Below are 56,622 nucleotides of genomic sequence, written 5' to 3'. Positions count from 1 at the left end.
CAGCAGCCGCAGTCACAGCCGCAGTCGCAGCCGTCGCAGCAACCGTCCTCACCGCAGCAGTTGCAGCACTCACAGCAGTTGCCGCAGTCCCCGCACCCGCTGCAGTCGCAGTTGGTGCAGGGCCCCTCCTTCTGCTCCCGGCTCCAGGGGTCCTCATAGGTACCGCAGCACAACTGGCAGGTGCAGGCGAGGCCCAGCCACACGGCGCAACCGGCCAGCAGTCCGCGCCGGTCGCGGCGCGGCGGCTCGGGGGGCAGCGGGCCACCGGGGGTGCCGGGAGGCGCGTAGGGGCCGGTTCCGTGGGCACAGGAGACCGTACCGAAGGCACGATGGACGGAGTTGGGCAGTTCATGGACGAGCAGCCGGTGCGCGAGACCGCCGTCGGAGAACTCCACCTCGCGCAGGGCGAGCCGGATGCCGTGCACCGCGTCGTCGGCGAGCCGGCGGGCCTCCTCCAGCGGGGTCCCGGTGGCGGTGAGCGGGTTCCAGGCGCCCGAGGCGGCGTCGGCCTCCCGGTCCTCCACCGCGTCCAGGAGGTGGGCGAGGCGCCCGAAGAGGCGACCGGCCTCCGCGAGCGGCACGGCGTTGCGCGGCCGGCCGGCCAGCACCGCGGTGTACGCGAAGGCCGCGGACGTCGCGGTCTCGGTCGGCTCGGTGACGGTGAGGACCGGGGTGCCGGGCCCGGCAAGGGTCTCGATGCCGGTCTGCCGGTCCACGGCGTCGACGAGGACGGCGGTGTCGAACCCGACGTCCGAACCGGTCCGCGCTCCCGCCCGGTCCCAGCTCGCCGCGACCCGGCGCGCGGCGAACGCGACCGGCCCGCGCGCCAGCATCCCGTCGCCGTCGGCGACGTGGTCGCGCATCTTGGCGGAGGCCAGGACGAGGGAGACGGCCGCCGCGAGCCGCGCGCCCTCACCGTGCGCGACGGACGCGGTGCGCATGCCGCGCAGCGGGCACGGCCCCGCGGTGCGCCGTCCCTCGTCCGGGCGTTCCGCCTGAGCCTCCGTCAGGACGGATATGAGGAGCCCGTCGTAGTTGGTGACGATCCGCGCGAGCTGCCCGTGGTCCCCGCGCAACGCGAGACACAGCCCGCACAGATGGGCCATCCACTGGGCGGTGAGCTTCTCCCCGAGCCGGTGCCGACACGGCCTGACCATTCCGAACACGACGTTCCCCCGTGTAGTCGTACGACGTTGAGCGGCGGCATCGTATCGGCCCGGCGTTCACCCGTACGCGCCCTCCCTCACCCGTACGCCGCGAAGAATAATATTTCACTCACAGTCAGCAGCCGTTTACATCAGGACCCTTGGGAAACCCGGACTCTCGACGGATCAGCTGTGCACCAGTACCGTCACAAACCCCCCGCGCGGCGTCTATCCACTTGGCGCGATGTCCGTGTCATGGACGACCATAGGGATGCGGAAAGCAGAAAAGACCGCTGTGAGAGGAGGCGTCCATGGGATCGGTACGCAAGGCGAGTGCCTGGCTTGGCCTCGTCGACGACAACGAAGACGAGCGTTACTACGACGACGACTACTCCGACGGGACCGAGCCCGGCGAGGCCTGGGTCACCGATCCGCGGGTCAAGGTGGCCGCGGACGTCGCCGAGGAGAGGGGCCGCCGGATCGGCACGGTCACCCCGGACAGCTTCCGGGACGCCCGCGCCATCGGCGAGCTGTTCCGCGAGGGCGTTCCCGTCATCGTGAACCTCACGGCCATGGACGCCGGCGACGCCAAGCGCGTGGTCGACTTCGCCGCGGGTCTGATCTTCGGCCTGCGCGGTTCCATCGAGCGCGTGTCCAGCCGGGTGTTCCTGCTCAGCCCGGCCGACACCGAGGTCGTCAGCGGTGATCCGGCCGCGCACCGGTCGGACGGTTTCTTCAACCAGAGCTGAGGCGGGGCCGTTCACCGGCCCCGCCTCCCCGGAGGCTCACCGGAAGGCGTCGAGTCCGGTGAGCGCCTTGCCCAGCACGAGCTGGTGCATCTCCACGGTGCCCTCGTAGGTGAGCACCGATTCCAGGTTGGTCGCGTGCCGCATCACCGGGTACTCGAGCGAGATCCCGTTGGCACCGAGGATCGTGCGGGCCGTACGGCAGATGTCGATGGCCTCGCGGACGTTGTTGAGCTTGCCGAAGCTGACCTGCTCGGGACGCAGGCGGCCGGCGTCCATGCGCCGCCCCAGATGGTGGGCGAGCAGAATCCCCTTGTGCAGCTCGACCGCCATGTCGGCGAGCTTGGCCTGGGTCAGCTGGAACCCGCCGATGGGCCGCCCGAACTGCTCCCGTGACTTCGCGTAGTCGACCGCCGCCTCGAAACAGCTCCGCGCGGCGCCCATCGCGCCCCAGACGATCCCGTACCGGGCGTGCGAGAGGCAGCTGAGCGGGCCCTTGAGGCCGGTCACCCCGGGCAGTACGGCTTCGGCGGGCAGCCGTACGTCGTCGAGGACCAGCTCGCTGGTGACGGAGGCGCGCAGCGACCACTTGTGCTTGATCTCGGGCGCCGAGAAGCCGGGGGTGTCGGTGGGGACGACGAAGCCGCGGATCCCGTCCTCGGTCCCCGCCCACACCACGGCGACCCCGGCCACGGAGCCGTTGGTGATCCACATCTTGCGCCCGTTCAGCACCCAGTCCGCGCCGTCGCGCTTGGCGTGGGTGCGCATCGAGGCCGGGTCGGAGCCGTGGTCGGGTTCGGTGAGCCCGAAGCAGCCGATGACCTCGCCGGACGCCATCGGGGGCAGCCACCGCCGCTTCTGCTCCTCGCTGCCGAACCGGTGGACGGCGTACATGGCCAGCGAGCCCTGCACGGAGACCAGGGAGCGGATCCCGGAGTCGGCCGCCTCCAGCTCCAGACAGGCGAGTCCGTACTGGACGGCGCTCGCGCCCGCGCAGCCGTAGCCGTCGAGGGACATGCCGAGCGCGCCGATGCCGCCGAGCTCCCGGGCCAGCTCCCGGATGCCGGGCAGCTCGCCCTTCTCGTACCAGTCGGCGACGTGCGGGAGCACGCGGTCGGCGGCCCAGGCGCGCACGGTGTCCCGGACGGCCAGGTCCTCCGGCTCCAGCAGGTCGTCGAGGCCGAGGGGGTCGGCGGGGTCGAAGGGGGGCAACTTCGCGGACGCGGACATGGGGCACCCTCCGGGGGCTGGTCCGGGATCAACTAGCACTGCTAGTCACGGCTCGGGGCGACGTTACGACGCGGTCTCCCGCGCGTCCACCCGGCCGGTGCGGGACACGGCTCACACCTTCAGCTCGGGGACACGGCGCTCCGTGGCCTCCCGCGGCGCGGGCACCTGCCCGGCCGGCGGCTCGCACTGCATCGCCCGCGGCAGGCGCAGCGCCATCGCCGCACCGAGCAGCAGCAGACCCGCGCTCACCAGCAGGGTCACGTGCAGTCCGTGCACGAAGGAGTGGCGCGCCGCGTCGCGCAGGGCGGTCCCGGCGGGCCCGCCGAGCCGGCCGGCCACCTCGTAGGCCTCCCCCAGCGAGTGCGAGGCCGCCGCGGACGCCGCCGCGGACACCCCGGGCACGCCGGTGAGGCCGGGTGCGTAGGCCGCGTTCATCACGCTGCCGAGGAGGGCGATCCCGATGCCGGCGCCCAGCTGGTAGGAGGTCTCGCCGATCGCGGCCGCCCCGCCGGCCCGGTCCGGCGGGGCCTCGCTGAGCATCGACTCGTAGGCCCCGAACAGCGTGGTCTCCAGGCCGAAGCCGAGCAGGACGAAACCGGTGAGCAGCAGCGGGGCGTCGTCCTGTCCGCCCATCGCGGTCAGCGCCACCACCGCGGCGGCCGTCAGGCAGAAGCCGGAGCAGACCATGCGGCGCGGGCCGAACCGGCGCAACATCCGCGCGCCTGCCAGGCCCGCCGCCATCGCCGCGATCGTCAGCGGCAGCAGGCGCAGTCCGGTCTCCAGCGGGGAGAGCCCGAGCACGAGCTGGAGGTACTGGGCCGCGATCAGTTCCAGGCCCACCAGGGCGAGCATCGCCAGCACGATGCAGCCCACCGACGTGCTGAACGCGGGCCGGGCGAACATCCGCAGGTCGACCAGCGGGTGCGCGCGGCGCCGCTGCCGGCGCACGAAGACGGTCAGCAGTCCGGTGCCCACGAGCAGCGGCAGCACGGTCCACACGCCGACGGCGCCGCCGCCGAGCCGCTTCACCCCGAGGACCACCGCGAACAGTCCGGCGGCGGCCGTCAGCGCGCCGGCCACGTCCCAGGGACCGTCGCCCTCGCCCTTCGACTCGGGCAGCAGGATCCACCCGACCGGGAGGCTGACCAGCATCAGCGGAATGTTGACCAGGAAGACCGAGCCCCACCAGAAGTGCTCCAGCAGGAAGCCGCCGAGCAGGGGGCCGACCGCCGCGCCCACGGCGGCGACCGCGCTCCAGACGCCGATGGCGAGCGCCCGCTCACGCCGGTCCGGGAAGACCTGGCGCAGGATCGACAGCGTCGCCGGCATGATCATCGCACCGCCGACGCCGAGCAGCGCCCGCGCCACGATCAGCACCTGGGCGTTGTCCGCGAGGGCCGCCGTGCCGGAGGCGACGCCGAACAGGGCGTAGCCGAGCAGCAGGACGCGTCTGCGGCCGATCCGGTCGCCGAGGGTGCCGAAGAGGATCAGCAGCGAGGCGCAGACCAAGGGGTAGGCGTCGACGATCCAGAGCAGCTCCATCGCGCCGGGCCGCAGGTCCTCGGTGACGGCGGGGACCGCGACGTGCAGCACGGTGGCGTCGACGGCGACCAGCAGCAGGCTGACGCAGAGGACGACGAGCACCACCCAGCGGTTGGCACCGGCCCCGGCCGCCCGACGGCGCAGCGCGGCGGCCGTGGTCGTCCCGGACATGTACACGTACCTCCCAGATGTTCCCTCGCGACCGGCGGGCTCACGGGGTCGGGGACTCCCCCGTGACTCGGCCGGAGAGGAGTGGTGGTCTCCGGCCCACGCGGCGAGCGGCGAGTGACACGTCAGAGTACGCGAGTGGGAGCCGGGGTCGAGTGGCGGGCCTCTCACTGTTCCGGCGGATCGGTGTGGCGTGCACCACTCCCCCGCCGGGGTCGCACGCCCCGCCGGGCGGACCGGTTCCCCGCCGGGTCGATAATCGGGCGCGTGAACGATCTCGACGCGCGTGGCGTCCCGGCCCGCCCCGGAGCACTGCGACGGGCCGCGCCGGCGCTCCTCGGGTACGCCGCCGTGCGTGCCCTGAGCCTGGTCGTGCTGGCCCTGTGGAGCGGGGCGCGCGGCAAGGACGCGTACACCCTGCTGACCGCCCGCTGGGACGCGCTCTGGTACACGAGGGTCGCCGAGCTGGGGTACGGCTACGAGGTGCGGCTGCCGAGCGGGGACGTGCACTCCAACCTGGCGTTCTTCCCGCTGCTCCCGTGGCTGGAGCGGCTGGTGGCGGCGGTGTCGCCACTGTCGTACGCCGACGGGGGCTTCGTGGTGAGCCTGCTCGCCTCGCTCGCGGCGGCCTGGGGGATCTTCGCGGTGGCCGACCACGTGTACGGGCGCCGGGCCGGGGTGTGCGCGGTGCTGCTGTGGGCGGTGCTGCCGGTCGGGATCGTGCAGTCGATGGCGTACAGCGAGTCCCTGTTCACCGCGCTCGCCGCGTGGTCGCTGTACGCCGTGCTGACGGGGCGCTGGGTGACGGCGGGCGTCCTGGCGGGCCTGGCGGGGCTGACCCGTCCGGTGGGGCTGGCGGTGGTCGCGGCGGTGTGGGCGGCGGGCATCGCCGCGTTCCTGCGGGAACGCGCCTGCGCGCGGGGACACACCTCCGCGCGGGGACACACCTCCGCGCGGGGACACACCTCCGCGCGAGGGCACGTCTCCGCGCGGGGCCGCACTTCTTTCGCGCGAGGTCGCAGCGCGGTGCCGGAGGACGGCGCGCGGGCCGGGGAACGCGCCGGTTCTCCCGCGAACGCCCGGCGCGTCGGAGCACCGGAGGGCGCCCCGCACACGGCGGACATCTCCGGCGTGCGCCTGCGCCGGGCGCTCGGCATGCTCCTCGCGCCCCTCGGAGCCGCCGGTTACGTTCTGTGGGTCGGGCACCGGACCGGCGACGGGCCGCTGGGGTACCTCGAGGTGCAGGCCGGGTGGCGGAACGGTTTCGACGGGGGCTACGCCTTCGCCCGTTTCGTCGCCGCCATGTTCACGTCGTTCCCGTCCGCCCTGGCGGGCCTCGGACTGGTGGCCGGCGTCGGCCTCGTGGTGTGGCTTTACGTCGTCTGCGTACGGCAGCGCCAGCCGCTCCCCCTGCTGGTGTACGCCGGTGTCGTCACCGCGCTCGCCCTGTGCGCGTCGAGCTACTTCGGCTCGAAACCACGGCTGCTGCTGCCCGCCTTCCCCCTGCTGCTCCCCCTCGCCCTGGCCCTGGCCCGGCTGCGTACCTCCAGGTCCGCGCCGGTGGTGGGAGCGGTCGCGGTGGCCTCGGCGGTGTACGGGGCCTTCTGGCTGAACGGCTCCGGCCCGCCCTGACCGCCCCGGAACGGACGATGAGCGACAAGGAAATTCCGCGCCAGCCCCCGGTGAACGAATTCAAAAGCGCGATAAAACCCTCCCCCGGAATGATCAAAAGAATTGAAGTCCGCGACATCCGGGCTTTGCGGATTCACCGGCGATAAAGGCCCTCCTGAGAGGAATGCCACATCACATCGTCATCACAAAGAGCCTGATTCGACGGGGTTCCGCACTCAATCGCTGTAACGTCGATTGGGTGCGTACCGAACGGAAGCCCACCCGTCTGGACCGGGTGTTCGCGAGGCTGGATCGTGAGCCGGAACGACCGGCTCACATCGGCGTGCCGCGAATGAGCCGGCACCGGGTGGTGCTGTTCGCCGCCGGTGTGGCCTTCTATCTGGCGATCGTGTGGGCCGTGCTGGTCACCTCCTGGCTGGTCCGGCTGGACTGGCAGGTGATGTTCTTCCGCCCCTACCAGCAGTGGTCCGAGATCCACGCCTTCGTCGACTACTACGTGGTCCTCGGTCAGCGCGGCCCGACGGCGGTGATGGTGGCGGCCTGGCTGGGCTGGCGCTCCTGGCGGCAGCACACCCTGCGTCCGCTGCTCGCCCTGGGCGTCTCCCTCCTGTTGCTCAACGCCACCGTCGGTGCCGCGAAATACGGCATGGGGCGCCTCGGACCGCACTACGCGACCGAGATCGGCTCGAACGAGATGTGGCTCGGCGGCGACATATTTCCCAGCGGCCACACCGCCAACGCCGTGGTGACCTGGGGGATCCTGGCCTATCTGGCCTCCACCCCGAGGGCGCGCCGCTGGCTGTCCGCGCTGTCGGCCGTGACCTCGCTCGGGGTCGGGCTGTCCACCGTCTACATCGGGACGCACTGGCTGAGCGATGTGATCCTGGGCTGGGTCGCGGGCCTGCTGATCCTGCTGGCGCTGCCGTGGTTCGAGCCGTTGATCGCCCGCGCGGAGACGCGCCTCCTCGGCCTGCGCACCCGCTGGCGGGCCTCCGGGGGAGGTGCGGCGGAGGCCGGTCCTCCCGGGCGGTCCGTCGTCCTCGAGCCGCTCGCCGAGCGCCCGGACACGGCTCCCGAGCCGGTTGCCACGGGCCGCCCGGCCTCCCGGTCGCACGCCTACCTGGCGCCCGGGCCGCACACGGCCCGCGCGGAGCGCTCCCCGGTCACCCCGGCGGGCAGCCGCCGCCCGCCGCACGCGGAGCGCCACCCGCGCGGCACGACCTCGGCCGGCCGCCCCTGACGGACGCGCACGGCGACGGCCCCGGTTCCGGCGAGGGAACCGGGGCCGTCGCCGTGCGTCAGCCCTTCCAGGCGCGCGCCACCCGGCCGTCCCTCACCTCGAAGTTCAGCCGGCCCACGCGGTACTCCATGGTGATGATCGCCCCGGGGGGCAACGCCCGCACCGTCGGCCAGCCGCGCTCCCGCGCGAGGTGCTCGGCCCGGTCCGCCGCGAGGCCGACGTAGGCGTCCGGGCTGTCGTGGGGTTCCGCGGAGGGTGTCGGAATGGGTGCCATGCGGCCACGCTATGCCCTGGCCCGGGAGCGGGGAAGCCGGAAGCGGGAACACCGGAGCGGATCAGCCGGCGGTCACACTTCTGTCACAAGACCACGACAGACGTTCATGACGGTGACCGTCACCCGGACGGCCGGTTCGGTACGCCTTCCGCAGGTATTCGAACGCAATTCCCGCGTGTCACGCCACGGGCGCGATTAACTCCGGCGGAAAGTGCCGGGGGACGTGCTCCCGGGCCCATTCCTTTTCCGCCGCCACGCATGACCGCACAGGCCGGTGTGCACAGAAAACACGCGTTTCCGCCACATGGTCCGCCACGTCCCCTGTCGGAGACCGGCAGGGGCGAGCATCATGGCGTGGGCCCGGGGTACATGTGGCGCGGGCTCCCGGCGGGGCCCGCGCGCGAGGAGCGAAGGGGCGAGCGATGGGGACGCAGACCGTCCAGGCGGCGGCGCGACCGGCGCACCGGCGGCGGCGCGGGCGGGTGGTGATCGACTGGCTGACCACCACCGACCACAAGAAGATCGGCCACCTCTACCTGATCACGGCGTTCGTGTTCTTCCTGATCGCCGGCGTGATGGCGCTGCTGATGCGCGCCGAACTGGCCCGGCCCGGGCTGCAGATCATCGACAACCAGCAGTTCAACCAGATGTTCACCCTGCACGGCACGATCATGCTGCTGCTGTTCGCGACGCCCAGCTTCGCGGGGTTCGCCAACGAGCTGATGCCGCTGCAGATCGGGGCGCCCGACGTGGCCTTCCCGCGGCTGAACATGTTCTCGTACTGGCTGTTCCTCTTCGGCGGGCTGATCGTGCTCGCCTCGCTGGTGGTCACCGGGGGTCCGGCGGCCTACGGCTGGTTCGCCTACGCCCCGCTGAACAGCATGGAGTACTCGCCCGGCCTCGGCCCGGACCTGTGGATCATGGGCCTCGCGCTGTCCGGCTTCGGCACCATCCTCGGCGCGGTCAACTTCATCGCCACCATCGTCGGAATGCGCGCGCCGGGGATGACGATGTTCCGGATGCCCCTGTTCACCTGGAACACGCTGTTCACGTCGATCCTGATCCTGTTGGCGTTCCCGGTGCTCGCGGCGGCGCTGCTGGTGCTGGAGGCGGACCGGCGGTTCGGCTCACAGGTCTTCGAGGCCTCCCACGGCGGAGCGATCCTGTGGCAGCACCTGTTCTGGTTCTTCGGCCATCCCGAGGTCTACATCATCGCGCTGCCGTTCTTCGGCATCGTCACGGAGATCATCCCGGTCTTCAGCCGCAAGCCGCTGTTCGGCTACCTGACGCTGGTGGGCGCCACCATGGCCATCACGGGCCTGTCGGTGGTGGTGTGGGCGCACCACATGTTCGCGACCGGCGCCGTGCTGCTGCCGTTCTTCTCCTTCATGAGCTTCCTGATCGCGGTGCCCACGGGGGTGAAGTTCTTCAACTGGACCGGCACCATGATCAAGGGGTCGCTGTCCTTCGAGACGCCGATGCTGTGGGCGACCGGGTTCCTGGTGTCGTTCCTGTTCGGCGGGCTGACCGGGGTGCTCCTCGCGTCGCCGCCGCTGGACTTCCACGTGACGGACTCGTACTTCGTCGTGGCGCACTTCCACTACGTGGTCTTCGGCACCGTCGTCTTCGCGACCTTCGCCGGGTTCTACTTCTGGTGGCCCAAGTTCACCGGGAGGATGCTCGACGAACGGCTCGGCAAGATCCAGTTCTGGACGCTGTTCATCGGCTTCCACACCACGTTCCTGGTGCAGCACTGGCTGGGCGCGGAGGGCATGCCGCGCCGCTACGCCGACTATCTGGCGGCGGACGGCTTCACCGCGCTGAACACCGTCTCCACCATCGGCTCCTTCCTGCTCGGCATGTCCACGCTGCCGTTCCTCTACAACGTCTGGAAGACGGCCAGGTACGGCCGGAAGGTCGAGGTCGACGATCCCTGGGGCTTCGGGCGCTCCCTGGAGTGGGCGACCTCGTGTCCGCCGCCCCGGCACAACTTCACGACGCTGCCCCGGATCCGTTCGGAGTCGCCGGCGTTCGACATGAACCATCCGGAGTACGCGGCGGTGACGTCGCAGCCCGAGCCGAAGGGCGAGCAAGCCGGCACCGAGCCGCTCTGACCCGCGCCGAGCGGTCCGTCCTTCCAGCGCCTCGGACGCGAAGCGCGTGCGCGGCGGGCGGACCGGAGTCTCCGGTCCGCGGGCGAGCCCGCCGACTGCCGCTGTCCCGGATCAGGGCTCGTAGGCCAGCTGCGGCACCTCGAAGCAGGTGCGGTTCATGTCGCCCTGCGACACCCAGCCCTCGCCGTCCCGCCAGCGGGCCACGGACAGACAGGTCCGGCTCGTGGCCGGCGGCTCGGGCGAGCGTGCGAACGAGACGGGCAGCAGCAGTCCGCCCGCGGTGTAGTCCCGGGCGCGGCCGACGTGGGTGTCGACGCACGCGCGCGTGATGCCCGTACGGGCGCAGGACCGTGCCGCGTCGGTGAACCAGCGGGCGGCGGCCCAGCCCTCCAGCTGCCACTGGGAGTGCGTCTCCAGGTCCTCGGTGGCGTCCCGGAACGCGCGTACGGCCGGGTGGCCGGTGTCCTCGAAGTTGCGGCTGGAGCCGGTCGCCCACAGGGCGTTGCGGCAGTGCGGCGCGTCCTTGTAGTCCTCGGCGACGGTGGACGTCCAGTTCTGCACGTTGGTGACCTTGGCGGTGACCCGGGCGCCGACGTCGTCCATGGCCCGGCACAGGCGGGCGTTGCCGTGACCGTCGATGGCGTCGAAGACCAGGTCGGCGCCCTGCTCCTTCAGGTCGGCGGCCACCGCGCGGAAGTTGGGCAGCGCGAAGTCGACCTGCTCGGTGACCACCTCGTAACCCTCGGCCCTCAGGCCGCGTTCGACGAGACGGGCGTAGGAGGCGGACGCGGACTGGTTGTAGGAGACGACGGCGGCCGTGCGGGCGCCGTGCTCGCGCTTGAAGTAGCGGTACACCTCGGTGCCGCCGTACAGCCTGCCGTCCCAGCCGGGGGTGCCGTTCCTGGGCGCGTCGCTGCCGTAGACGCCGTAGAGGTGCGGGTAGGTGTCGTAGGCGGCGCCGATGGGCTGGCCGCCGACGTCGGGGACGCCCGCGCGGGAGACGCGGGGGGCGCCCGCGTAGTCCAGGGCGGTGGTGGCGACCAGGGCGACGACCTTCTCCTCGTCGATCAGCCGGTGCACGCACTCGTTGTTGCCGGCGCCGCTGCCGCCGTCGTCGCAGGTGCGCACCTCGACGCGCCGGCCGTCGATGCCGCCGCGCGCGTTGAGCCGGTCGAACCAGGCCTTCGCGCCGTCGCGCGGGCCGGTGAAGGCGCCGCCGCCGACCGGGCTGGTGGCGCTGGTGACGATGCCGACGCGGATCGGCTCGCCGGCGTCCCGGGCGGTCGCGGACGGGCGGCCGTCGTGCTCGAAGTCGCTCTCCGGCAGGCGGCTGCCGCAGGCCGCGGTCAGGGCGAGGAGCGCCGCCGCGGCAAGGGCCTCAGCAGCCCGGGATGTCCGGGGGCGATTCATCGCCGCTCAGTCGCACCAGTGCGCACAGGGACTTGACGGACACCTTCCAGGTGCCGTCGTCGTCGACGGCGACGCCGGAGGCGTCCGGGAGGGCGGTGGCTCCCCTGAGGGTCAGGGTGAACGTCACGTCCGCCTCGGTCGGTGAGGTGAACGCGATCTCGGTGACCTCCGCCTTCACCTGTCCGACGCGGTTGTCGCCGCTGAACGCCTCGAGCACCGGGCCCAGCAGCTCACCGTTCTGCAGGAGTTTCTTCTTCTCGTCCACCGGGGTCTCGGGGTCGAAGAACTTCTCCCAGTTCTGCCGGATCTCCTGTTCGGCCTCCGCCTGGTTCGCGGGCGCGCTGCCCGGTGGTGCGCTCGTCGTCCGGTCCGCCGACGGCGTGGAGGTCCCGCTGCTGCCGCCGCCGTCGCCGCACGCCGCGAGGCCCGGCGCCAGGACCAGGACCAGGGCGGCGGTCAGCGCCGTGCCCCGTCCCGCCGTCCGCGGGCCGCGCCTTCCCGCCCTCGTGTTCCCCCGCCCGATGCCATTGCCGAGAACCATCTGGCTCACCAATCGGGTGTCGGTCCGGGGCGTGTGCGCCCGGTGCTTTCAGGGTCGGGTCCCAGGGGGCATAGTGCAAGCCATGCGGACTGCCCGACTCCGGATCGCGCACCCCGTCCTCTGGGCGGGCTGGGCCGCGCTCGCCGCCGGCGCGGTGCTGTGCGTCATCGGCTGGTACGGCGTCTCGGGCGAGCGTCACACCGCACGGCAACTGCCCTACCTGGCCTCCTCCAGCATCCCCGGAGCCGCGCTGATCGTCGCCGGGGCGGTACTGCTCGCCCACGGCCGGGACGCGCCCGCCGCCCCGCGCGCCGAGGAGCCGTACGGCCGGATCGTCGCCACCGGGCCGGCCGGCGCCGGCGATCCGGGGCGGCCGGCCGGCGGGCCGGTGGCCGTCAGCACCGAGACGCTGGCGGTGCCGGGCGGGACCCTGTGGCACCGCGCGGACTGCCCGCTGGTGGCGGGGAAGGCGGAGGCGATTCCGGTGGACGAGAAGCTGGTCGCGAGCGGTGAGCTGGGGCCCTGCCCGATCTGCGGGCCCGCCGAAGAGACCGGCTGAAGCCTCGCCGATGTCCTCGCTGACGTACGACCTCACCCTGGCCGGACTGTCGGTCGGTGCCGCGGCGGCGCTCACCGGGATCGGCCTGATCGTGACGTACCGGGCGACCGGGGTGCTGAACTTCGCGCACGGTGCGATCGCGATGGTGTGCGCCTATGTGCTGCGCGGCCTGGTGGTCGACCGGGGCTGGCCGCTGTGGTGGGCCGCCGCGCTGACGCTGCTGGTGGTGGCGCCGGGGATCGGGGTGGTGCTGGAGCGGTCCGTGTTCCGGCCGCTGTCCGTGCGGGGCGGCGATCCGGCGCGGACGCTGGTGGCGTCCCTCGGGGTGTTCGTGCTGCTGGTGGGCGGGGCGGCGCTGGTGTGGGGGCAGGGGGCGCGGGACGACGCGCCGGTGCTGGTGGCGGCGGAGCCGTGGGGACAGCTGGCGGTGGTGGCGGTGCTGGCCGCGGGGGTCGGGGCGGTGATCCGCCGGACGCGGTTCGGGCGGGAGCTGCGGGCCGTCGTGGACGACCGCCGGCTGGCCGTGCTCGCCGGGGTGGACGCGGACCGGGTGGCGGCGGCGGGCTGGGCGTTCGGCTCGTTCACGGCCGGTCTGACCGGCGTGCTGCTGGCGCCGTACGTGCGGCTCGACCCGTACGGGCTGCCGCTGCTCGTGATGGAGGTGGTGGCGGTCGCGGTCGCCGCGCGGATGCGCGGTCTGACGGTGGCGGTGGTCGTCGCGCTCGGCGTCGGGGTGGCGCAGAGTCAGCTGACGCGGCTGCACCCGTCCGGGTGGGGCGAGCCGTTGCTGCAGGCGGTGGGCGCCAACCTGTTCGTCGTGGCGCTGCTGGTCGCCACCCTCGTGCTGCCCGGCGTCGGCACGCGCGACGCGCTGCCGCGCCCCGCCGCCGCGCGGGTGTCCGCTCATCCGGGCGCCTGGGTCGTGGCCGGGGTGCTGTTCCTGCTGCCGCTGGGTTTCGCCGGGCGTGATCTGCACACGGCGGTGCAGGTGCCGGCGCTCGGGGTGGTGCTGCTGTCGCTGGTGGTCGTCACCGGCCGGGGCGGGCAGATCTCGCTCGGGCAGGCGGCGTACGCGGGTCTGGGCGCCCTCTTCACGGCACTGCTGGCGGCCGGCCGCTTCCCCGGCCTGCCCCGGCTGCCGGAACTGGCCGCGCTGGCGGTGGCGGTCGTCCTGGTCGCTCCGCTGGGCGTGCTGACCGGCTGGCCGGTGATCGGCCGCCGGGGGCTCGCGCCGGCGCTGGCGACGTTCGCGGTGGGCGTCGGGGTGAGCCGCTTCGTCTTCGACCAGCCGTACGCCACGTCCGGACTCTCCCTGGGCCGCCCGGCGGGCTTCGACGGCGACCGGGCGTACTACATCCTGGAGCTGGTCCTCCTGGTGTGCGCGCTGCTCGCCGCCGGGGCCCTGCGCCGGGGCCGTACGGGCCGCGCCCTGGCGGCGGTGCGCGACCACGAGGCGGGGGCGCGGGCGGCGGGCGTGCGCGTGCCGTCGCTGAAACTCCTCGCGTTCGTCTCCGGCGCCGCGCTGGCCGCGCTCGGCGGCGGCATGCTCGGCATGGGGCTGCGCGCCTTCGACCCGGCCGCGTACGACCCCGTGCGGGGCCTGCTGTGGTTCGCCGCGGTGGTGGTCCTGGGCGCCGACAGCGCCCTGGGCGCCCTCCTCGCGGCGGCCCTCCTGGTCGGCCTGGACGCGGGCACGCACGGGGGCGTGGCAGCGGCGGTGATCGGGGTCCTGGCGGTCCTGTCCGGCCGCTTCCCCGACGGCCCCCACGAGGCCCTGCGCGAGGCGGCGAACCGGCTCCGCGTCCGGCCCCGCCCGGCACCGGCCCCCTGGGCCGCACGCCTCGGCGCCCACCCGCACCCTCCGGGACCGCCACCGGAGCCGCCCCGGGTCCCGGCGGGCGCGACGGCGACGGGCGCCTGGCCGGGACCGGCCGCCCGGTCCGGCGCACACGGCACCGGCACCGGCACCCGGACCGGCGAGCCTGGCGCGAAGGCCCTCGGCCGCCCCGAAGCCACCGGCGGACCACGAACGCCGTCGGTCCGGCCCGCCGACGGCCCGGCCCGACGGCGGAGCGACACGGAAACCACCGGAGACGAACACCCCACCGGACGGCCACCGGAGCACCCACGCGAAGAGGAACCGGCCACCGAAGGGCCACAGGATCACGAGCCCGTACGACGGCGGAACGGCACGGGCCGGGAGATCACCGAGGACGACCGCCCCGCCGGACGGACCTGGGAGTCGCCCGCCCCGGCGCGCCGCCCCTCGGGGCCGTACGCGCCTCACCGGCCCCCGGCCGCGAGGGCTCCCGCGCCGGTGCGTGAGGGCGGGGGCGAGCTCCCGGTGGGGCGTCGGCGCGCGGGGCCCTCGGTACCGGCCCCCGGCCCTCCGGTGCTCTCCGCCCGCGGTCTGCGTGTCCGTTACGGCGGGTTCACCGCACTGGACGGGGTGGACCTGGACGTCCCCGCCGGGCGGGTGACCGCCGTCGTCGGGCCCAACGGCGCCGGGAAGAGCACGCTGTTCCACTGCCTGGCGGGAACCCTGCGCCCCGCGCGGGGGTCGGTCTCGCTCGGCGGGCGGGACATCACGCGGCGGCCCGCACACGCCCGCACCCGGCTCGGGATCGCACGGACGTTCCAGCAACTGGCGGTCTTCCCGACGCTGACCGTCACCGAGAACGTGCGCGTCGGCGCCGAGCGGGGCCGGCTGCCCGATCCCGGCGCGGTGGAGCGCACGCTGCGGCTCCTCGGGCTCGACGGGCCGATGAGGTCGCGGCCCGCCGCCGGGCTGCCCACCGGCACGCTGCGCCGGGTGGAACTCGCGCGGGCCCTCGCCGGCGCCCCGCGCGTGCTGCTGCTCGACGAACCCGCCGCCGGTCTCGACACCGCCGAGGTCACCGCGCTGGCCCGGGTCCTGGGGGCGCTGGCCGCCGACGGCATGGCGCTCCTGGTCGTCGAGCACGATCTCGACCTGGTCGCCGGCCTCGCCGACGTCGTGCACGTGATGGCGGCGGGCCGGATCGTCGCCTCCGGACCGCCCGGGAACGTCCTGGACGCCCTCGGGGAGGCGACCGGCCCGTGACCACCATCGCCCTGCGCCACGCGCGCGTGCGTCACGGCCCCCTGGAGGCCCTGCACGGCGTCACCCTCGTCGCGCCCGGCCCCGGCCTCACCGTGCTGCTGGGCCGCAACGGCTCCGGCCGTACGACCGCCCTGCGCGCGCTGGCCGGCGACGTGCCGCTGTCCGGCGGGGCCGTGGTGTGGGACGGGCGGGACGTGACCGGCGTACCGGCGTACGAGCGGGCCCGGCGCGGGCTGTGCCTGGTGCCGGAGCGGCGGGCGGTGTTCGGTTCCCTCACCGTGCGGGAGAACCTCGCCCTCGTCCTCCCCGACCCCGCTCGCGCCCTCGACGCCTACCCGGCGCTGCGGCCGCTGCTGGAGCGCCGGGCCGGCACGCTCTCCGGGGGCGAGCAGCGGATGCTGGCCCTGTGCCGGGTGTTGTCGCCGCGCGTGCGCGTGGTGCTCGTCGACGAACCCGTCCAGGGCATGTCGCCGGCGGTCGCGGCCCGTACGTACGCGCTGCTGGCCGCGCTCGACGCGTGCGTGGTCGTCGCCGAGCAGCGGCTGCCGCCCGCCCCGCACGGCCGGCCCGCCCTCGTGTACGTGCTGCGCCGGGGCGCGGTGGTGTTCGCCGGTGAGGCAGGCGAGCTCGGCCGGTCCGCCTCCGCGCGGCGGCCGTAGGCCCCGGTCGGCCGGACGGACGGGGCCCGTGTCCCGGGCGAGGGGGGCGGCTCAGACGTCGAGACGCTGCCCGGGCACGATCACGTCGGGGTCCTCCCCGATGACGGACCGGTTGGCCTCGTACAGGCGCTGCCAGGTCGTGCCGTACCGCGCGGCGATCCCGCTCAGCGTGTCGCCCGCGCGGACGGTGTGGTCACCGCGGGACGCGTTCCGGTCCGTGTGCCCGGAGGGTGTCGACGTCCTGGCCGGCTTCGACGGCTCCGGCTGTTCCGCCGGGGTCCGCTCCGCGGTCACCGGGTCCGCGGCGGGCGCGCTCCCGGACGCCCCCGCGCGGGCCGAGCAGGTCGGCCAGGCGCCCCAGCCCTGGGCGCGCTGCACCTTCGTGGCGACCGCGATCTGCTGGGACCTGGTGGCCCGGTCGGCCGTCGGCGCGTGGGCCGTGCCGCCGTAGGCGCGCCAGGTGGCGGCGGAGAACTGCAGTCCGCCGTAGTAGCCGTTGCCGGTGTTGATGTGCCAGTCGCCGCCGCTCTCGCACTGTGCGATGCGGTCCCACACGCCGCTGTCCGCCGCCGTGGCGGTCCCGGTCGCGGCGAGCAGTCCGAGGGGCGCGAGCAGGGCCGCGCCGGCCAGGACGGCCGTCGTACGGGTCGTGCGGAGGTGGTCACGGGTGTTGTCGGCACATGCGGACATGAAGGTCCTTCCCGAAGGACTCGGGGTCCCCGAGGCGGAGCGCCGCCCGCCGCGTCACGGGACGCGTGGGCCGCGCTCGCCCCGTCCGCCTCCGGGTCGTGCGGTGGTGCTGTTCGTGGTGCGGTCGGCGGACGTACCCGAGCGGTGCTCGTTGCACACGGCGGAGGAATCTAGGGAGCCCCCGGTACCGGGATCAACCAACGCCCCGTCGCACCAGGCCAGTTGCCCCTTACCTCGAGTAGCGGCGATTTTCGGCCACCCACTTCATTCCCTGATTTCAGGATTTGTCGACCAGTGCACGGGGCACCCTGTGAGCCACTTCACCCCCTCAACGGCACAGCGACAGCGGGGAGTTGACGGTGAGTGGCGGGTTCCGCGCCGAACGTGACCGTGCGCGCTGGATGGTTCGATTCCGTTCGCCCTGGGGCGTGACTACCGCCACAGATCGCCCGTTGTCTTCTGCATGAGCCGGGGACCCACCCGGACCACGGGCCGGGAGCCACCCGGTCCCGCCACGCACCGCACCCCGAGGGAGCCACCCGTGCCGCGCATGCTCGACGTCAGCGACGAGGTACGCGCCGAGATCGGCGACGAAGAAGCAGCCCGCCTGCTCGCCGGGGAGTCCGCCCCGGGCAGTTACGACTGCACCTCCTGCCGCACCCCGGGCGACCCGGAACAGGAGCGCACCAGCACCGTCCTGTTCGTCGGGGACGAGACCGCCGTCCTCGCCTTCGCCCACGCCGGCTGCCTCCCCTCGCAGGTCGTCCAGGTCACCGAGGAACAGCTCCAGGGGGCCGTGCGGGCCATCGGCGGCGACACCGGGGAACCGGCGTCCGCGCAGGCCGCCCCCGAACAGGCCGTGCTCGGGGTGACCAGCGGACTGGTCCTGGTCTCCGGGGAGTTGCACCCGGCGCTGGTCGTGGAGCCGACCGCGCCGGTCGCGCGGCCCGGTTCGCCCGGGGCCGGCGACGACTTCCTGCCGCTCCTCATCGAGCAGGGCTTCATGCCCCTGACCGAGCTGTCGGCCGTGCCTCCGGCGCTGCACGGCTGGTCGGTCCTGCTCGCCGCGGGGCAGTTGCACGCCGTGCTCCAGCCGAACCCCCACGGCGGCCGTCCGGTGGCCTGGTGGCAGGCGCACCAGCCGCTCCAGGTCACCGACGGCTGGCGGTCGGCCGCCAACAAGCACCAGCAGGTGCTGATGTTCGCGGCCCCGGTCGGCTCGATCGGCCGCCAGCCGCGCGAGGACCTGCTGCGCGACGCGCTGGACAAGGCGGCGGCGAACGGGAAGCTCGTCGCCGCGGCACTGCCCCTCGCCGGCCTCTGACCGGTCCCGCCGGTGCTCCGGCCGGCACCCGACCGGAGCACTGACGGCGAATGCCCCAAAAGGGCCGCATCCCTTACGGCACGGGGTCGTTTGGACATACGTGCACGCATACGACGTTCCCCGCCGCCAGTCCCTCGCCTCGGTCCCCGCACCCGCGCGCCCGGCGCAGGGCTCCCGGAGCGGCCTCTCGGCCACGCCGATCTACGACGCCCTCTACACCGAGTACGTCAAGTCCTTCCGTTCGCTGCCGGGTGACCGCAGCGGCGAGGAGGAGCTGGGCTTCACCGCCTTCGGGAACATCCCGCGCCGTACGGACTCGTACGGCGGCCACGGCTCGAGCACGTTCGGCGCCTCCCTCGTGAGCGTCGGCCGCCAGGGCACCGGGCCGCAGTGGCAGCGGGTCGGCACGGTCGGCCGGCCCGCCTCCGGGATGCACCACGTGCCGGCCGGACTGCCGCCGGCCCCGCGCAGGGGCGCCTGACCCGGGCGCGGCGAAGGGGCGGCCCCACCGGGGCCGCCCCTTCGCCATGTCCGCCGTCGGCTACTTCTTCTTGCCGCGCTTCTCCCGCACCCGCACGGAGATATGGATCGGCGTCCCCTCGAAGCCGAACTCCTCCCGCAGCCGACGCTCGATGAACCGCCGGTAGCCGGCCTCGATGAAGCCGGAGGCGAACAGCACGAACCGCGGCGGCTTGGTGCCGGCCTGGGTGCCGAACAGGATGCGCGGCTGCTTGCCGCCCCGCACGGGGTGCGGGTGGGCGGCGACCAGCTCGCCGAGGAAGGCGTTCAGCCTGCCCGTCGGGACCCGGGTCTCCCAGCCCTCCAGGGCCGTCTCGATGGCCGGGACCAGCTTCTCCATGTGCCGGCCGGTGCGGGCCGAGACGTTCACCCGGGGCGCCCACGCCACCTGGCCGAGCTCGGTCTCGATCTCCCGCTCCAGGTAGTAGCGGCGCTCCTCGTCGAGGGTGTCCCACTTGTTGTACGCGAGGACGAGGGCGCGGCCCGCCTCCACGGCCATGGTGACGATCCGCTGGTCCTGTACCGAGATGGAGTCGGCGGCGTCGATGAGGACGACGGCCACCTCCGCCTTCTCGACGGCGGCGGCGGTGCGCAGCGAGGCGTAGTAGTCGGCGCCCTGCTGGAGGTGGACGCGCTTGCGGATGCCCGCCGTGTCGACGAACTTCCAGGTCTTGCCGCCGAGTTCGATCATCTCGTCGACCGGGTCACGGGTGGTGCCGGCGAGTTCGTTGACGACGACCCGGTCCTCGCCCGCGACCTTGTTCAGCAGCGAGGACTTGCCGACGTTGGGCCTGCCGATCAGGGCGACCCGGCGGGGGCCGCCGACGGCGGTGCCGAAGGTCTGCGCCGGGGCCTGGGGCAGCACCTCCAGGACCTGGTCCAGCATGTCGCCGGTGCCGCGGCCGTGCAGGGCGGAGACCGGGTACGGCTCGCCCAGGCCCAGGGACCACAGGTAGGCCGCGTCGGCCTCGCCGCTCGGGCCGTCCACCTTGTTGGCGCACAGCACGACCGGCTTGCCGGCCTTGCGCAGCAGCCGGACGACGGCCTCGTCGGTGTCGGTGGCGCCGACCTTGGCGTCGACGACGAAGACGACCGCGTCGGCGGCCTCGATCGCGTACTCGGCCTGGGCGGCCACGGAGGCGTCGATGCCGAGGACGTCCTGCTCCCAGCCGCCGGTGTCGACGACCTTGAAGCGGCGGCCCGCCCACTCGGCCTCGTAGGTGACGCGGTCGCGGGTGACGCCCGGCTTGTCCTCGACGACCGCCTCACGGCGGCCGATGATGCGGTTCACCAGGGTCGACTTGCCGACGTTGGGACGGCCGACGACGGCGAGCACGGGCAGCGGACCGTGGCCCGCCGCCTCGAGGGCGCCCTCGACGTCCTCGAGGTCGAAGCCCTCCTCCGCGGCGAGCTCCATGAACTCCGCGAACTCGGCATCGCCCAGCGCCCCGTGGTCGTGCTCGTGCGCACCCTCGTACGCGTCCGAGCCGTCGGGCTGGATGTGGTCGTTCATGAAGTCCGTACCTCTGCGTTCATCGTGGTGATCGGTGGAACGCCCCGTGCGCGGGGCCGATCCACTACTCAGTGTCGCCTAGCGCCCGGTGAGGCGCCTGGCGTTTTCCAGGTGGGCGGTGAGCTGCTTCTGGATGCGTTCGGTCGCCTCGTCCAGCGCCTTGCGCGTCCGTCTGCCGCTGCCGTCGCCCGCGTCGAAGGGGTCCCCGAAGACGACGTCCACGCGGGAGCGCAGCGGGGGCAGTCCCTTTATCAACCGTCCGCGCCGCTCGGAACTTCCCAGGACGGCCACCGGTACGATCGGCGCGCCGCTGCGGACGGCGAAGTAGGCGAGCCCCGCGCGGAGCGCGGCGAAGTCGCCCTCACCCCGTGTGCCCTCGGGGAAGATGCCGAGGACTCCCCCCTGCTCCAGCACGCCCAGCGCCCGGGAGATCGCCGTGCGGTCGGTGCTGTGCCGGTCCACCTTCAGCTGGCCGATGCCGGTCAGGAACGGGTCGAGCGGGCCGACGAACGCCTCCTTCTTGATCAGGAAGTGCGTCGGCCGGGGTGCCACGCCCATGACCATGGGGCCGTCGATGTTGTGGGAGTGGTTCACGGCGAAGATCACCGGGCCGGCCGCGGGCACCCGCCAGGAGCCCAGCACACGCGGCTTGAACAGCCCGTACATCAGGCCGACGCCGATGCGCCGGCCGACCTCGGCGCCGCGCTCCGATGGGACGTCGGTCACTTCCCGGCCCGCTTCTCCTCGACGAGGGTGACGACACACTCGATGACCTGCGGGAGCGTGAGGTCGGTGGTGTCCACCTCGACCGCGTCGTCGGCCTTGGCCAGCGGGGAGGTCTTGCGGCCGGCGTCGGCCGCGTCCCGCTTGATCAGGGCCTCGCGGGTGGTCTTCAGGTCGGCGCCCTTGAGCTCACCGCTGCGGCGGGCGGCCCGGGCCTCCGCGCTGGCGGTGAGGAAGATCTTCAGGTCGGCGTCGGGCAGCACGGTGGTGCCGATGTCGCGGCCCTCGACGACGATGCCGGTGACGGCGGAGGCGGCGATGGACCGCTGCAGCTCGGTGATCCGGGTCCGCACCTCGGGGACCGCGGAGACCGCGGAGACCTTGGAGGTGACGTCCTGTCCGCGGATCGGGCCGGCCACGTCGACGCCGTCGACGGTGATCGTCGGGTCCTGGGGGTCCGTACCGGAGACGATCTCGGGCTTGCCGGCGACCGCGGCGATCGCGGAGGGGTCGTCCACGTCGATGCCGTTGGTCACCATCCACCAGGTGATGGCCCGGTACTGGGCGCCGGTGTCCAGGTAGCTCAGGCCGAGCTGCGCCGCCACGGCCTTCGACGTGCTCGACTTGCCCGTGCCGGAGGGGCCGTCGATGGCGACAATCACGGGCTGGGCGGCGCCGTTTTCCACGGGGGAACACCTTCCTGGTGCGGTGGAGTGGTGTGTGCGGGGCGCGGACACGCCCCGCACCAGGTTACCGGCCTCCCGGAACCCTTCCGACAAGCGGACGATCCGGCCCTCCGGGGGGAAGGACCGCCTCCGGACCTTCCCCGGCCCTCCCCCGCTCCGGCTCTCCGCCCCGGCCTTCCCCCGCCCGGGGCCGTCACTGCCGGAGCGCCCAGCCCCGCTCCCGCAGCCCCGCCATGAGGGCGGGGGCCGCCTTGGGCTCCACCATGAGCTGGACCAGACCGGCCTGCTGTCCGGTGGCGTGCTCGATGCGGACGTCCTCGATGTTGACGCCGGCGCGTTCGGCGTCCGCGAAGATGCGGGCCAGCTGGCCGGGCTGGTCGTCGATGAGCACCGTCACGACCTCGTAGACGCGCGGCGCGGAGCCGTGCTTGCCGGGGACGCGGACCTGGCCGGCGTTGCCGCGGCGCAGCACGTCCTCGATGCCGGTGCTGCCCTCGCGGCGCTTGTCCTCGTCGGAGGACTGCAGCGCGCGCAGGGCGCGCACGGTCTCCTCCAGGTCGGCGGCGACGTCCGTGAGCAGGTCGGCGACCGGCCCGGGGTTCGCGGAGAGGATGTCGATCCACATCCGGGGGTCGGAGGCGGCGATCCGGGTCACGTCCCGGATGCCCTGCCCGCACAGCCGTACGGCGGCCTCCTCGGCGTGCTCCAGGCGCGCGGCGACCATGCTGGACACCAGGTGCGGCATGTGGGAGACGAGGGCCACGGCCCGGTCGTGGGCGTCGGCGTCCATCACCACGGGCACGGCCCTGCAGTGCGAGACCAGCTCCAGGGCGAGGTTCAGCACCTCGGTGTCGGTGTCCCGGGTCGGGGTGAGCACCCAGGGGCGCCCCTCGAAGAGGTCCCCGGTGGCGGCCAGCGGACCGGACCGCTCGCGGCCGGACATCGGGTGGGTGCCGATGTACGGGGCCAGGTCGAGCCCGCGCTCCTGGAGTTCGCGGCGCGGTCCGCCCTTGACGCTGGCGACGTCGATGTAGCCGCGGGCCGCGCCGCGCCGCATCGCGTCGGCGAGCACGTCGGCCACGTGGGCGGGCGGGGCGGCGACGATCGCCAGGTCGACCGGCCCGTCGGGCGCCTCGTCCGTGCCGGCGCCGAGCGCGGCGGCCGTGCGGGCCTGCTCCGGGTCGTGGTCGGCGAGGTGGACGACGACGCCCCGCCGGTTCAGGGCGAGCGCGGCGGACGTGCCGATCAGCCCGGTGCCGATGACGAGTGCGGTCCTCATTGGGCGATGTCCTTGCGCAGGGCGGCCGCCGCGCCGAGGTAGACGTGTGCGATGTCGGCGCGGGGCCGGTCGGAGTCGATGTGCGCGAGGACCCGGACGACGCGGGGCATGGCGCCCTCGATGTCCAGTTCCTGGGCGCAGATCAGGGGGACGTCGACGATGCCGAGCTTGCGGGCGGCGGCGGCCGGGAAGTCGCTGTGCAGGTCGGGCGTGGCCGTGAACCAGAGGCTGATCAGGTCGTCGGTGTGCAGGCCGTTGCGCTCCAGTATCGCGGTGAGCAGCGCGCCGACCCGCTCCTCCATGTGACCGGCCTCGTCCCGCTCCAACTGGACGGCCCCCCGGACCGCGCGTACCGCCACGACGATGCTCCTTGCTGACGTGCGTGTCTGCTGTTCGGTCGTCCAGCGTAGTCAGCCCGCGCGGGGGGCGGCGCCGGGTGCCCGCACCCTGAGACGGGCGATACGCGCGTTCGGCGATGATGCGCCATGGCTTGCCCCTTTTTCGGAGCATTCGGCGTCAGCATGCGGGAACCGCGACCTCCGGGAGTGATGACATGGCCCCTCGTGCGACATGCCGGACACCGCCGGGCGGGAGCTGATCCCGACCGCCGGCGTCCCGGTGGGCGGGGGCACGGTCCTCGCGGACGAGGAGATCGTGGTCACCCGGTCCGAGGCGGGCGGCTTCAAGGCCTTCTCGGCGATCCGCACCCACCGGAGCCGTGTCGTGGCCGACGTCGCGGACGGCACGGCCGGCCGCGCCTGCCACGGCAGCCGGTTCAGGATCACCGGCGGCTCGGTGGAGCGGGGCCCGGCGCCCCGGCCACTGCCCGAGGAGCGGATCACGGTGGAGGGAAATTCGATCCGCCGGGCGTGATCCACCGCGTACGCTCCCGGGCATGCGCCCCGAGACCCTGGTCGGTGACCACACGATCTACGCCTGCGTCATGGGTTCGCGCGCCTTCGGTCTGGCCACCGAGGGCAGCGACACCGACCGCCGTGGCGTCTTCCTCGCGCCCACTCCCCTGTTCTGGCGCTTCGAGAAGCCGCCGACGCACGTCGAGGGCCCGGCCGAGGAGCAGTTCAGCTGGGAGCTGGAACGCTTCTGCGAGCTGGCCCTGCGCGCCAACCCCAACATCCTGGAGTGCCTGCACTCCCCGCTGGTGGAGCACGCCGACGCCACCGGCCGCGAACTGCTGTCCCTGCGCGGGGCGTTCCTCTCCCGCGGGGTCCACGAGACGTTCACGCGGTACGCCCACGGTCAGCGCCGCAAGCTGGAGGCGGACGTCCGCGCGCACGGCGCCCCGCGCTGGAAGCACGCGATGCACCTGCTCCGTCTGCTGATCAGCGTCCGCGACCTGCTCCGTACGGGCGTCCTCACGGTCGACGTGGGCGAGGAGCGCGAGCCGCTGCTCGCGGTGAAGCGGGGCGAGGTGTCCTGGCCCGAGTTCGAGGCGTGGATGACCCGCCTGACGCGGGAGGCCGAGCAGGCCGCCCACCGCAGCCCGCTCCCCGCGGAACCGGACCGCCGGCGCGTGGAGGACTTCCTCGTCCGCACCCGCCGCGCCTCAGCCCTCCAGGCGGGTCCGTACGACGAGGTCGTGCAGGGCGTCGTACGCGGTGGGGGCGTCGGGCAGGGCTGACGCGGCCTGCGCCTCGTCCAGCACGCCGTGCAGCCGCTCCACGTCGTCCCGCACGCGTGCGTGGTCGACGGCGGCGTCCCCGTGCTCGCGCTCCGCCTTGGCGGCGATCAGCTCCGGCAGGTGGTCCGGGGCGGCGTCGACCTCCCCGGCGAGGGTGGGCAGATGGGGCTGCACCTCGCCGGAGCGCATCAGGTGGATGCCGGTGAGCAGGACCCGGAAGGTGTAGAGCAGCGGTTTGAGTTCGCCGGTCCTCTCGAACAGCCGCCACTGGGTCCGCGCGAACCCCCGGTAGTGGTGGGCGTGGTGGCTGGTGAGGACGCCGGGGGCGAGCGCGGCCAGCTCGCGGTGGGCGTCGGTGGTGTGCACGACCAGCGGGGACAGCAGCTGCTCCAGCACGTAGCCGTTGCGCCGCAGCATCAGGCGGACGAACTTGCGCAGGTCGTGCGTGACCAGGTCCATCTCGACGCCGTCCCGGACCCACATCCGGGACCGGGTCTCGTCCGGCTCGCGCAGCCCGACGAGGTCGGCGGCGGGCAGCAGGTGCGTGCCCCGCAGGTCCACGTCGGAGTCGCGGGACGGGAAGCCGTACAGGTGTGCGCCGGAGACGGTGGCGAACAGCACCGGGTCGGGCTGTTCGGCGATCACCGGGCTCAGGTCGAGGTCCAGGACGTCGGTCATCGCTCAAGCGTCCCAGAGCGTGCCCAGCGCCAGCAGCTCGCCCCGGTACTCGATGCGGTCCGCCCACGCGGCGGGCCAGGCGTCCGCGCCCAGGTACGCGCCGGCGAAGGCGCCCGTGAGGCAGGCGATGGAGTCGGAGTCCCCGGCCGTGCAGGCGGCGCGGCGCAGGGCGGTGAGGGGTTCGTCGACGAAGAGGAGGAAGCAGAGCAGGCCGGTTGCCAGGGCCTCCTCGGCGATCCAGCCCTCGCCGGTGGCCAGGCAGGGGTCGGTCTCGGGCGAGACGGTGCGCACGGCGCCCTGGAGGCGTTCCAGGATCTCCAGGCACTCGTCCCAGCCGCGTGCGATGAAGTGCTCGGGGGTGGGGTCCTGGGCGCGGGTCCACAGGTCGCCGAGCCAGGACTCGTGGTAGCGGGTGCGGTTGTCGTAGGCGTAGGAGCGCAGGCGTCCGATCAGGCCGGTCGGCTCGGAGCCCTCCGCCAGCAGCCGTACGGCGTGCGCGGTGAGGTCGGAGGCGGCGAGCGCGGTGGGGTGGCCGTGGGTGAGGGCGGACTGCAACTGGGCGGCGCCCGCGCGCTGTTCGTCGGTCAGGCCGGGGACCAGCCCTATGGGGGCGACGCGCATGTTGGCGCCGCAGCCCTTGGAGCCGGTCTGGCTGGCGTCCTGCCAGCGCCGGTCCTCGCGGGCCAGCAGGTGGCAGGCCTTGAGGCAGGTGTTGCCGGGGGCGCGGTTGTTCTCGGGCGAGCGGTACCACTCCACGAACTCCTCGCGCACCGGCCGCTCCAGCCGCTCCGGGGTGAGCGGCCCGTGGTCCATCGCCGTGCGCAGTCCCCGCCCGAGCGCGAGGGTCATCTGGGTGTCGTCCGTGACGATCGCCGGCTTCGGCAGGTCCATCTCCCGCCAGGGTCCGGACTTCGCGAGGATCGACGGCACGTCGTTGAACTCGGTCGGGAACCCCAGCGCGTCCCCCAGGGCGAGCCCGGTGAGCGCACCCGTCGCGGCGCGCTTGGTGACGGTGGTCGTGGTCGTGGTCATGCGGGACGTCCTTCCGGAGTGGGCCGGAGCAGGGGCGGGTGGAGGGCGGTGGCGGTGCCCGCGCGGTAGAGGGCGGCGGGTTTGCCCCGGCCGCCGGTGAGGCGCGCGGCGCCGGGGACGGCTTCGACGAAGCCCGGGGTGGCGAGCACCTTGCGCCGGAAGTTGGGCCGGTCCAGGGCGGTGCCCCACACGGTCTCGTAGACCTGTTGCAGCTCGCCGAGGGTGAACTCGGGCGGGCAGAAGGCGGTGGCGAGGCAGGTGTACTCGAGCTTGGCGCCGACGCGTTCCCGCGCGTCGGCCAGGATCCGGCCGTGGTCGAAGGCGAGCTCCCGCGCGGAGTCGTACGGCGTCCAGCGGGCCTGTGCCGCGTCGCTGCCGCCGTGCGCCTCGGGGGCGTCGGGCAGGAGGGCTGCGAAGGCGACGGAGACGACCCGCATGCGGGGGTCGCGGTCGGGTTCACTGTAGGTCCGCAGCTGCTCCAGGTGGAGCCCGGACACGTCCGTCAGCCCGGTCTCCTCGCCCAGTTCACGCCGCGCGGCGCTCTCGGCGGACTCGTCCGGCCGGAGGAAGCCGCCGGGCAGCGCCCACCGTCCGGCGTACGGCTCCTGGCCGCGCTCGACGAGCAGCACGTGCAGCGCGCCCGCGCGGAGGGTGAACACGGCGAGGTCGACGGTGACGGCGAACGGTTCGAAGGCGTACTTGTCGTAGCCGTCCATGACCCGCACCCCCTTTAATAGTCGCAGTGACCATTAAAGGGGGTGTGGGCCGGGCGCACAAGCCCTCGGGGGCTCTTTAGAGGTCGACCTCCTGCATCAGCATCCCGACCTCGGTGTTGGACAGCCGCCGCAGCCAGCCCGACTTCTGGTCGCCCAGGGTGATCGGCCCGAAGGCGGTGCGCACCAGCTTGTCGACCGGGAAGCCGGCCTCGGCGAGCATGCGGCGCACGATGTGCTTGCGGCCCTCGTGCAGGGTCACCTCGACGAGGTAGTTCTTGCCGGTCTGCTCGACGACCCGGAAGTGGTCCGCGCGGGCGTACCCGTCCTCGAGCTGGATGCCGTCCTTGAGCCTCTTGCCCAGGTCGCGCGGGATCGGGCCCACGATGGCCGCCAGGTACGTCTTCTTCACGCCGTACTTGGGGTGGGTCAGCCGGTGCGCCAGCTCGCCGTGGTTGGTGAGCAGGATGACGCCCTCGGTCTCGGTGTCGAGCCGGCCGACGTGGAAGAGGCGGGTCTCGCGGTTGGTGACGTAGTCACCGAGGCACTGCCGGCCCTCCGGGTCCTCCATGGTGGAGACGACACCGGCGGGCTTGTTCAGCGAGAAGAACTGGTACGACTGGGTGGCGACGGTCAGGCCGTCGACCTTGACCTCGTCCTTCTCCGGGTCGACCCGCTTGCCCTGCTCGAGGACGATCTCGCCGTTGACCTCGACGCGCGCCTGCTCGATCAGCTCCTCGCAGGCGCGCCGGGAGCCGTAGCCCGCGCGGGCGAGCACCTTCTGCAGCCGCTCGCCCTCCTGCTCGGCGCCGGGGAAGGTCTTGGGCAGCTTGACGTCCTTCTTGCCCGCGTACCGCTCGCGGTTGCGCTCCTCGGCCCGGGTCTCGTACTCACGGGACGTGGCCGGGACCGAGCGCCCCCGCTGCAGGGGCCGCTTCGGCCCGCCCTTGGCGCCGCCGCGGGCCGTGGGACCGCGGCCCGACTTGGGGCCCTCCTGGGTGGCGCCGGGGCCGACGTCGTAGCGCCGCTCCTCCGGGCGCGGCTTCTTCGGACGGCCGCCCTGCTGGTTGTCGCGGTTGCCGCCGAAGCCGCGCTGGCCACCACGGCCACCACCGCTCCCGCCGCTCCCGCCGCGGCCGCCGCTGTTGCCACCACGGCTCCCGCCGTTGTTTCCGCTGCTGTTCCTGCCGCTGCTGCTTCGCATCAAAGTTCCGTCTTGTCGTCTGCGTCCTCGGAATCCGGGGCGTCCGGATCGAACGACGGGACCGCTTCCAGCGTCTCGGCCTCGATCGCCTCCGCCTCCGGGAGGAAGGGCGCGAGCTCCGGGAGCTCGTCCAGACCGCGCAGGCCCATCCGCTCCAGGAAGTAGTTCGTCGTCGTGTACAGGATCGCACCTGTTTCGGGTTCCGTGCCCGCCTCCTCGATCAGACCGCGCTGCAGGAGGGTGCGCATCACGCCGTCGCAGTTGACCCCGCGCACGGCGGAGACGCGGCCGCGGCTGACCGGCTGCCGGTAGGCGACGACCGCGAGGGTCTCCAGGGCGGCCTGGGTGAGCCGGGCCTGCCGGCCGTCCAGGACGAAGCCCTCGACGGCGGCGGCGTACTCGGGGCGGGTGTAGAAGCGCCAGCCGCCCGCGACGAGGCGCAGCTCGAAGCCGCGGCCCTGGGCGGTGTACTCGTCGGCCAGCTCGCGCAGCGCGTCCGCGACCTGGCGTTTCGGGCGCTCCAGTATCTTCGCCAGGTGCTCCTCGGTCGCGGGCTCGTCCACGACCATGAGGACCGCTTCGAGGGCGGGCCTGAGGTCGAGCTCCGCGACGGTGCGCGGCTCCGCGGTGGTCCCGGTCGTCTCCTCGTTCACGGTTTCCTCTCCTCCTCGGGCTGCTCCGGCGGCCGGTCGAACTCGTCGGTGACCGCCGGTGCGGCGTCCCCGTCCCCGCCGGTCCAGCGCACGGTCAGCTCGCCGAGCGCGGCCTCCTGGTCGAGGGCGACGGCCTTCTCGCGGTACAGCTCCAGCAGGGCGAGGAACCGGGCCACGACGGTCAGGGTGTCGTCCGTGTCCTCGACGAGGGCCCGGAAGCTCGCCTCGCCGAGTTCCCTCAGCCGCGTGACGACGATCCCGGCCTGCTCCCGCACGCTGACCAGCGGCGCGTGGATGTGGTCGACGTACACCTGCGGCTCGGGCCTGGGCTGCATCGCCTTGACCGCGAGCCGGGCGAAGCCCTCGGCGCCGATGCTGATGACGACCTCGGGCAGCAGCTCGGCGTACCGCGGCTCCAGCCCGACGGTACGGGGGTGGCGGCGGGCCTCGTCGTCGAGGCGCCGGCTGAGGATGCCGGCGATCTGTTTGTACGCGCGGTACTGCAGCAGTCGCGCGAACAGCAGGTCCCGGGCCTCCAGGAGGGCGAGGTCGGCCTCGTCCTCCACCTCGGCGGCGGGCAGCAGCCGGGCCGCCTTGAGGTCGAGCAGCGTGGCGGCGACCACCAGGAACTCGGTCGTCTCGTCCAGGTCCCAGTCGGGCCCCAGGGCCCGGATGTACGCCATGAACTCGTCGGTCACCTTGGACAGCGCGACCTCGGTGACGTCCAGCTTGTGCTTCGAGATCAGCTGCAGCAGCAGGTCGAACGGCCCCTCGAAGTTCGCCAGCCGGACCGTGAACCGCCCGTCGTCGTCCTCGCCGGTTCCGGCCCCGGAGGCCTCCGCGACCACGGGTTCCGGCGCTCCGGGCACGCCCGCCGTCCCGCCGGCGGCCGGGGCGTCCGGTCCCGCCGCCGGGTCCGGCGCACGCGCGGCGGTCCCCACGGCCGCCTCCCGCACCGGTGGCGCCTCCGGCTCCCGCGGTGCGGGCCCTCCGGGAAGCGTCCCGGCGCCCGCCCGTTCCGCGGTCGCCGGGCCGGCCCTCGGCCCCGCCGTCCCGGACACGACGGTCCCGCCCTCCGGCGCGACCACCGGCTCGGCCGGCGAGGGACGCTCCAGGGGCCCCGGGCCCGGCTCCTCGGATCCGGCGGCCGTGCCCTCCGGCCCGGCCGGGGGCGGGACCTCGGTGAAGGCCCCGGCGTCGGCCTCCGCCGCGAGCGCCCGCCGCACGGGGTCCGGCTCGGCGGCCGGGTCGTCCGGCGGCGCCGTCGGTCCGGCCGGCGCGGGCGTCGGCGGGGCCGCTCCCGGACCCCGGCCCAGGGCTCGCCGGCGGTTCGGCCGGTCGCGGGGGGCGGGTGCGTCGTACGAGGTCATGACCTCCGCAGGCTACCGCTACCGTCCCCGCAGACGTCGTACGAGGATGCTGGCGTCCCCACGGCTCTCCAGGTCGGCGAGGACCACGGCGACCGCCTCGCGGACGATCCGGCCCCGGTCCACCGCCAGCCCGTGCTCGCCGCGCAGCACCAGGCGCGCGTGCTCGAGGTCCATCAGCTCCTCGGCGGACACGTACACGGTGATCTTCTCGTCGTGCCGCTCACGGCCGCTGGGCCGCCGCGACGCCGCTCGCCCCCGCTTGCGCTGGGCCGCGCCGTCCTGCGCCGCCTGGCGCCGCCCGGGGCCCGCCGCGTCACGGTTGCGGGACTCCCCGGCCCCGTCCGGTTCGGCGTCCGCCGCGACGTGCTCCGCGCCCTCGCCGTCGCCGCCCCGCGCGGGCACCGACTGCGGCGCGTCCTCCCCTGCGGCCGCCGCGTCGCCCTCCCCCGCGGGTGCGGGGACCCGGGCCTCGCCGTTGGCCTGGCGTCTGGGGGTCGACGCCTGGAGCGCCATCCCCCCTGTCGTACGGAAGAGTTCGTCGGCCCCCGGCAGACTCACTCGGCGTGACACCGGGCGAGCACCTCCCTGGCGAGCTGGCGGTAGGCGGCGGCGCCGACGGAGTTGGACGCGTACGTGGTGATCGGCTCACCGGCGACCGTGGTCTCCGGGAAGCGGACCGTGCGCCCGATGACCGTGTGGTAGACGTGGTCGTCGAACGCCTCGACCACCCGCGCGAGCACCTCACGGCTGTGCACCGTGCGCGAGTCGTACATGGTGGCGAGGATTCCGTCGAGCTCCAGCTCGGGGTTGAGCCGCTCCTGGACCTTCTCGATGGTCTCGGTCAGCAGCGCCACACCGCGCAGCGCGAAGAACTCGCACTCCAGCGGCACGATCACCTTGTGCGCGGCGGTCAGCGCGTTGACCGTGAGCAGGCCGAGCGAGGGCTGGCAGTCGATGACGATGTAGTCGTAGTCGTCCATCAGCGGCTTCAGCGCCCGCTGCAGCGTGGACTCGCGCGCGACCTCGCTCACCAGCTGCACCTCGGCCGCCGACAGGTCGATGTTGCTGGGCAGCAGGTCCATGTTGGGGACCGCGGTCTTCAGCAGCACCTCGTCGGCCGCCATGCCCCGCTCCATGAGCAGGTTGTAGACGGTGAGGTCGAGCTCCATGGGGTTGACGCCGAGACCGACCGACAGCGCGCCCTGCGGGTCGAAGTCGACGAGCAGCACCCGGCGTCCGTACTCCGCGAGCGCGGCACCCAGGTTGATGGTCGACGTGGTCTTGCCGACGCCGCCCTTCTGGTTGCACATCGCGATGATCTTCGCGGGTCCGTGGTCGGTCAGCGGACCCGGGATCGGGAAGTACGGCAGCGGGCGCCCGGTCGGGCCGACGCGCTCACGGCGCTGGCGCGCCGCGTCGGGCGCGAGCGTGGCCGCGTACTCGGGGTCGGGCTCGTACTCGGCGTCGGGGTCGTAGAAGTGCCCCTCGGGCAGTTCGTCGTAGTCGGCGAAATGGTTGTGGGGCGCGCCACTTCCGTCGCCGGCCATGGCGTTCACGTGATGGCCATCCATGCTCTGGTGTGCTGGTTGAGTCACCACCGAAGTCCGGTGACTCCGGTGGGCTGCGAAGGTGCGCACAGCAACGGAGCCGACAGCAGCGGATCCCGCGGGCCCCTGGTCCGGCGCAGGCATTCCTGGTTGACCACCCCCGGGAGTAAATGTCGACTCATTCACAAGTCGTCTTACCTCCTTGGTGACCAGGAAACTTCTAGACAGGTCAGCGTGGCACCATGCCGACGATTGGCGACTCTATGGCGTGTCGACCGTTCGCAGCAACACAATCCGCCGGACCCGACCCGATGTGTCGGCAATGAAACATCCCTCTGTCAAGGGCGTACGGCCGTCGCACGGCAGGTTTCACGGGTGTGCGAATCGGTAGAAGGGTTACGTTCGAGGCGAGTTGCCCCGGAATCAGGAAGTGACCATACACACATCGGGCCGGACCTTGCGGGCAAGGTCCGGCCCGATGCGTGACGTTGACGACATATGTTGACGTATCGCCTTCGACCGTGGGCGACTTGGTCGACTTACCGTCCTGGCGGATCAGCCGAGCAGCGAGGCGAGCTCCACGTGCTCCAGGCCGTGCGCCTGGGCGACCTCCTTGTACACGACCTTGCCGTCGTGCGTGTTGAGGCCCTTGGCGAGCGCGGGGTCGCGGCGCAGCGCCTCCACCCAGCCGCGGTCGGCGAGTTCGACGATGTACGGCAGGGTGGCGTTGGTGAGCGCGTAGGTCGAGGTGTTGGGCACCGCGCCGGGCATGTTGGCGACGCAGTAGAACACCGACTCGTGGACCTTGAAGGCCGGTTCGGCGTGCGTGGTCGGGCGGGAGTCCTCGAAGCAGCCGCCCTGGTCGATCGCGATGTCGACAAGGACACTTCCGGCCTTCATCCGGGAGACCAGCTCGTTGGTGACCAGCTTCGGGGCCTTGGCGCCGGGGATGAGGACCGCGCCGATCACGAGGTCGGCCTCCAGGCAGGCCTTCTCCAGCTCGAAGGCGTTGGAGACGACGGTCTGGATCCTGGTGCCGAAGATCCTGTCCGCCTCGCGGAGCTTGTTGACGTCCTTGTCGAGCAGGGTCACGTGGAAGCCCATGCCGATGGCGATCTGCGCGGCGTTCCAGCCGGAGACGCCGCCGCCGATGACGACGGCCTTGCCGGCCAGCACGCCGGGGACGCCGCCGGGCAGCACACCGCGGCCGCCGTTGGCGCGCATCAGGTGGTAGGCGCCGACCTGCGGGGCCAGCCGGCCCGCGACCTCGGACATCGGGGCGAGCAGCGGCAGGGCTCGGCTGGGCAGCTCGACGGTCTCGTAGGCGATCGCGGTGGTGCCGGACTCCAGGAGGGCGTCCGTGCACTCCCTGGACGCGGCCAGGTGCAGGTAGGTGAAGAGGGTCTGGTCCTTGCGCAGGCGGTGGTACTCCTCCGCGACGGGCTCCTTGACCTTCAGCAGCAGGTCGGCGGCGGCCCAGACCTCGTCGGCGGTGTCCAGGATCTGCCCGCCGGCGGCGATGTACTCGCCGTCCGGGATCGAGGAGCCGACACCGGCGCCGCGCTCGATGACGACCTGGTGGCCGTGGCGCACCAGCTCGTGCACGCCGGCGGGGGTGATGGCCACCCGGAACTCGTTGTTCTTGACCTCGCGGGGGATGCCGACCTTCACGTCGATCACGGTCCTTGGCTCAGAAGGTATGGGGGTATCACTGCACATACCCGGGCGCACGCGGGCACACCGGGAGAGACCGCAGGAGATGGTGCGGCAGAGCCAGTTTAATGAAGGTGTTCCCGCTGTCTAGCCTTTCATTGCCTCAATCTTCGACGGATGTGCTGCGGATTTCGCAGGTGTTAGCTCCATGTTCCGGCTCGGCGTCGTCCTCCAGGGCCTCTTCTGCCAGCATGCGCTCGGCCGTGCCCCGGTGCAGAGCGGCCGACGCGGGGTCGCCGAGGCGCTCGAAGGAGTCGGCGAGCCGCAGGTGCAGCGCGGCCTGCAGACGGGTGTCCTCGGCCCGGTCCGCCCAGTCCACGGCCTCCTGGCAGGTGCGCAGGGACTCGTCGAGCCGCCCCGCGTACTCCTGCACCCGGGCCAGTTCGCTCAGCGCCCGCGCCTGCGCGGCCACGTCCCCGTGCCTGCGGTGTCCGGCGGCGGCCGCGCGCCAGTTGCGCAGTGCCTCGCCGTAGCGGCCGGCGTAGGTGTGGGCGGCGCCGATGCGGCCGTAGAGCCGGGCGGCGTCCTCGTCCTCGCCGCGGGCCAGCCGTTCGGCCAGGGCGCGGCCGAACCAGTCGGCGGCCCGGTCGTAGTCCCCGAGTTCCAGGTGGGCGCCGCCCACGGATTCCATCGCGCGGCCGGTCGCGTACGGGTCGTTCGCCCGGCGTCCGGCGTCCAGCGCGGCCCGGTAGCGCCGCAGGGCGTCGGCGGTGCGGCCGGTGCGGGCGTCGAGGTCGCCGAGGTTCAGCAGGGCCGCCGCCCGCTCGCGGGGCAGGTCCCGGCGTTCGGCGACGTCGAGGACCAGGCCGTGGATGTCGTACAGGTCGCTCGCGGCGGCCCGGGTGCCGAAGTGAGCCACCATGGCCCGCGCCAGCTGGGACATCAGGCGCCGGGCGAGGGTGTCCAGTTCCCCGTCGGCGACCGCGAGCCGCGCGGCGGCCAGCAGGGCGGGACGGCGCACGCGCAGCCAGTCGGCGGCGGCCCGCGGGCTGGGGAAGCGCAGGGCGCGCGGCATGCCGAGGAGCTTCTCGCGCGCCCGGAGGCTGTCGGTCTCGGTGATGGCCCGGCACGACTGGAGCAGCCGTACGGTCCGCTCCAGCATCCGGGCGCGGGCCAGTCGCAGCTCGGCGGGCCGCTCGTGGTCCTCCGCGAGGGCGCTCAGCAGGGGGTGCAGACAGCCGGGCACCTCGTACTGCGGCAGCGCCGAGCCCACCGGGTGGAGCAGCCCGTGGGCGACGAAGTCGTCCAGGGTGGTGCGGGCGGACTCCACCGAGCAGCCCGCGAGGGCGGCGGCGGTGTGCGGGTCGAGCAGACCGGCCGGGGCGAGGCTGAGCAGCCGCAGGGTGCGGGCGGCCGGTGCGGGCAGCGAGGCGTGCACGAGCCTCAGGACCCGGCTGACGACGGTGTCCTGGCCGGAATCCGCGTGCAGTTGTCCGGCCAGGTCGGCGACGGCGGCCTGGGGCCGGGCGGCGAGCCAGCCCCCGGCCAGCACCAGGGCGGCCGGCTGGCCCTGGCACTGCTCGGCGAGCCGCTCGGCGGCCCGGGGGTCGACCGTGATGCGCACCGATCCGGTGAACCGGGACAGCACCTCCACCGCGGACTTGGTGTCGAGGCCGCCGAGGGTGCAGGGGCGGACGTCCGCGATGCCGGTCAGCGGCCCCGAGGAGACGGCGACGGCCAGGCAGTCCGGGTTCTCCGGCAGCAGCGCGTCGACCTGCTCGGCGTCGGCCGCGTCGTCCAGCAGGAGCAGCACCCGGCGGTCGGCCAGCGCGGTGCGCAGCGCCTCGCCGAGTTCGTCCCCGTCGGCCCCGGCGGGGGCGGGCTCCTCCAGCGCGTCGAGCAGTTCCCGCGCGGCGCGCTCGACGGGCACGCGGGTGCCGTCGGGTTCGCTCAGCCGGGCGCGCAGCACGCCGTCGGGGTAGCGGTCCGCGACCTGGCGCACGAGTTCCCCGGCGAGGGCGCTGCGGCCGGAGCCGGGCCGGCCGGCGATGAGCAGCACGCGCGCGCGGGGCGCCTTGCGGCCGGAGAGGGTGTCCAGTCCCGCGCGCTCGATGTCGGCGCGCAACTCCTTCAGTTCCCTCGTACGGCCCAGGAACGGACCCTCGTCGGCGACGTCCCGAAGGAGCCGCACACCGTCTGGGTCCACCGCCTGCTCCGTCACGGGCCTCACTCCCGTCCCACCGCGCGCGCAAGCCCGCCGGGACTCCGGACCGGGCGTTTTCCAGAGCCTAGTTCACGCTCTGCGACGTTCCCGGTGGAGCACGGCGGGCACATCCCCCGATCGGATCAGCCGATGGTCATACCATCGCGGACGCGGGACGGGATCAGGCCTCGAACGGACGTGCCGGCCACGGCGCCTGAGCCGGGCGCAGCGCGTCCAGGCCGTCGCCGGCCCGCGCGGCGACCAGCGAGAGGACGCCCACCACCAGGCAGTTGTTGTGCAGCTCGCCGGCCAGCACACCGCGCACCAGTTCCTCGACCGGGACCCGGGCCAGCTCCATGTCGGCCTCCTCGTGCTCGACCTCGAAGCGCTCGCCCTCGGCCTCGGACAGACCCCGGGCCAGGAAGATCCGTACGGCCTCGTCACAGCCGCCGGGCGTGGTGTAGACGTCGGTCAGCACCCGCCAGTCCTCCGCCTTGACGTGCGCCTCCTCGTACAGCTCGCGCTGGGCGGCGTGCAGCGGGTTCTCACCGGGGACGTCGAGCAGACCGGCCGGGATCTCCCACAGCTTGTGGCGCACGGGGTGGCGGTACTGGCGCAGCACCAGCACCCGGTCGGCGTCGTCGAGGGCGAGGACGGCCACGGACCCGGGGTGGACCTGGTAGTCGCGGTGGGCCACGGTTCCGTCGGGCATGACCACGGCGTCGGTGCGGACGGAGGTCTTGTTGCCCGTGAAGGGGGTCTCGGTCGCCCGGATCTCCCACACTTCCGGGGTGTCCTTGATCGTCATGCCTGTCCTTCCGAACGTACGGCGGTCGTGCGCGTGCCCCGCGCGAGAAAAAGCAGCCGGGGTGCGGACCCGTTGAGGGTTCGCACCCCGGCAACCGTACAACCGGTGTGTTACTTCGAGATCTTCCGCTCGACCGCGGCCTTCACCAGGCCCGCGAAGAGCGGGTGCGGACGGGTCGGACGCGAGCGCAGCTCCGGGTGCGCCTGGGTCGCGACCAGGTACGGGTGGACCTCGCGCGGGTACTCGACGTACTCGACGAGCTTGCCGTCCGGGGAGGTGCCGGAGAAGACGATGCCCGCCTTCTTCTCCAGCTCCGCGCGGTAGGCGTTGTTCACCTCGTAGCGGTGCCGGTGGCGCTCCTCCACGTATTCCTTGCCGTCGTACACCTCGCGCACGATGGAGCCCTCGGCCAGCTTCGCCGGGTACATGCCGAGCCGCATGGTGCCGCCCATGTCGCCCTCACCGGCGACGATGTCCAGCTGCTCGGCCATGGTGGAGATCACCGGGTGGGCGGTGCCCGGGTCGAACTCGGTGGAGTTGGCGTCCGAGACCTCCGCGAGGCTGCGCGCGGCCTCGATCACGATGCACTGCAGGCCCAGGCACAGGCCCAGCAGCGGGATCCGGTTCTCCCGGGCGTACTTGATCGCACCGACCTTGCCGAGCACACCGCGGTCGCCGAAGCCGCCCGGGACGCAGATGCCGTCGACGTCACCGAGCTGCGCCTGGGCGCCGGCCGGGGTCTTGCAGTCGTCGGAGGTGACCCACTTGATCTTCACGCGGGCCTTGTTGGCGAAGCCGCCCGCGCGCAGCGCCTCGGTGACCGAGAGGTAGGCGTCGGGCAGGTCGATGTACTTGCCGACCAGGGCGAGGGTGACCTCGTGGTCGGGGTTGTGGACGCGGTCGAGCAGGTCGTCCCAGGTCGTCCAGTCCACGTCCCGGAACGGCAGGTCCAGCTTGCGCACGACGTAGGCGTCCAGGCCCTCGGCGTGCACGACCTTCGGGATGTCGTAGATCGAGCGGGCGTCGGGGCAGGCGACCACGGCGGCCTCGTCGACGTCGCACATCAGCGAGATCTTCCGCTTGATCGCGGTGGGCACCTCGCGGTCGCAGCGCAGCACGATCGCGTCCGGCTGGATGCCGATGTTGCGCAGGGCGGCGACCGAGTGCTGGGTCGGCTTCGTCTTCAGCTCGCCCGAGGGACCGATGTACGGCAGGAGCGAGATGTGCACCACGAACACGTTGTCCCGGCCGACCTCGTGCCGGACCTGGCGGACGGTCTCCAGGAACGGCAGCGACTCGATGTCGCCGACCGTGCCGCCGACCTCCGTGATCACCACGTCGACCTCGTCGGTCGCCATGCGGCGGATACGATGCTTGATCTCGTTGGTGATGTGCGGGATGACCTGCACGGTGTCGCCCAGGTACTCGCCGCGCCGCTCCTTGGCGATCACCGTCGAGTAGATCTGGCCGGTGGTGACGTTGGCGGAACCGTCCAGGTCGCGGTCGAGGAACCGCTCGTAGTGGCCGATGTCCAGGTCGGTTTCCGCTCCGTCGTTGGTGACGAACACCTCACCGTGCTGGAAGGGGTTCATCGTCCCCGGGTCGACGTTGAGGTAGGGGTCCAGCTTTTGCATCACCACGCGCAGGCCCCGGGCCTTGAGCAGCATGCCCAGACTGGAGGCGGTGAGCCCCTTGCCGAGCGAGGAGGCGACACCCCCGGTGACGAAGATGTGCTTGGTCGTCGAAGATTTGGGCGGCATGGCCAAGAGGGGGCTCCCGTGGTCGCGGTCTGTGGTTGCGGTTCCGGGGCTTTCTCGCCCACCGGTCCACGGGCTACCAGCGTATCAGCGCGGCACGGTGATGGCGTCCGGCCACGCTCCGCGCACGCGCCGCCACGGACGAGTACCACACACGGGGCCCGTACCCCTTGCTCACTCGTTCGGCGGGGACGGGTTGCCCAGAGCGACACACAGATCATCTACGTGCGTCGTATCCTGCTCGGACACTCGCTGCCGAGCCCGGCCGGCCGAACGGCACCACCCCCGCCCGTGACCTCCGGAACAACGTGAGCTCGTCAGTTCGTTCAGCAAAGATTGGCGCTTTGCGTTGACCGCCGGGCGACTGCTTTGCTTCACAGCTCAACGACGTATTCCAAAACCCCTTGACCGCATCAGCGACAACCCCCTTGAGGGGTGACGTGGCCGTTCGACTGGAGTTGCACGTGGCCGGGCGCATCGAAGACTACGCACTCATCGGAGACATGCAGACCGCCGCGCTGGTCTGCCGTGACGGCACGGTGGACTGGCTGTGCCTGCCGCGCTTCGACTCGCACGCCATCTTCGCCGGCCTGCTGGGCACCGAGGAGCACGGCTTCTGGCGGCTGGGTCCCGCGCACGCCGACGACGCCGAGCCACCCGCGGCGACCCGGCGCGGCTACCGCGGCGACTCGCTGATCCTGGAGTCGGAATGGGACACCCCGCGCGGCACGGTCCGGGTGACGGACTTCATGCCCCCGCGCGACGGCGCCCCGCAGCTGATCCGGATCGTGGAGGGCGTCTCGGGCCGGGTGCCCATGCGCTCGGCGCTGCGGATGCGGTTCTCCTACGGCAGGATCGTCCCGTGGGTGCACCGGCACGAGGGGCGCACGGTCGCCGTCGCGGGCCCGGACTCCGTGTGGTTCGACACCTCCGCGCCGACCTACGGCGAGTCCCTGACCACGTACGCGGACTTCACCGTCGCAGCGGGCGAGCGGATCGCGTTCACCGTCTCCTGGGAGCCCTCGCACAAGCAGCCGCCGCCGCTGCCGGAGCCCGAGCAGTCGCTGGAGGCGACCGAGGAGTTCTGGCGCGAGTGGGTGGAGCACTGTACGTACCACGGCCCCTACCGCGAGGCCGTGATCCGCTCCCTGATCACGCTCAAGGCGCTGACGTACGCCCCGACCGGCGGCATCGTGGCCGCGCCCACCACCTCCCTGCCGGAGGACATCGGCGGCGTCCGCAACTGGGACTACCGCTACACCTGGCTGCGCGACGCGGCGATCACCCTGTCGTCGCTGCTGCGCACCGGCTACCGCGAGGAGGCCCGCGCCTGGCGCGAGTGGCTGCTGCGCGCGGTGGCGGGCGACCCGGAGAACCTGCAGATCATGTACGGCATCGCCGGTGAGCGCGAGCTCGGCGAGGCGGAGCTGGACTGGCTGCCCGGCTATGAGAACTCCGCCCCGGTCCGGGTGGGCAACGGCGCCGCGCACCAGCTCCAGCTGGACGTGTACGGCGAGGTCACCGAGGCCCTGCACCTGGCCCACATGACGGGTCTGGCCCGCAACGACTACGCCTCGCTGCTCCAGCTGAAGCTGATCCGCTACCTGGAGAAGCACTGGCAGGAGCCGGACGAGGGCATCTGGGAGGTGCGCGGCCCGCGCCGCCACTTCGTGCACTCCAAGGTGATGGCCTGGGTCGCCGTCGACCGCACCATCAAGCTGATCGAGTCCGGCGACGCCGACGGTCCGCTGGAGCAGTGGAAGCAGCTGCGCGACGACATCCACCGGGACGTGTGCGAGAAGGGCTACGACAAGGAACGCAACACCTTCACCCAGTCCTACGGCTCCACGGAGCTGGACGCCTCCCTGCTGCTGATCCCGCAGGTGGGCTTCCTGCCGCCGGACGACAAGCGGGTGATCGGCACCGTCGAGGCGATCCAGCGCGAGCTGTCCACCTCCGACGGGTTCATCCTGCGCTACCCGACGGAGGGCAAGGACGAGGGCGTCGACGGCCTGCCGGGCGACGAGGGCGCGTTCCTCGCCTGCTCGTTCTGGATGGCCGACGACCTGGCGATGATCGGCCGGGTGGACGAGGCACGGAAGCTCTTCGAGAAGCTGCTCTCCCTGCGCAACGACCTCGGCCTGCTGGCGGAGGAATGGGACCCGCGCCTGAAACGCCAGGTCGGCAACTTCCCGCAGGCCTTCAGCCACGTGCCGCTCATCGACACGGCCCTGCGGCTGACGGCCTCGGGGGCGTACGGGGGCTGAGGCCCGCGCGTCCCGGGAACACCCGGCGGCGGTGCCTCCCGCCCGCCGGACCGGCCGGCAGCCGTCACCGCCCTGCCCGGCACCGCGCACACGCGACGGCGCCCTGCGGTCGGCCCGAGCGGGGCGCCGGGGGTGCGTGTCGGGGCCCGGTCCGGGCGGCACCCCCGCTAGCCCGGCGCGAGCGCCCTCAGGGTGCGTTCCCCGCCGGGGTCGCCCGCCGTGGCCGGGACCAGGGCGAGTTCGTCCAGTCCGGCCGCCGCGTAGGCGTCCATGCGGGACCGTACGGTGCCAGCGTCACCGATCAGGCCGACCGTGGCCGCCGCCTCGGCCGGCAGGGCCCGCAGCAGGGTGTCGGTGTCGGCACCCGTACGGGCCAGTTCGACCGCCTCGCCGAAGCCCGCCGCCGCGAACATGTCGCGGTAGCCGGGCACGGTGAGGTAGCCGACGACGCCGCGCAGGATCTGGGTGAGCGAGGCCGGGTCGGGGTCGACGGCGGCGGGCACCCAGGCGGCCAGTGCCGGCGGGGTGCGGCCGGCCCGCCCGGCCGCGTCGAGCAGCTTGGCGCGCAGGACGCGGACCTGTTCCGGGGAGACCACGTCGAGGAGCATCCGGTCGGCGTGCGCGGCGGCCGCGGCGATCGCCCGGTCGCCGAACGCGGCCACCGTGAGGAGGCCGCCGGGCGGCCGCTGCCGGCGCCGGAACCCGCTGCCGGGCACGACCGGTTCCCCCGGCTCCCCGTGCAGCAGCACCCGCAGCGCGGCGGCCGTCTCCTCCAGCACGGCGGCGGGCCGCACCCGCGGCCGGCCGTGCACCCCCTCGACGACCCGCTTGCTGGACGTGCCCAGCGCCACGCCGACCGGGCGTCCGGTGACGGCGGCCACCGAGGCGGCGCCCCGGGCGATGCCGTACGCGTCGCGCACCGACACCGCCACCGGCCCGGCGGTCAGGGCGACCCGGCCGGTGGCCCGCCCGGCCGCCGTGGCCAGCACGAACGCGTCCCAGGTCGGCCCCTCGCCGAGCCACACCTCGCCGTATCCGAGCCGGTCGGCGAGCGCCGCCACCCGCAGCGGTTCCTCGACGGGGCTGTCGTCCTCCCGCGCCGCCGCGACCACACTGATCTCCATGACCGCGCCCCTACCCGTCCGAGGTCGGGCGAACCCCCGCTGTCCGGGCGGCATCCGCCCAGGTAGCGTCCCCGTATGGACAGCGGACACGACACCCGGGGCGCCGGGATCACCGTGCGGCGGGCGCTGGAGCTGCCCGGGCTGCGCGGTGGGCTGCCGGAGGTCGTGGCGGGCGCCGACCGGCTGGGGCGCACGGTGCGCTGGGTGCACGCCGGTGAGGTGCCCCACGTCGCCTCGCTGCTCAAGGGCGGCGAGCTGCTGCTGACCACCGGGTACGGGCTCGGCACCCGCCCCGCCGACCAGCGGACGTTCGTGCGCACGCTGGCCGAGCGGGGCATCGCGGCCCTCGTCGTCGAGCTGGGCCCGCGCTTCCCCCGGCTGCCCGCCGCCCTCGTCGACGCGGCCCGGGCGGCGGGGCTGCCGCTGGTCCGGCTGCACCGCGAGGTGCCGTTCGTGGCGGTCACCGAGGAGATCCACACCGAGATCGTCAACGGGCACTACGCGCTGCTGCGACGCGCGGAGGAGGTGCACCGCCGGTGCACCGGGGCGCTGCTGGACGGCGGCGGGGTCCCGCGGGTGCTGGAGATCCTCGCCGGGTTCACCGGCAACCCGGTGTTCCTGGAGACGGCCGACGGCCGGCTGCTGTACGCGGCCGGCGAGGGGCCCGAGGGCGCGGACCCGCTCCAGGTGTGGGAGGGGCTGCGCGACCGGCACCGGGACGACCCGCCGGCCGGTTCGGCGCTCGTGGACGTGCCCGGCGGCGGTCCCGGCAGCGGCGGCGTACGGGCGCGGCTGGTGCTGCTTCCGGTGCGCAGCGCGCCGGAGCCGGTGCACCGCATGGCGGCCGAGCGGGCGGCCGGTCTGCTCGCGGTGGTGCTGATGCAGGCGCGTCAGGAGGAGGAGCTGGCGGCGCGGGGGCGCGGGGACTTCCTCACCGACCTCGCCGAGGGCCGGGTCGGTGCGGCGGACGCGCCCGCGCAGGCGCGCGTGCTGGGCTTCAGGCCGGGGAGCGGACCGCTGCTGCCGGTGGTGATGCGGCTCGGTGACGCGCTGTCCCCGCAGGGCGGCGGCTGGGCGGTGCTGGCCCGCGCGGTGGGTGAGGAACTGGCCTCGCTGGGGATGCCCGTCCTGCTGGGCGTGCGGCCGGTGGAGGGGCGGGTGCCGCTGCTGCTGGGCCTGCGCGCGGAGGCCGAACGGCCGGCGGTCGCGGACCGGGTGGCGGCGGCGCTGCGGGCGGGCGCGGAGCGGGCGGGGATGCCGCGGCCCGGGGGCCGGCCGCCCGTCGTGGTGGTCGGTCCGGCCGGCGGCTGGGCGGCGGCCCCGACGGGGCTGCGGCACGCGGCGGAGACGGCGACGGCGGCGCAGGGGCTGCCGGACCGTCCCTGGTACGACGCCCGGCGGCTGGACATCGACCTGTTGCTGTGGCGGCTGCGCGACCACCCGGACCTGGCGGACTTCGTGGACCGCGCGATCGGTCCGGTGCTGGACCACGACCGCCGTTCCAAGCCGCCGCTGCTGCCCACCCTGGAGAGCTATCTGGCGCACGCCGGACGCAAGGCGGAGACGGCCCGCGAACTCCACCTGAACCGGCAGACGCTGTACAACAGGCTGGCCCGCATCGGCGAGTTGCTGGCCGCCGACCTCGACGACCCGCACACGGTCCTGGCGCTGGGCCTGGCCCTGCGCGCCCGGCGGCACGTGCCCTGACCGCGCCGGCCGGCCTCAGATCAGGGGCCGGGGCCGGGTCAACTCGTCGTACACGCTGAGCACCTGGGCGACCGTCTCGTCCTCGGTCGGCCAGGTGGCGGCCTGCCGCACGCCCCGCTCCTTGAGCAGTTCCCGGCGGCCGGGGTCGTCCAGCAGCCGTACGACGGCGTCCGCGAGCGCCCGCGCGTTGCCGTACGGGACGAGTTCGGCGGCGTCGCCGACGAGTTCGGGGATGCCACCGACAGCGGTCGCGACGAGCGGCACGCGCGCGTGGAGGGCCTCCTGGGCGAGCGCCGGGCGCGACTCCCACCGGCTCGGCAGCAGCGCGACGTCGGCGGCGGCCAGCAGATCGGTGACGTCGTCGCGCCGGCCGATGAGCCGGACCGGCAGCTCCTCGTCCTCGATCCTGCGCTGGAGTTCGCCGCGCAGCGGCCCCTCCCCGGCGATCACCACCAGCGGTACGGGGTCGAGGCGCCGCCACGCGTGCGTGGCGTCCAGCAGGACGTGGTGGCCCCGGTGCCGTTCGAGGGAGCCGACGGCGATGAGCAACGGGCGGCCGACGGCACCGAGTTCGGCCCGGGCCTTGGACCGCAGCCGGTCGGGGTCGTCCGGCGCCGGGGAGGTGCGGCGGCCGGGGAGGGACACGGCGGCCAGCCGGGCGTCGCGCGCGCCCGTGCGGCGCGCCCGGTCGACGAGGGTGGAGGTCGTCCCGAGCACCACGGCGGCCGCCTTGACGACCCGCCGCTCCAGTACGCGCAGGAAGTGGGCGCGCGGGCCGTCGGCGTGCGCCCGGTCGTGCCAGGTGACGACGAGCGGGGTACGCCGTCCGCTCAGGGCCAGCACGGTGCGGAAGGAGGCGTGCAGTCCGTGCGCGTGGACCAGGTCGGCGCCCGTGCAGGCGGCCCGGAGCGCGGCCACCGCCCCCGGGTCGCTGCTGCGCGGTACGGGCACGTGGTCGGCGCCGGCGCCGGTGAAGTCGTAGGTGTGATCCGCCTCGGCGGGGGCGCACACCGTGACCCGCACGCCCCTCGCGACGAGCCCCGCGGCCAGCGAGCGCACATGGGCGCCGCTGGAGGCGTTGCCACCGCCCAGCACCTGCACGGTGCGCAGCGGTGAGTGACTGCTCGCGGGGGTCACGTGGCCGGGCTCCTGGTTCGGTTCGTGCGGTCCCGAAGAACCTGCGCGAGGATCGGGCGAGTTCCTCGCCGTACTCCGTCAAGGATGCCAGGCCGTACGGCCGTTCCGTCGACGCCGACGTCCCGGGCCCGGGACCGCGCAGGACCACATGTCACCCACACGAGTGAAAGAACCTCGTCCGTCGCGGCCCCGCAGCTACCCGTCCGCCCGCGCCGTCGCCAGCAGTTCCTCCGCGTGGGCCCGGGCCGTCTGAGAGTCCTCCTGGCCGGCGAGCATGCGGGAGAGCTCCCGGATCCGCTCCTCGCCCTCGAGCACCTTCACACCGGACCGGGTGACCGAGCCGTCGCTGGTCTTCTCCACCAGCAGCTGCCGGTCGGCGAACGCGGCCACCTGCGGCAGGTGCGTGACGACCACGACCTGCGCCGTCTTCGCCAACTTCGCCAGCCGCCGACCGATCTCGACCGCCGCCTTGCCGCCGACACCGGCGTCGACCTCGTCGAAGAGGTACGTCGGCACGGGGTCCGTGCCCGCGAACACCACCTCCACGGCCAGCATCACGCGCGACAGCTCACCGCCCGAGGCGCCCTTGGCGATGGGCCGGGGCGGCGCCCCGGGGTGCGGGGCGAGCAGCAGCTCCACCTCGTCCACGCCCGACGGCCCGTAGGCCACCGTGCGCCCGCCCACCTCGACGCCCTCCGGGTCCTCGGTCTGCCGGATGTCGAACGACACGCGCGCGTGCGGCATGGCGAGCGAGGCCAGCTCGGCGGTGACCGCCGACGCGAACCGCTGTGCTGCCTCCGTCCGCGCGTCCGTCAGTTCCTGCGCCAGGACGCCCAGTTCCGCGCGGAGCGCGTCGCGCTCGGCGGTGAGCTCCCCGATCCGCTCGTCGTCGCCGTCGAGTTCGGTCAGCCGCGCGGCGCCCTGCTCGGCCCACGCCAGCACCGACGCGATGTCCTCGCCGTACTTCCGGGTGAGCGCGGTGAGCGCGGCCCGCCGCTCCTCGACGGCCGCCAGGCGCAGCGGATCGGCGTCCAGGTCGTCGGCGTACCCCGCCAGCTCCCCGGCCACGTCGCGCAGCAGGATGCCGACCTCCCCGATCCGGTCGGTCAGCGCGGCCAGCGCCGGATCGTGCGCCCGTACGGCTTCCAGGGCCCGCTGGGCGCCCGCGACAAGTGTCCCGGCGTCCACGCCCTCGGGGTCCTCCGGGTTGCCCGCGAGCGCGGCGTGCGCGAGTGCCGCGGCGGACGCCAGCGCCTCGGCGTGCCCGAGCCGCTCGGCCTCCTCCGCCAGCTCCACGTCCTCGCCCGCGCGGGGTTCCACGGCGGCGATCTCCTCGAGCCCGAAGCGCAGCAGGTCGGCCTCCTGGGCCCGCTCACGGGCGCGCGTGGTGATCTGTTCCAGCTCCGTGGTCACGGCCCGCAGCCGCTTGTACGCCTCGCCGTACTTACCGAGCGGCACGGCGACCGCGTACCCGGCGTACCGGTCGAGCGCCTGCCGCTGCCGGGACAGCTTCAGCAGCCCCTGCTGGTCGGTCTGCCCGTGCACGGCCACCAGCTCGTCGGCGAGCTCGGCCAGCACCCCCACGGGCACGCTCCGCCCGCCGAGGTGCGCCCGTGACCGCCCCTCGGCGGAGACCGTCCGGCTGACCAGCAGCGTCCCGTCGTCCAGCTCGGCCCCGGCCTCCTCGGCCCGTACGACGGCCGCGGCGCCCTCGGGCACGGTGATCCGTCCCTCGACGACCGCGTTCTTCGCGCCGATCCGCACCAGGGCCGCATCCGCCCGTCCACCCAGCAGCAGGCCCAGGCTGGTGACCACCATGGTCTTGCCCGCGCCCGTCTCACCGGTGACGGCGGTGAAGCCGGGCGACAGCTCGACAACAGCGTCGTCGATGACCCCGAGCGACCGTATCCGCATCTCCTCAAGCACGCCCCCGACCTTACGAGGTCGAAGCCGGGGAGTGCGACCGCCCCGCCCTTGTCACCCGGGCGAGTGGAAGCGCCCCCTCAGGGGCGCGGGGCCGTATCGACATGCGGCTCCGCCGCGTGGGCGCGAACAACCGCACTCGACCCGCACCCGCCGACGCTCCGGAACCACCCCGTCAAGACCGCTAGTGCGGCGCCCCACGCCATCCGGACACGGGCAAGGCGAACTTCGCCACCAGCCGGTCGGTGAACGAAGCGTGGTGCAACCGGGCCAGCCGCACCGGCACGGCCCCCCGCCGCACCTCCACCCGCGCCCCGACCGGCAGCTCGACGGTCCGCCGCCCGTCGCACCACAGCACCCCCGGAGGGACGTGCGGCAGCATCTCCACCGCCAGCACCGAGTCCGGCGAGGTCACCAGCGGCTTGGCGAACAGCGCGTGCGCCGAGATCGGCACCATCAGCAGCGCCTCGACCTCCGGCCACACCACGGGCCCGCCCGCGGAGAACGCGTACGCCGTCGATCCCGTCGGGGTGGCGCACACGATCCCGTCGCAGCCGAACCCGGTGACCGGCCGCCCGTCGATCTCCAGGACGACCTCCAGCATCCGCTCGGCGGACACCTTCTGCACGGCCGCCTCGTTCAGCGCCCAGTCGGTGTGCACGATGTCGCCGTTGCGGTGCACGACGACGTCGACGGTCATCCGCTCCTCGACCTCGTACGCCCGGCTCACCACCCGGTCGACGACCTTGTCCAGGTCGTCCCGTTCGGCCTCGGCGAGGAAGCCGACCCGCCCGAGGTTGACGCCCAGCATGGGCACCCCGGAGGCGCGGGCGAACTCGGCGCCGCGCAACAGCGTGCCGTCACCGCCCAGGACGATCAGCAGCTCACAGTCGTCCAGGCACTGCGGGGTGGCCTCCTTGACGGTCTCCACGTCGTCCGGGAGCGGCAGGTCGCGGGCCTCGTCCTCCAGGACCCGTACCCCGAGACCGGAGCGCAGCAGCCCTTTGACCACGAGTTCGGCGCTGCGGATGGCCGCGGGCCGCCCGGTGTGGGCCAGCAGGAAAACAGTACGAGCTCGGTTCTGTGTCAACGCGGCCCCTCCGCCACAGCACGGTCAACGTCGGCCGGGTCCAGTTCCGGAGCCCCGGCCCGCAGCCACAGGAAGTATTCGACATTCCCGGAGGGTCCGGGCAGCGGACTCGCCGTCACGCCCTTCGCTCCGAGCCCCAGCTCCCAGGCCTTCGCGGCCACCCCCCGCACGGCCTCGGCGCGCAGTTGCGGGCTGCGGACGACCCCGCCGCTGCCCAGTCGCTCCTTGCCCACCTCGAACTGCGGTTTCACCATCATCACCAGGTCGGCGTCCGGCTTCACGCACCTTTTCAGGGCGGGCAACACCAGTCCGAGCGGGATGAAGGACAGATCCCCCACGACAAGATCCACAGGCTCCCCATCGATGACCTCGAGCGTCAACTCCCGTACGTTCGTACGGTCCTTGACGGTGACGCGTTCATCGTTGCGCAGACTCCAGGCGAGTTGTCCGTATCCGACGTCCACGGCGACCACGTGCGCGGCCCCGGCGCGCAGCAGGACGTCGGTGAAGCCACCGGTGGAGGCGCCGGCGTCGAGCGCCCGTCGTCCCTCGACGGCCAGCCCCAGCGGCACGAAGGCGTCGAGGGCGCCGGCCAGCTTGTGGCCGCCGCGCGAGACGTAGTCCGGGTCGCCCGCGTCCTCGGTGACGACGATCGCGGCGGCGGTCTCCACCTGGGTGGCGGGCTTGGTGGCGACCGTCCTGCCGACGCTGACCCGCCCGGCGGCGATCAGCTGGCTGGCGTGCTCACGCGAGCGCGCGAGCTTACGGCGGACCAGCTCCGCGTCGAGACGGCGGCGTGCGACTCCTGCCACGTTCGGTTCAGCTCCTGTGTTCGTGCGGCCGTGGGGGCCCCGGAGGTCCCGGGCGGGCGTCGAGCGCGGTGAGCGCGTCGCGCAGCCCCCGGTGTACATCCTCGTACACCTCGACATGGCCGTCCGTGGTGAGGTGGTCGGCGTCGGCCAGCCGCTCCACGTGGGCGTCCACCTCGGGGTGGCCGGTGGGGGTGCGCGGCACGTCCAGGGGCGCGGGGGCGGCGGGACCGTCGTCCTGGGGCGGCGCCTGCCCGGGCTCCGGCTCCGGCACTGCGTCGTTCATGCCCCGACGCTACCGCGAACCGCTGCGGTACCGTCGTCCGCGATGGCCACGATCGAGGAGTGCCGTGCCGCACTCGACAAGTTTTCGGACAGCATGGCGAGCGCCGAGGGGGACGTCCGCGCGACCGCGGCGATGGACCGCTCGGTCAGCTGCCACATCACCGACCTGGACGTGACCTTCGCCGGCCGGCTCACCGGCGGCCGGATCGAGGTGCACGAGACGTTTCCCGGCCCGCCGCGCGAGAGGGCGCAGATACGGCTCGCGATGACGGGCGACGACCTGCTGGCCCTGGTCGGCGGCGAACTGCACTTCGCCAGGGCCTGGGGTTCGGGCCGGGTGCGGCTCGAGGCGGGGCTGCGCGACCTGTTCCACCTCAGGAAGCTTCTGTAGCGACCGCCTTGCGCGCCGTGTCCTTCACCCGCGCGGTGCGGGCCGCCGGCACCACCAGCGGGGTGCCCGTCTCGGGATCGTCGATGACCTGGCAGCGCAGCCCGAAGACCTCCTCGACCAGACCGGCGGTGACGACGTCCTTCGGGGCGCCCTGGGCGATGACCTTCCCCCCGCGCAGGGCGATGAGGTGGGTGGCGTACCGGGCCGCGTGGTTGAGGTCGTGGAGGACGGCGACGAGGGTGCGGCCCTGCTCCTCGTGCAGGTCCGCGCAGAGGTCGAGCACGTCGATCTGGTGCTGGATGTCCAGGAAGGTCGTCGGCTCGTCGAGCAGCAGCAGCGGGGTCTGCTGGGCCAGCGCCATGGCGATCCACACGCGCTGGCGCTGACCGCCGGAGAGCTCGTCGACGTAGCGTTCCGCGAGATCGGCGACGCCGGTGCGGGCCATCGACTCCTGGACAACGCGCTCGTCCTCGGCGGACCACTGGCGCAGCAGGCCCTGGTGCGGGTAGCGGCCGCGGCCCACCAGGTCGCCGACGGTGATGCCGTCGGGCGCGATGGACGACTGGGGCAGCAGGCCGAGGGTGCGGGCGACCTTCTTGGCCGGCATCGACTGGATGACCTGCCCGTCGAGGAGCACGCGCCCCTCGCTCGGCTTGAGCATCCGCGACAGTGCCCGCAGCAGCGTCGACTTGCCGCAGGCGTTGGGGCCGACGATCACGGTGAAGGAGTTGTCCGGTATCTCCACCGACAGCTGTTCGGCGATGACCCGCTGGTCGTAGGCCAGGGTGACGTTCTCGGCGGACAGTCGGTTCACGGTGCTCCTTCGGTGGTTCGTCCCGCTGCTGGTGGTGGCGCTCATATCCGGCCCGCCCTGCGCTCGGTGACCAGCAGCCACAGCAGGTAGACACCGCCGAGCACGCCGGTGACCACGCCCACGGGCAGCTGCTCGGCGCCGAACGCCCGCTGCGACACCCAGTCGGCGGTGACCAGGAGGGCGGCGCCCATGCACAGCGACGCGGCCAGGTTGGGGCCGGGTGAGCGGGTCAGCCGCCGGGCGAGCTGGGGCGCGGTGAGCGCGACGAAGCTGACCGGTCCGGCGGCGGCGGTCGCGGACGCGGTGAGCAGCACGGCCGACAGCATCAGCAGCAGCCGTACGCGCTCCACGCGCACGCCGAGGGCGTACGAGACGTCGTCGCCCATCTCCAGCATCCGCAGGCCGCGCGCGTTGGCGAGGACGAGCGGTACGAGGACGGCGCACAGGGCGAGCAGCGGCCAGACCTGGTCCCAGTCCCGGCCGTCGAGGGATCCGGTCATCCAGACGACCGCGCGGGCCGCGTCGACGATGTCGGACCTGGTGAGCAGGTAGCCGTTGACCGCCGTGACGACCGCCGAGACGCCGATGCCGACCAGGACCAGCCGGTATCCGTGCACGCCCCGCTTCCAGGCGAGCGCGTAGATGGCGAACCCGGTCACCAGTCCGCCGGCGAGCGCACCGAGGGCGACCTGGCCCGCGGTCCCGGAGAACAGCACGATCACCGTGAGGGCGCCGGCCGTCGCCCCCTGCCCGAGGCCGAGCACGTCCGGGCTGCCCAGCGGGTTGCGGGAGACGGACTGGAACAGCGCGCCGCCGAGCCCGAGGGAGGCGCCGACGAGCAGCCCGACCAGGACCCGGGGCAGCCTGAGTTCGTTGACGATGAACTCCTGGCCGGGGTTCCCCTCGCCGACGAGTGTCCTGAGCACGTCGGCGGCGGGGATCGGGAAGTCGCCGGTGCCGATCAGCACCACGCTCGCGGTGAGCGCGGCGAGCAGCAGCAGGACGGTGACGGTGAGGGCGCGCACGTCCAGCCGGACCGAGAGGCCGCCGGGAGTGCGCACCGCGCGGTTGGTCTTCACAGCTGGGCCGTCCTCCGCCGTCGTACGAGAAAGATGAAGACCGGGCCGCCGAGGATCGCGGTGACGATGCCGACCTGGAGTTCGGCGGGCCGGGCCACGATCCGGCCGATGACGTCGGCGCCGAGCAGCAGCACGGGCGACAGGACCGCGGCGTACGGCAGGATCCAGCGCAGGTCGGGGCCGGTGAAGGAGCGCACGATGTGCGGCACCATCAGGCCGACGAAGACGATCGGCCCGCAGGCGGCGGTCGCGGCCCCGCACAGCACGGTCGCGGCGAGCATGGACAGCGCGCGGGTGCGGTTGAGGTTGGCGCCGAGCGCCTTGGCGGTGTCGTCGCCCATGGCCATGGCGTTGAGCGGCCGGGCGAGCGCCAGCGCCAGGAGGGAGCCGGCGAGCAGGAACGGCAGCACCTGGGTGACGGTCGAGTCGGTCCCCGAGGCCAGCGAGCCCACCGTCCAGAAGCGCATCCTGCCGAGCGCCGCGTCGTCGAGGATCATGACGGCCTGGAGGTAGCCGTACAGCGCCGCGCTGATGGCCGTACCGGCGAGCACCAGCCGCACCGGTGTCGCGCCCCGGCTGCCGCCGAGGAACCACACCAGCGCGCCGACGGCCGCCGCGCCGAAGAAGGCGAACCACACGTATCCGGACAGCGAGGTGACGCCGAAGAAGGTGATGGCGGTGACGACGGCGGCGGACGCGCCCGCGTTGAGGCCGAGCAGTCCGGGATCGGCCAGCGGGTTGCGGGTGAGGGCCTGCAGAACCGATCCCGCCAGGCCGAGCGCGGCGCCCGCGAGCACTCCGAGGACGGTGCGTGACAGCCTGTCGGCCACGACGACGTCGCCGTAGGTGCCCGAGTCCTCGAACAGGCCATGCCAGACCTGTTCCAGGGACAGCTCCTTCGCCCCGATCGCGATGCTCGCCAGCGCGACGAGCACCAGGATCACGACGGAGAGGAGCAGCCCGAGGACGCGTACCGCCCGGCGGTTCGGGGGCGCGGGGATGATCTCCGCGCGCTGTTCGGGGGGACTCTCGACCAACACCCGGTTAGGTTAGCCTACCCTCCCAATCGATCACGATGCCGAGGCCCGGCCCCCAGGTGGACGCCGTCGGCGCATACGCGGTGCGTCGCCTGGAGGATCGCTCCCCTCCCAGTGTCCTGTGACGGGACTCGCCCACGGCGTCCCCCGGTGACCCGGGGCTCTCACAGTCCCAGCCGCGCCAGTGCCTTCCCGCCGTCCAGCTCGCACGCGCCGTCCCCGGCCGCCGTCCACGCCGCCGCGCACAGCGCGCGCAGCCCGTCCAGCGCGCCGCCGTCGCCCTCCAGCTCCAGCTCCCCGGCCCCGGCCGTCGCCGTCCAGCCACCGCACCGGAACCCGTCGCCCGCCCCGACGACCTCCGGCTGCCCGGTGAGCATTCCGCGCAGATCGGCGTCGACATACGTCGGCCGGTGCCGCGGCGGCGCGGCGAGCAGCCGCGCGCCGTCCGTCACGCCGGTCAGCACCAGCAGCGAGTCGACCTCGCCGTTGAACGCGCCCTCGATGTCCGTGTCCAGCCGGTCCCCCACCACCAACGGCCGCTCGGCGCCCGTCCGCAGGATCGTCTCCCGGTGCATCGGCGGCAGCGGCTTGCCCGCGACCTGCGGCTCGGCACCCGTGGCGATCCGTACGACCTCCACCGCCGCGCCGTTGCCCGGGGCGATGCCCCGGTCGCCGGGAATCGTCAGGTCGGTGTTGGACGCGAACCACGGCAGCCCGCGCGCCACGGCGTACGACGCCTCGGCGAACCTCCCCCACGGCAGTTCGGGCCCGCCGTATCCCTGGACGACCGCCACCGGGTCGTCGTCCGCCGACTCCACCGGCACGAGCCCCCGCTCCCGCAGCGCCACCCGCAGCCCCTCGCCGCCGATCACCAGCACCCGGGCGCCCTGCGGCACCTGCTCGGCGACCAGCCGCGCGACCGCCTGCGCGGAGGTGATGACGTCGCCGGCCTCCGCCGGTATCCCCAGCTCGGTCAGGTGGGCGGCCACCACGTCCGGGGTGCGCAGGGCGTTGTTGGTCACGTAGGCGAGACGCATACCGCCCTCGCGGGCGGTGACCAGCGACTCGACCGCGTGGACGATCGCGTTCCCGCCCGCGTACACCACACCGTCGAGGTCGAGCAGCGCCGTGTCGTACGCCTCGTTCAGGGCCTGCCCACTGCCCTCGGGCCTCGTCCTGACGCTCCGGCTCATTCGCATCGCTCCTCGTTCGACGGTTTTCCCCCGCATCATCCCCCATGCCACCGACACCCGTACGATGCCGGGATGAACACTGCAGGTCACTCGACGGCAAAGGCGCCCCGGGGCCTGGAACTCACCCCGTTCCGAGGCCTTCGTTACGACCCGGACCGGGTCGGCAGCCTGGCCGCCGTGACATCCCCGCCGTACGACGTCGTCGTCCGCCCCGACGGCCTGCACCACCTCCAGTCCGCCGACCCGCACAACATCGTCCGGCTGATCCTGCCCGAGGCCGGTACGCCCGAGGCGCGCAACGCCCAGGCCGCCGACACGCTGCGCCGCTGGCGCGCGGAGGGGGTCCTGACCGCCGACCCGGAACCGGGCCTGTACGTCTACGAGCAGCGCGACGGCGACGGCATGGTGCAGCGCGGCATCATCGGCGCGCTGCGCGTCTCCGACCCGGAGGAGCGGCTCGTCCTGCCGCACGAGGACGTCATGCCGCACGTCGTCGCCGACCGCGCGGCCCTGATGCGGGCCACCTCAGCCAACCTCGAACCGCTGCTGCTCACCTACCGGGGCGGCGGTTCGGCCGGTGCCACGGCCGATGTGATCGAGCGCACGACGGAGCGGCCGCCCCTCCTGGCGACCACCACGGAGGACGGTTTCCACCACCGTCTGTGGTCCGTCACCGACCCCGCCGGCCTGACCGCCGTTCAGCGTGAACTCTCCGGTCACCAGGCTCTCATCGCCGACGGCCACCACCGCTGGGCGACCTACCGTCGTCTCCGCGCGGAGCGCCCCTCCCCCAGCCCCTGGGACCACGGGCTGGTCCTCCTCGTCGACACGGCCCGCTATCCCTTGCGTGTCCGCGCCATCCACCGGCTGCTGCACGGTCTGCCGGTCGCGGACGCCGTGACCGCACTCGACGGCCTGTTCCGCGTCCGCCGCCTCGACGCACCGCTCACCGAGGCCGTGGACGTCCTCGCCGAGGCCGCCTCGGCGGGCAACGCCTTCCTCCTCGCCGGGGACGGTGCCTTCCACCTCGTGGACCGCCCGGCCCCGGAGCTGCTGGCCCGCACGATCCCGATGGACCGCCCGGCGGCCTGGCGCACCCTCGACGCGACGGTCCTGCACTCCACGCTCCTGGACCACGTCTGGCGCGTCCCCGACTCCCCCGCCCACATCGCCTACATCCACGACACGGCGTCCACGGTCGAGCAGGCGGAGCGCGACGGCGGGACGGCCGTCCTGATGCACCCGGTGCACGAGGACGTCGTCCGCGATCTCGCCCGCCAGGGTGTCACGATGCCGCGCAAGTCGACGTCGTTCGGCCCGAAGCCGGCGTCGGGCCTGGTCCTGCGCGCGCTCGACCTGTGACGAAGGGGCGGGTCTCCGTGGAGGCCCGCCCCTTCATGCTTGTCACGCGCCTCGGACGTCAGTCCTTGTCGTCCTCGTTCGCGGTGTCGTCGGCCTCGTCCTCGCCGAGGGCGTCCACGAATTCAACGCCGTCCAGCTCGGCCAGCCGGTCGGAGGCGTCCGTGCTGCCGTCCCGGTCGGCCTCCACCGCCTTGGCGAACCACTCCCGTGCCTCGCCGCTCCGGCCGGCGGCGTGCAGCGCGTCGGCGTAGGCGTAGCGCAGCCGCGCGGTCCACGGCTGGACCGAGTTGGACGCGAGCTCGGAGCTCTGCAGCGTCACGATCGCCGCGTCCAGCTGGCCCATGTCACGCCGGGCGCCGGCCGCGACGAGCCGCATCTCGACCTGCCCGGCCTTGTCCAGCTTCTGCACCTCGGGGGCCCCGGCCATGTCCAGTGCCTTCTCCGGCCGGCCGAGCCCACGTTCGCAGTCGGCCATGAGGGGCCACAGCTCCACGGTCCCGGTCATCCGCCGCGCGGCCCGGAACTCGGCGAGCGCCTCGGAGTACTTCTGGTTCGCGTACGCGGCGAACCCGGCGGCCTCCCGTACGGCGGCGACACGCGATGCCAGCCGCAGGGCCACCCTGGAGTAGCCGTACGCGCCCTCGGGGTCCTCGTCGATCAGCCGGGCGACCATCACCAGGTTCTTGGCGACGTCCTCCGCGAGCGTCTTGGGCAGGCTCTGCAGCTCCTGCCGTACGTCCTTGTCGATCTCCTCGCCCGTGACGTCCTCGGGGATCGGCAGCCGCTTGATCGGCTCGCGGTCGCGGTCCCGGTCCTCACGGAACCGCCCGCCACCGTGCCGGTCGTCCCGGCCGCGGAACCCACCACCGGGCCGCCCGCCACGGTCGTCACGCCGAGGCCCACGTCCGCCACGGTCGTCCCGGCCGCGGAAGCCCCCACGGTCGCCGCCCCGGCTGTCCTCACGCCGGCCGAAACCGCCACGCTCACCGCGGTTGTCGTCACGACGGAACCCACCGCGGTCACCGCGGTCGTCACGGCGGAACGCGGGGCGGTCACCACCCCGATCGTCGCGGCGGAAGGAAGGACGGTCGTCCCTCCGGTCGTCACGACGGAAGGCGGGACGGTCGCCCCGGTCGTCACGACGCGGCCCACGGTCACGATCGCGGTCGTCCCTACGCCCGAACCCGCCACCACGATTGTCGTCACGGTAGCTGTCACGCCGGTCATCCCGTCGATCGTCGCGACGGAAGGACGGGCGGTCACCACCCCGGTCATCGCTCCGGCCGTCACGGCGGTAGGAGGGGCGGTCGTCCCTCCGGTCGTCACGACGGAACGCGGGACGGTCACCGCGGTCGTCACGACGCGGCCCACGGTCACGATCGCGGTCGTCCCTACGCCCGAAGCCACCACCACGATTGTCGTCACGGTAGCTGTCACGCCGGTCATCGCGACGATCGTCGCGACGGAAGGAGGGGCGGTCGTCCCTCCGGTCGTCACGGCGGAACGCGGGGCGGTCACCACCCCGATCGTCGCGGCGGAAGGAAGGACGGTCGTCCCTCCGGTCGTCACGACGGAAGGCGGGACGGTCACCGCGGTCGTCACGACGCGGCCCACGGTCACGATCGCGGTCGTCCCTACGCCCGAACCCGCCACCACGATTGTCGTCACGGCGGAAGCCACCGCGCTGTTCGCGGTCATCACCTCGTCGGTCGTCGCGACGGAAGCCGCCACGGTCGCGGTCTCCGCCTTCACGACGGCTCTGGCCACCGCGGTCGTCGTCGCGGCGGAAACCACCGCGATCCCCGCGCTGGCCGCTCCGGCCACCGCGGTCACCACTGTCCCGTCGCCGCTGGTCGCGTTCCGATCGGTCGTCGGAAGAGTTGGTGGACATCGGTGACTCCTGTCTTCGGTACTACAAGCATAAATAAAAAAGGACCCCTGGTCCCAGCTGAACGCTGGTGACCAGGGGTCCTTCCAAAGATTGTTCGGCGGCGTCCTACTCTCCCACAGGGTCCCCCCTGCAGTACCATCGGCGCTGTAAGGCTTAGCTTCCGGGTTCGGAATGTAACCG

The 56,622-nt window shown here is 73.4% G+C and carries 50 protein-coding genes, 1 rRNA gene and 1 pseudogene (1 of these 52 only partly in view); 15 read left to right on the top strand and 37 right to left on the bottom strand.

What is annotated here, in order from left to right; translation table 11 throughout:
* Window positions 1-1,157: the 5' portion of a DUF5685 family protein gene (locus ACH5AO_RS21560; protein ID WP_398926967.1), read on the bottom strand. Its footprint begins 1 nt before the window's first position; 1,157 of the gene's 1,158 nt are visible here — the first part of the coding sequence; the start codon lies at window positions 1,155-1,157; the stop codon is cut by the window's left edge — 2 of its three bases fall inside, at window positions 1-2.
* Between the two features lie 299 nt (window positions 1,158-1,456).
* Between ACH5AO_RS21560 and ACH5AO_RS21555 the strand changes: the two genes are divergently transcribed.
* Complete coding sequence (locus tag ACH5AO_RS21555) at window positions 1,457-1,894, top strand: cell division protein SepF (protein WP_398926965.1); 438 nt, start codon at window positions 1,457-1,459, stop codon at window positions 1,892-1,894.
* A gap of 36 nt (window positions 1,895-1,930) precedes the next feature.
* On the opposite strand, the gene ACH5AO_RS21550 is transcribed toward ACH5AO_RS21555, so the two are convergent.
* Window positions 1,931-3,121 carry an acyl-CoA dehydrogenase family protein gene (locus tag ACH5AO_RS21550; RefSeq protein WP_398926963.1) on the bottom strand — a complete coding sequence of 397 codons (1,191 nt, stop codon included), beginning with the start codon at window positions 3,119-3,121 and terminating at the stop codon, window positions 1,931-1,933.
* Window positions 3,122-3,232: 111 nt separating this feature from the next.
* Window positions 3,233-4,834, bottom strand: a complete 1,602-nt coding sequence (locus ACH5AO_RS21545; RefSeq protein WP_398926961.1) for an MFS transporter — start codon at window positions 4,832-4,834, stop codon at window positions 3,233-3,235.
* Window positions 4,835-5,098: 264 nt separating this feature from the next.
* On the opposite strand from ACH5AO_RS21545, the gene ACH5AO_RS21540 reads away from it, so the two are divergent.
* Together ACH5AO_RS21540 and ACH5AO_RS21535 are read left to right on the top strand one after the other, a co-directional pair.
* Window positions 5,099-6,463: a glycosyltransferase family 39 protein gene (locus tag ACH5AO_RS21540; RefSeq protein WP_398926959.1), complete on the top strand. Its 1,365-nt coding sequence runs from the start codon at window positions 5,099-5,101 to the stop codon at window positions 6,461-6,463.
* A 238-nt stretch (window positions 6,464-6,701) separates the two neighbouring features.
* The gene (locus ACH5AO_RS21535) at window positions 6,702-7,703 is read left to right on the top strand and encodes a phosphatase PAP2 family protein (protein ID WP_398926957.1); all 1,002 of its coding nucleotides are present in this window, start codon (window positions 6,702-6,704) and stop codon (window positions 7,701-7,703) included.
* Window positions 7,704-7,761: 58 nt separating this feature from the next.
* Here the strand turns inward: ACH5AO_RS21535 and ACH5AO_RS21530 are convergent, their stop codons facing one another.
* Window positions 7,762-7,977 carry an I78 family peptidase inhibitor gene (locus ACH5AO_RS21530; protein WP_398926955.1) on the bottom strand — a complete coding sequence of 72 codons (216 nt, stop codon included), beginning with the start codon at window positions 7,975-7,977 and terminating at the stop codon, window positions 7,762-7,764.
* 422 nt (window positions 7,978-8,399) lie between these two features.
* Here ACH5AO_RS21530 and ctaD point away from each other — a divergent pair, with 422 nt between their 5' ends.
* Window positions 8,400-10,091: a cytochrome c oxidase subunit I gene (gene ctaD / locus ACH5AO_RS21525; RefSeq protein ID WP_398926953.1), complete on the top strand. Its 1,692-nt coding sequence runs from the start codon at window positions 8,400-8,402 to the stop codon at window positions 10,089-10,091.
* A 111-nt stretch (window positions 10,092-10,202) separates the two neighbouring features.
* Here the strand turns inward: ctaD and ACH5AO_RS21520 are convergent, their stop codons facing one another.
* Window positions 10,203-11,501, bottom strand: coding sequence for an ABC transporter substrate-binding protein (locus ACH5AO_RS21520; protein WP_398926950.1), 1,299 nt, complete (start codon window positions 11,499-11,501; stop codon window positions 10,203-10,205).
* Complete coding sequence (locus ACH5AO_RS21515) at window positions 11,470-12,042, bottom strand: hypothetical protein (RefSeq protein WP_398927295.1); 573 nt, start codon at window positions 12,040-12,042, stop codon at window positions 11,470-11,472. Before ACH5AO_RS21515 ends, ACH5AO_RS21520 begins: the two co-directional genes overlap by 32 nt.
* An 82-nt stretch (window positions 12,043-12,124) precedes the next feature.
* Here ACH5AO_RS21515 and ACH5AO_RS21510 point away from each other — a divergent pair, with 82 nt between their 5' ends.
* From ACH5AO_RS21510 to ACH5AO_RS21500, 3 genes are read left to right on the top strand one after another with little or no spacing between them, the layout of a single operon-like run.
* Window positions 12,125-12,601 (top strand): hypothetical protein, encoded by a 477-nt coding sequence (locus tag ACH5AO_RS21510; RefSeq protein ID WP_398926948.1) that lies wholly within the window; start codon window positions 12,125-12,127, stop codon window positions 12,599-12,601.
* 10 nt (window positions 12,602-12,611) lie between these two features.
* Entirely contained in the window at window positions 12,612-15,683 is a 3,072-nt protein-coding gene (locus ACH5AO_RS21505; protein ID WP_398926946.1) for an ATP-binding cassette domain-containing protein, read from the top strand.
* Window positions 15,680-16,342, top strand: a complete 663-nt coding sequence (locus ACH5AO_RS21500) for an ATP-binding cassette domain-containing protein (protein WP_398926944.1) — start codon at window positions 15,680-15,682, stop codon at window positions 16,340-16,342. Before ACH5AO_RS21505 ends, ACH5AO_RS21500 begins: the two co-directional genes overlap by 4 nt.
* Window positions 16,343-16,393: 51 nt before the next feature.
* Here ACH5AO_RS21500 and ACH5AO_RS21495 read toward each other — a convergent pair whose 3' ends face one another.
* Window positions 16,394-17,032 carry a transglycosylase family protein gene (locus ACH5AO_RS21495; RefSeq protein ID WP_398926942.1) on the bottom strand — a complete coding sequence of 213 codons (639 nt, stop codon included), beginning with the start codon at window positions 17,030-17,032 and terminating at the stop codon, window positions 16,394-16,396.
* A gap of 541 nt (window positions 17,033-17,573) precedes the next feature.
* On the opposite strand from ACH5AO_RS21495, the gene ACH5AO_RS21490 reads away from it, so the two are divergent.
* Together ACH5AO_RS21490 and ACH5AO_RS21485 are read left to right on the top strand one after the other, a co-directional pair.
* Window positions 17,574-18,356, top strand: coding sequence for a hypothetical protein (locus tag ACH5AO_RS21490; protein WP_398926940.1), 783 nt, complete (start codon window positions 17,574-17,576; stop codon window positions 18,354-18,356).
* A 100-nt stretch (window positions 18,357-18,456) separates the two neighbouring features.
* Complete coding sequence (locus ACH5AO_RS21485) at window positions 18,457-18,837, top strand: hypothetical protein (protein ID WP_398926938.1); 381 nt, start codon at window positions 18,457-18,459, stop codon at window positions 18,835-18,837.
* Between the two features lie 60 nt (window positions 18,838-18,897).
* On the opposite strand, the gene der is transcribed toward ACH5AO_RS21485, so the two are convergent.
* The 5 genes from der to aroH all read right to left on the bottom strand — a co-directional run bounded on the left by der (window position 18,898) and on the right by aroH (window position 23,435).
* Window positions 18,898-20,388, bottom strand: a complete 1,491-nt coding sequence (der, locus tag ACH5AO_RS21480; protein WP_398791147.1) for a ribosome biogenesis GTPase Der — start codon at window positions 20,386-20,388, stop codon at window positions 18,898-18,900.
* Between the two features lie 78 nt (window positions 20,389-20,466).
* Window positions 20,467-21,114 (bottom strand): lysophospholipid acyltransferase family protein, encoded by a 648-nt coding sequence (locus ACH5AO_RS21475; protein ID WP_398926936.1) that lies wholly within the window; start codon window positions 21,112-21,114, stop codon window positions 20,467-20,469.
* Window positions 21,111-21,797: a (d)CMP kinase gene (cmk, locus tag ACH5AO_RS21470; RefSeq protein ID WP_398926934.1), complete on the bottom strand. Its 687-nt coding sequence runs from the start codon at window positions 21,795-21,797 to the stop codon at window positions 21,111-21,113. Before cmk ends, ACH5AO_RS21475 begins: the two co-directional genes overlap by 4 nt.
* A 193-nt stretch (window positions 21,798-21,990) precedes the next feature.
* A complete protein-coding gene (locus tag ACH5AO_RS21465) occupies window positions 21,991-23,076 on the bottom strand; it encodes a prephenate dehydrogenase (protein WP_398926932.1) in 1,086 nt (361 codons plus the stop codon).
* Window positions 23,073-23,435, bottom strand: coding sequence for a chorismate mutase (aroH, locus tag ACH5AO_RS21460; protein ID WP_398926930.1), 363 nt, complete (start codon window positions 23,433-23,435; stop codon window positions 23,073-23,075). Before aroH ends, ACH5AO_RS21465 begins: the two co-directional genes overlap by 4 nt.
* A 211-nt stretch (window positions 23,436-23,646) precedes the next feature.
* On the opposite strand from aroH, the gene ACH5AO_RS21455 reads away from it, so the two are divergent.
* A complete protein-coding gene (locus ACH5AO_RS21455) occupies window positions 23,647-23,949 on the top strand; it encodes a Rieske (2Fe-2S) protein (RefSeq protein ID WP_398926928.1) in 303 nt (100 codons plus the stop codon).
* 22 nt (window positions 23,950-23,971) lie between these two features.
* Window positions 23,972-24,715, top strand: a complete 744-nt coding sequence (locus tag ACH5AO_RS21450; RefSeq protein ID WP_398926926.1) for a DNA polymerase beta superfamily protein — start codon at window positions 23,972-23,974, stop codon at window positions 24,713-24,715.
* Here ACH5AO_RS21450 and ACH5AO_RS21445 read toward each other — a convergent pair.
* The 12 genes from ACH5AO_RS21445 to ACH5AO_RS21390 all read right to left on the bottom strand — a co-directional run bounded on the left by ACH5AO_RS21445 (window position 24,641) and on the right by ACH5AO_RS21390 (window position 38,336).
* Complete coding sequence (locus tag ACH5AO_RS21445; RefSeq protein WP_398926924.1) at window positions 24,641-25,393, bottom strand: DNA polymerase beta superfamily protein; 753 nt, start codon at window positions 25,391-25,393, stop codon at window positions 24,641-24,643. The genes ACH5AO_RS21450 and ACH5AO_RS21445 overlap by 75 nt on opposite strands.
* A 3-nt stretch (window positions 25,394-25,396) precedes the next feature.
* A complete protein-coding gene (locus ACH5AO_RS21440) occupies window positions 25,397-26,425 on the bottom strand; it encodes an ADP-ribosylglycohydrolase family protein (protein ID WP_398926922.1) in 1,029 nt (342 codons plus the stop codon).
* Window positions 26,422-27,141, bottom strand: a complete 720-nt coding sequence (locus tag ACH5AO_RS21435) for an NUDIX domain-containing protein (RefSeq protein ID WP_398926919.1) — start codon at window positions 27,139-27,141, stop codon at window positions 26,422-26,424. Before ACH5AO_RS21435 ends, ACH5AO_RS21440 begins: the two co-directional genes overlap by 4 nt.
* A 76-nt stretch (window positions 27,142-27,217) precedes the next feature.
* Window positions 27,218-28,342 (bottom strand): pseudouridine synthase, encoded by a 1,125-nt coding sequence (locus ACH5AO_RS21430; protein ID WP_398926917.1) that lies wholly within the window; start codon window positions 28,340-28,342, stop codon window positions 27,218-27,220.
* Window positions 28,342-28,995 (bottom strand): SMC-Scp complex subunit ScpB, encoded by a 654-nt coding sequence (gene scpB, locus ACH5AO_RS21425; protein WP_398926915.1) that lies wholly within the window; start codon window positions 28,993-28,995, stop codon window positions 28,342-28,344. Before scpB ends, ACH5AO_RS21430 begins: the two co-directional genes overlap by 1 nt.
* Entirely contained in the window at window positions 28,992-29,936 is a 945-nt protein-coding gene (locus ACH5AO_RS21420) for a segregation and condensation protein A (protein ID WP_398927293.1), read from the bottom strand. Before ACH5AO_RS21420 ends, scpB begins: the two co-directional genes overlap by 4 nt.
* 447 nt (window positions 29,937-30,383) lie before the next feature.
* Window positions 30,384-30,935 carry a hypothetical protein gene (locus ACH5AO_RS21415; RefSeq protein ID WP_398926913.1) on the bottom strand — a complete coding sequence of 184 codons (552 nt, stop codon included), beginning with the start codon at window positions 30,933-30,935 and terminating at the stop codon, window positions 30,384-30,386.
* The gene (locus ACH5AO_RS21410; protein WP_398926911.1) at window positions 30,920-32,056 is read right to left on the bottom strand and encodes a ParA family protein; all 1,137 of its coding nucleotides are present in this window, start codon (window positions 32,054-32,056) and stop codon (window positions 30,920-30,922) included. The genes ACH5AO_RS21415 and ACH5AO_RS21410 overlap by 16 nt, the downstream gene beginning before the upstream one ends.
* A gap of 411 nt (window positions 32,057-32,467) precedes the next feature.
* Window positions 32,468-33,583, bottom strand: coding sequence for an alanine dehydrogenase (gene ald / locus ACH5AO_RS21405; protein ID WP_398927288.1), 1,116 nt, complete (start codon window positions 33,581-33,583; stop codon window positions 32,468-32,470).
* Window positions 33,584-33,728: 145 nt separating this feature from the next.
* A complete protein-coding gene (locus ACH5AO_RS21400) occupies window positions 33,729-35,786 on the bottom strand; it encodes a tetratricopeptide repeat protein (protein WP_398926909.1) in 2,058 nt (685 codons plus the stop codon).
* Between the two features lie 163 nt (window positions 35,787-35,949).
* Window positions 35,950-36,576, bottom strand: coding sequence for an NUDIX domain-containing protein (locus tag ACH5AO_RS21395; RefSeq protein ID WP_398926907.1), 627 nt, complete (start codon window positions 36,574-36,576; stop codon window positions 35,950-35,952).
* Between the two features lie 110 nt (window positions 36,577-36,686).
* Window positions 36,687-38,336 carry a CTP synthase gene (locus ACH5AO_RS21390; protein WP_398926905.1) on the bottom strand — a complete coding sequence of 550 codons (1,650 nt, stop codon included), beginning with the start codon at window positions 38,334-38,336 and terminating at the stop codon, window positions 36,687-36,689.
* 461 nt (window positions 38,337-38,797) lie between these two features.
* Between ACH5AO_RS21390 and ACH5AO_RS21385 the strand changes: the two genes are divergently transcribed.
* The gene (locus ACH5AO_RS21385; protein ID WP_398927286.1) at window positions 38,798-40,600 is read left to right on the top strand and encodes a glycoside hydrolase family 15 protein; all 1,803 of its coding nucleotides are present in this window, start codon (window positions 38,798-38,800) and stop codon (window positions 40,598-40,600) included.
* A 167-nt stretch (window positions 40,601-40,767) separates the two neighbouring features.
* On the opposite strand, the gene ACH5AO_RS21380 is transcribed toward ACH5AO_RS21385, so the two are convergent.
* A complete protein-coding gene (locus tag ACH5AO_RS21380) occupies window positions 40,768-41,724 on the bottom strand; it encodes an LLM class F420-dependent oxidoreductase (RefSeq protein WP_398926903.1) in 957 nt (318 codons plus the stop codon).
* Between the two features lie 75 nt (window positions 41,725-41,799).
* On the opposite strand from ACH5AO_RS21380, the gene ACH5AO_RS21375 reads away from it, so the two are divergent.
* Window positions 41,800-43,431 (top strand): PucR family transcriptional regulator, encoded by a 1,632-nt coding sequence (locus ACH5AO_RS21375; RefSeq protein ID WP_398926900.1) that lies wholly within the window; start codon window positions 41,800-41,802, stop codon window positions 43,429-43,431.
* A gap of 15 nt (window positions 43,432-43,446) precedes the next feature.
* Here ACH5AO_RS21375 and ACH5AO_RS21370 read toward each other — a convergent pair whose 3' ends face one another.
* From ACH5AO_RS21370 to ACH5AO_RS21350, 5 genes are all read right to left on the bottom strand, one after another.
* Window positions 43,447-44,568 carry a glycosyltransferase family 4 protein gene (locus ACH5AO_RS21370; protein ID WP_398926898.1) on the bottom strand — a complete coding sequence of 374 codons (1,122 nt, stop codon included), beginning with the start codon at window positions 44,566-44,568 and terminating at the stop codon, window positions 43,447-43,449.
* Between the two features lie 195 nt (window positions 44,569-44,763).
* Window positions 44,764-46,482 carry a DNA repair protein RecN gene (gene recN, locus ACH5AO_RS21365; RefSeq protein ID WP_398927284.1) on the bottom strand — a complete coding sequence of 573 codons (1,719 nt, stop codon included), beginning with the start codon at window positions 46,480-46,482 and terminating at the stop codon, window positions 44,764-44,766.
* A 193-nt stretch (window positions 46,483-46,675) separates the two neighbouring features.
* Window positions 46,676-47,581 (bottom strand): NAD kinase, encoded by a 906-nt coding sequence (locus ACH5AO_RS21360; RefSeq protein WP_073933519.1) that lies wholly within the window; start codon window positions 47,579-47,581, stop codon window positions 46,676-46,678.
* Complete coding sequence (locus tag ACH5AO_RS21355) at window positions 47,578-48,393, bottom strand: TlyA family RNA methyltransferase (protein ID WP_030866923.1); 816 nt, start codon at window positions 48,391-48,393, stop codon at window positions 47,578-47,580. Before ACH5AO_RS21355 ends, ACH5AO_RS21360 begins: the two co-directional genes overlap by 4 nt.
* A gap of 7 nt (window positions 48,394-48,400) precedes the next feature.
* Entirely contained in the window at window positions 48,401-48,676 is a 276-nt protein-coding gene (locus ACH5AO_RS21350; protein ID WP_398926895.1) for a hypothetical protein, read from the bottom strand.
* A 42-nt stretch (window positions 48,677-48,718) separates the two neighbouring features.
* Between ACH5AO_RS21350 and ACH5AO_RS21345 the strand changes: the two genes are divergently transcribed.
* Entirely contained in the window at window positions 48,719-49,066 is a 348-nt protein-coding gene (locus ACH5AO_RS21345) for a sterol-binding protein (RefSeq protein WP_398926893.1), read from the top strand.
* On the opposite strand, the gene ACH5AO_RS21340 is transcribed toward ACH5AO_RS21345, so the two are convergent.
* The 4 genes from ACH5AO_RS21340 to ACH5AO_RS21325 form a co-directional block, all read right to left on the bottom strand.
* A complete protein-coding gene (locus ACH5AO_RS21340) occupies window positions 49,050-49,925 on the bottom strand; it encodes an ABC transporter ATP-binding protein (protein WP_398926891.1) in 876 nt (291 codons plus the stop codon). The two genes, ACH5AO_RS21345 and ACH5AO_RS21340, sit on opposite strands and share 17 nt — an antisense overlap.
* Complete coding sequence (locus ACH5AO_RS21335; protein WP_398926889.1) at window positions 49,922-50,959, bottom strand: FecCD family ABC transporter permease; 1,038 nt, start codon at window positions 50,957-50,959, stop codon at window positions 49,922-49,924. The genes ACH5AO_RS21340 and ACH5AO_RS21335 overlap by 4 nt, the downstream gene beginning before the upstream one ends.
* On the bottom strand, window positions 50,956-51,999 hold the full coding sequence (locus ACH5AO_RS21330; RefSeq protein WP_398926886.1) for a FecCD family ABC transporter permease: 1,044 nt from the start codon (window positions 51,997-51,999) through the stop codon (window positions 50,956-50,958). The genes ACH5AO_RS21335 and ACH5AO_RS21330 overlap by 4 nt, the downstream gene beginning before the upstream one ends.
* 161 nt (window positions 52,000-52,160) lie before the next feature.
* Window positions 52,161-53,189: an HAD hydrolase-like protein gene (locus ACH5AO_RS21325; protein WP_398926884.1), complete on the bottom strand. Its 1,029-nt coding sequence runs from the start codon at window positions 53,187-53,189 to the stop codon at window positions 52,161-52,163.
* Between the two features lie 72 nt (window positions 53,190-53,261).
* Between ACH5AO_RS21325 and ACH5AO_RS21320 the strand changes: the two genes are divergently transcribed.
* On the top strand, window positions 53,262-54,551 hold the full coding sequence (locus ACH5AO_RS21320) for a DUF1015 domain-containing protein (RefSeq protein WP_398926882.1): 1,290 nt from the start codon (window positions 53,262-53,264) through the stop codon (window positions 54,549-54,551).
* A gap of 58 nt (window positions 54,552-54,609) precedes the next feature.
* Here ACH5AO_RS21320 and ACH5AO_RS21315 read toward each other — a convergent pair whose 3' ends face one another.
* From ACH5AO_RS21315 to rrf, 3 genes and pseudogenes are all read right to left on the bottom strand, one after another.
* On the bottom strand, window positions 54,610-55,332 hold the full coding sequence (locus ACH5AO_RS21315) for a hypothetical protein (protein WP_398927282.1): 723 nt from the start codon (window positions 55,330-55,332) through the stop codon (window positions 54,610-54,612).
* A gap of 375 nt (window positions 55,333-55,707) precedes the next feature.
* Window positions 55,708-56,451, bottom strand: a pseudogene (locus ACH5AO_RS21310) (hypothetical protein); the annotation flags it as partial.
* A gap of 83 nt (window positions 56,452-56,534) precedes the next feature.
* Window positions 56,535-56,622 (bottom strand): 5S ribosomal RNA (rrf, locus tag ACH5AO_RS21305); the annotation flags it as partial.

It is taken from the genome of Streptomyces sp. NPDC018964 (assembly GCF_044390325.1).
Taxonomy (GTDB): domain Bacteria; phylum Actinomycetota; class Actinomycetes; order Streptomycetales; family Streptomycetaceae; genus Streptomyces.
The sequence above is the reverse complement of the archived record's forward strand: the minus strand, read 5'-3'. Positions and strand labels throughout refer to the sequence as shown.

Bases quoted from the DNA above. Each gene is read 5' to 3' on its own strand.
- ACH5AO_RS21450 (WP_398926926.1), top strand. From the start codon at position 23,972: ATGCGCCCCGAGACCCTGGTCGGTGACCACACGATCTACGCCTGCGTC.
- ACH5AO_RS21430 (WP_398926917.1), bottom strand. From the start codon at position 28,342: ATGCGAAGCAGCAGCGGCAGGAACAGCAGCGGAAACAACGGCGGGAGC.
- ACH5AO_RS21435 (WP_398926919.1), bottom strand. From the start codon at position 27,141: ATGGACGGCTACGACAAGTACGCCTTCGAACCGTTCGCCGTCACCGTC.
- ACH5AO_RS21520 (WP_398926950.1), bottom strand. From the start codon at position 11,501: ATGAATCGCCCCCGGACATCCCGGGCTGCTGAGGCCCTTGCCGCGGCG.
- ACH5AO_RS21410 (WP_398926911.1), bottom strand. From the start codon at position 32,056: ATGCCTGCGCCGGACCAGGGGCCCGCGGGATCCGCTGCTGTCGGCTCC.
- ACH5AO_RS21445 (WP_398926924.1), bottom strand. From the start codon at position 25,393: ATGACCGACGTCCTGGACCTCGACCTGAGCCCGGTGATCGCCGAACAG.
- ACH5AO_RS21340 (WP_398926891.1), bottom strand. From the start codon at position 49,925: ATGAGCGCCACCACCAGCAGCGGGACGAACCACCGAAGGAGCACCGTG.
- ACH5AO_RS21550 (WP_398926963.1), bottom strand. From the start codon at position 3,121: ATGTCCGCGTCCGCGAAGTTGCCCCCCTTCGACCCCGCCGACCCCCTC.
- recN (WP_398927284.1), bottom strand. From the start codon at position 46,482: ATGCGGATACGGTCGCTCGGGGTCATCGACGACGCTGTTGTCGAGCTG.
- ACH5AO_RS21510 (WP_398926948.1), top strand. From the start codon at position 12,125: ATGCGGACTGCCCGACTCCGGATCGCGCACCCCGTCCTCTGGGCGGGC.
- ACH5AO_RS21505 (WP_398926946.1), top strand. From the start codon at position 12,612: ATGTCCTCGCTGACGTACGACCTCACCCTGGCCGGACTGTCGGTCGGT.
- ACH5AO_RS21515 (WP_398927295.1), bottom strand. From the start codon at position 12,042: ATGGTTCTCGGCAATGGCATCGGGCGGGGGAACACGAGGGCGGGAAGG.
- ACH5AO_RS21320 (WP_398926882.1), top strand. From the start codon at position 53,262: ATGAACACTGCAGGTCACTCGACGGCAAAGGCGCCCCGGGGCCTGGAA.
- ACH5AO_RS21345 (WP_398926893.1), top strand. From the start codon at position 48,719: ATGGCCACGATCGAGGAGTGCCGTGCCGCACTCGACAAGTTTTCGGAC.
- ACH5AO_RS21390 (WP_398926905.1), bottom strand. From the start codon at position 38,336: ATGCCGCCCAAATCTTCGACGACCAAGCACATCTTCGTCACCGGGGGT.
- ACH5AO_RS21395 (WP_398926907.1), bottom strand. From the start codon at position 36,576: ATGACGATCAAGGACACCCCGGAAGTGTGGGAGATCCGGGCGACCGAG.
- ctaD (WP_398926953.1), top strand. From the start codon at position 8,400: ATGGGGACGCAGACCGTCCAGGCGGCGGCGCGACCGGCGCACCGGCGG.
- ACH5AO_RS21455 (WP_398926928.1), top strand. From the start codon at position 23,647: ATGCCGGACACCGCCGGGCGGGAGCTGATCCCGACCGCCGGCGTCCCG.
- ACH5AO_RS21325 (WP_398926884.1), bottom strand. From the start codon at position 53,189: ATGAGCCGGAGCGTCAGGACGAGGCCCGAGGGCAGTGGGCAGGCCCTG.
- ACH5AO_RS21375 (WP_398926900.1), top strand. From the start codon at position 41,800: ATGGACAGCGGACACGACACCCGGGGCGCCGGGATCACCGTGCGGCGG.
- ACH5AO_RS21530 (WP_398926955.1), bottom strand. From the start codon at position 7,977: ATGGCACCCATTCCGACACCCTCCGCGGAACCCCACGACAGCCCGGAC.
- ACH5AO_RS21555 (WP_398926965.1), top strand. From the start codon at position 1,457: ATGGGATCGGTACGCAAGGCGAGTGCCTGGCTTGGCCTCGTCGACGAC.
- ACH5AO_RS21495 (WP_398926942.1), bottom strand. From the start codon at position 17,032: ATGTCCGCATGTGCCGACAACACCCGTGACCACCTCCGCACGACCCGT.
- ACH5AO_RS21545 (WP_398926961.1), bottom strand. From the start codon at position 4,834: ATGTCCGGGACGACCACGGCCGCCGCGCTGCGCCGTCGGGCGGCCGGG.
- ACH5AO_RS21380 (WP_398926903.1), bottom strand. From the start codon at position 41,724: ATGGAGATCAGTGTGGTCGCGGCGGCGCGGGAGGACGACAGCCCCGTC.
- der (WP_398791147.1), bottom strand. From the start codon at position 20,388: ATGAACGACCACATCCAGCCCGACGGCTCGGACGCGTACGAGGGTGCG.
- ACH5AO_RS21350 (WP_398926895.1), bottom strand. From the start codon at position 48,676: ATGAACGACGCAGTGCCGGAGCCGGAGCCCGGGCAGGCGCCGCCCCAG.
- ACH5AO_RS21440 (WP_398926922.1), bottom strand. From the start codon at position 26,425: ATGACCACGACCACGACCACCGTCACCAAGCGCGCCGCGACGGGTGCG.
- ACH5AO_RS21465 (WP_398926932.1), bottom strand. From the start codon at position 23,076: ATGAGGACCGCACTCGTCATCGGCACCGGGCTGATCGGCACGTCCGCC.